Source organism: Melaminivora sp., assembly GCF_032059615.1.
Classification (GTDB): domain Bacteria; phylum Pseudomonadota; class Gammaproteobacteria; order Burkholderiales; family Burkholderiaceae_C; genus Melaminivora.
This window is the reverse complement of sequence record NZ_DAMCAM010000016.1, coordinates 1-51,631: the sequence shown is the minus strand read 5'-3', so window position 1 is coordinate 51,631 and position 51,631 is coordinate 1. Positions and strand designations below refer to the sequence as shown.

40 protein-coding genes and 1 pseudogene are annotated in these 51,631 nt (G+C 71.0%); 8 read left to right on the top strand and 33 right to left on the bottom strand.

The window, feature by feature from the left end:
- The 14 genes and pseudogenes from RT051_RS05395 to dksA form a co-directional block, all read right to left on the bottom strand.
- Positions 1-81 (bottom strand): glycosyltransferase (locus tag RT051_RS05395; RefSeq protein WP_313073218.1); only part of this gene is annotated, 81 nt, incomplete at its 3' end.
- A complete protein-coding gene (ftsW, locus tag RT051_RS05390; protein WP_313073196.1) occupies positions 78-1,367 on the bottom strand; it encodes a putative lipid II flippase FtsW in 1,290 nt (429 codons plus the stop codon). The genes ftsW and RT051_RS05395, both read right to left, overlap by 4 nt.
- On the bottom strand, positions 1,364-3,139 hold the full coding sequence (gene murD / locus RT051_RS05385; RefSeq protein ID WP_313073191.1) for a UDP-N-acetylmuramoyl-L-alanine--D-glutamate ligase: 1,776 nt from the start codon (positions 3,137-3,139) through the stop codon (positions 1,364-1,366). The genes ftsW and murD overlap by 4 nt, the downstream gene beginning before the upstream one ends.
- The gene (gene mraY, locus RT051_RS05380) at positions 3,136-4,314 is read right to left on the bottom strand and encodes a phospho-N-acetylmuramoyl-pentapeptide-transferase (protein WP_313073187.1); all 1,179 of its coding nucleotides are present in this window, start codon (positions 4,312-4,314) and stop codon (positions 3,136-3,138) included. The genes murD and mraY overlap by 4 nt, the downstream gene beginning before the upstream one ends.
- The gene (gene murF, locus RT051_RS05375) at positions 4,305-5,816 is read right to left on the bottom strand and encodes a UDP-N-acetylmuramoyl-tripeptide--D-alanyl-D-alanine ligase (protein ID WP_313073183.1); all 1,512 of its coding nucleotides are present in this window, start codon (positions 5,814-5,816) and stop codon (positions 4,305-4,307) included. Before murF ends, mraY begins: the two co-directional genes overlap by 10 nt.
- Positions 5,817-5,851: 35 nt before the next feature.
- Positions 5,852-7,450: a UDP-N-acetylmuramoyl-L-alanyl-D-glutamate--2,6-diaminopimelate ligase gene (locus RT051_RS05370; protein WP_313073179.1), complete on the bottom strand. Its 1,599-nt coding sequence runs from the start codon at positions 7,448-7,450 to the stop codon at positions 5,852-5,854.
- Positions 7,447-9,192, bottom strand: a complete 1,746-nt coding sequence (locus RT051_RS05365) for a penicillin-binding protein 2 (RefSeq protein ID WP_313073175.1) — start codon at positions 9,190-9,192, stop codon at positions 7,447-7,449. Before RT051_RS05365 ends, RT051_RS05370 begins: the two co-directional genes overlap by 4 nt.
- Positions 9,189-9,497 carry a cell division protein FtsL gene (ftsL, locus tag RT051_RS05360; RefSeq protein ID WP_313073171.1) on the bottom strand — a complete coding sequence of 103 codons (309 nt, stop codon included), beginning with the start codon at positions 9,495-9,497 and terminating at the stop codon, positions 9,189-9,191. Before ftsL ends, RT051_RS05365 begins: the two co-directional genes overlap by 4 nt.
- Positions 9,497-10,420 (bottom strand): 16S rRNA (cytosine(1402)-N(4))-methyltransferase RsmH, encoded by a 924-nt coding sequence (rsmH, locus tag RT051_RS05355; protein ID WP_313073167.1) that lies wholly within the window; start codon positions 10,418-10,420, stop codon positions 9,497-9,499. The genes ftsL and rsmH overlap by 1 nt, the downstream gene beginning before the upstream one ends.
- A gap of 13 nt (positions 10,421-10,433) precedes the next feature.
- Entirely contained in the window at positions 10,434-10,850 is a 417-nt protein-coding gene (mraZ, locus tag RT051_RS05350) for a division/cell wall cluster transcriptional repressor MraZ (RefSeq protein WP_313073163.1), read from the bottom strand.
- 270 nt (positions 10,851-11,120) lie between these two features.
- The gene (gene hslU / locus RT051_RS05345) at positions 11,121-12,440 is read right to left on the bottom strand and encodes an ATP-dependent protease ATPase subunit HslU (protein ID WP_313073159.1); all 1,320 of its coding nucleotides are present in this window, start codon (positions 12,438-12,440) and stop codon (positions 11,121-11,123) included.
- Positions 12,441-12,444: 4 nt separating this feature from the next.
- Positions 12,445-12,993, bottom strand: a complete 549-nt coding sequence (hslV, locus tag RT051_RS05340) for an ATP-dependent protease subunit HslV (RefSeq protein WP_313073155.1) — start codon at positions 12,991-12,993, stop codon at positions 12,445-12,447.
- Positions 12,994-13,063: 70 nt separating this feature from the next.
- Positions 13,064-14,638 carry an STAS domain-containing protein gene (locus RT051_RS05335; RefSeq protein ID WP_313073212.1) on the bottom strand — a complete coding sequence of 525 codons (1,575 nt, stop codon included), beginning with the start codon at positions 14,636-14,638 and terminating at the stop codon, positions 13,064-13,066.
- A 93-nt stretch (positions 14,639-14,731) separates the two neighbouring features.
- Positions 14,732-15,229: pseudogene (gene dksA, locus RT051_RS05330) on the bottom strand (RNA polymerase-binding protein DksA); the annotation flags it as partial.
- 470 nt (positions 15,230-15,699) lie between these two features.
- On the opposite strand from dksA, the gene gspF reads away from it, so the two are divergent.
- Positions 15,700-16,929 (top strand): type II secretion system inner membrane protein GspF, encoded by a 1,230-nt coding sequence (gene gspF / locus RT051_RS05325; RefSeq protein WP_313073152.1) that lies wholly within the window; start codon positions 15,700-15,702, stop codon positions 16,927-16,929.
- Between the two features lie 142 nt (positions 16,930-17,071).
- Here gspF and RT051_RS05320 read toward each other — a convergent pair whose 3' ends face one another.
- The 3 genes from RT051_RS05320 to RT051_RS05310 form a co-directional block, all read right to left on the bottom strand.
- Positions 17,072-17,521 carry a hypothetical protein gene (locus RT051_RS05320; RefSeq protein ID WP_313073149.1) on the bottom strand — a complete coding sequence of 150 codons (450 nt, stop codon included), beginning with the start codon at positions 17,519-17,521 and terminating at the stop codon, positions 17,072-17,074.
- A 202-nt stretch (positions 17,522-17,723) separates the two neighbouring features.
- The gene (locus RT051_RS05315) at positions 17,724-18,200 is read right to left on the bottom strand and encodes a DUF1854 domain-containing protein (protein WP_313073146.1); all 477 of its coding nucleotides are present in this window, start codon (positions 18,198-18,200) and stop codon (positions 17,724-17,726) included.
- 33 nt (positions 18,201-18,233) lie between these two features.
- The gene (locus RT051_RS05310; protein ID WP_313073143.1) at positions 18,234-20,570 is read right to left on the bottom strand and encodes an ABC transporter ATP-binding protein; all 2,337 of its coding nucleotides are present in this window, start codon (positions 20,568-20,570) and stop codon (positions 18,234-18,236) included.
- A gap of 272 nt (positions 20,571-20,842) precedes the next feature.
- Between RT051_RS05310 and cphA (RT051_RS05305) the strand changes: the two genes are divergently transcribed.
- The 4 genes from cphA (RT051_RS05305) (at position 20,843) to RT051_RS05290 (ending at position 26,800) form a co-directional block, all read left to right on the top strand.
- Positions 20,843-23,035 carry a cyanophycin synthetase gene (gene cphA, locus RT051_RS05305; protein ID WP_313073140.1) on the top strand — a complete coding sequence of 731 codons (2,193 nt, stop codon included), beginning with the start codon at positions 20,843-20,845 and terminating at the stop codon, positions 23,033-23,035.
- A gap of 104 nt (positions 23,036-23,139) precedes the next feature.
- The gene (cphA, locus tag RT051_RS05300; protein WP_313073135.1) at positions 23,140-25,737 is read left to right on the top strand and encodes a cyanophycin synthetase; all 2,598 of its coding nucleotides are present in this window, start codon (positions 23,140-23,142) and stop codon (positions 25,735-25,737) included.
- On the top strand, positions 25,734-26,210 hold the full coding sequence (locus RT051_RS05295) for a CreA family protein (protein WP_313073132.1): 477 nt from the start codon (positions 25,734-25,736) through the stop codon (positions 26,208-26,210). Before cphA (RT051_RS05300) ends, RT051_RS05295 begins: the two co-directional genes overlap by 4 nt.
- 215 nt (positions 26,211-26,425) lie before the next feature.
- A complete protein-coding gene (locus RT051_RS05290) occupies positions 26,426-26,800 on the top strand; it encodes a response regulator (protein WP_313073128.1) in 375 nt (124 codons plus the stop codon).
- A 29-nt stretch (positions 26,801-26,829) separates the two neighbouring features.
- Here RT051_RS05290 and RT051_RS05285 read toward each other — a convergent pair whose 3' ends face one another.
- From RT051_RS05285 to glmS, 12 genes are all read right to left on the bottom strand, one after another.
- Positions 26,830-28,023 (bottom strand): ATP-binding protein, encoded by a 1,194-nt coding sequence (locus RT051_RS05285; protein ID WP_409520548.1) that lies wholly within the window; start codon positions 28,021-28,023, stop codon positions 26,830-26,832.
- A complete protein-coding gene (locus tag RT051_RS05280; protein WP_313073125.1) occupies positions 28,020-28,607 on the bottom strand; it encodes a chemotaxis protein CheB in 588 nt (195 codons plus the stop codon). Before RT051_RS05280 ends, RT051_RS05285 begins: the two co-directional genes overlap by 4 nt.
- A complete protein-coding gene (locus tag RT051_RS05275) occupies positions 28,604-29,437 on the bottom strand; it encodes a protein-glutamate O-methyltransferase CheR (RefSeq protein WP_313073121.1) in 834 nt (277 codons plus the stop codon). The genes RT051_RS05280 and RT051_RS05275 overlap by 4 nt, the downstream gene beginning before the upstream one ends.
- A gap of 31 nt (positions 29,438-29,468) precedes the next feature.
- Positions 29,469-32,939, bottom strand: a complete 3,471-nt coding sequence (locus RT051_RS05270) for a response regulator (protein WP_313073117.1) — start codon at positions 32,937-32,939, stop codon at positions 29,469-29,471.
- A 276-nt stretch (positions 32,940-33,215) separates the two neighbouring features.
- Entirely contained in the window at positions 33,216-33,497 is a 282-nt protein-coding gene (locus RT051_RS05265) for a hypothetical protein (protein WP_313073111.1), read from the bottom strand.
- A 110-nt stretch (positions 33,498-33,607) separates the two neighbouring features.
- On the bottom strand, positions 33,608-34,237 hold the full coding sequence (locus tag RT051_RS05260) for an SAM-dependent methyltransferase (RefSeq protein ID WP_313073105.1): 630 nt from the start codon (positions 34,235-34,237) through the stop codon (positions 33,608-33,610).
- Positions 34,227-34,979: a PIG-L family deacetylase gene (locus RT051_RS05255; protein ID WP_313073101.1), complete on the bottom strand. Its 753-nt coding sequence runs from the start codon at positions 34,977-34,979 to the stop codon at positions 34,227-34,229. Before RT051_RS05255 ends, RT051_RS05260 begins: the two co-directional genes overlap by 11 nt.
- Positions 34,979-36,037 carry an acyl-CoA dehydrogenase family protein gene (locus RT051_RS05250; protein ID WP_313073096.1) on the bottom strand — a complete coding sequence of 353 codons (1,059 nt, stop codon included), beginning with the start codon at positions 36,035-36,037 and terminating at the stop codon, positions 34,979-34,981. The genes RT051_RS05255 and RT051_RS05250 overlap by 1 nt, the downstream gene beginning before the upstream one ends.
- On the bottom strand, positions 36,034-36,714 hold the full coding sequence (locus RT051_RS05245; protein ID WP_313073092.1) for a glycosyltransferase: 681 nt from the start codon (positions 36,712-36,714) through the stop codon (positions 36,034-36,036). The genes RT051_RS05250 and RT051_RS05245 overlap by 4 nt, the downstream gene beginning before the upstream one ends.
- Positions 36,715-36,885: 171 nt before the next feature.
- Positions 36,886-38,034 (bottom strand): magnesium/cobalt transporter CorA, encoded by a 1,149-nt coding sequence (corA, locus tag RT051_RS05240; protein ID WP_313073088.1) that lies wholly within the window; start codon positions 38,032-38,034, stop codon positions 36,886-36,888.
- Positions 38,035-38,081: 47 nt separating this feature from the next.
- Positions 38,082-38,336, bottom strand: a complete 255-nt coding sequence (locus RT051_RS05235) for a DUF333 domain-containing protein (RefSeq protein WP_313073084.1) — start codon at positions 38,334-38,336, stop codon at positions 38,082-38,084.
- Between the two features lie 35 nt (positions 38,337-38,371).
- A complete protein-coding gene (glmS, locus tag RT051_RS05230) occupies positions 38,372-40,276 on the bottom strand; it encodes a glutamine--fructose-6-phosphate transaminase (isomerizing) (protein ID WP_313073080.1) in 1,905 nt (634 codons plus the stop codon).
- Between the two features lie 163 nt (positions 40,277-40,439).
- Between glmS and RT051_RS05225 the strand changes: the two genes are divergently transcribed.
- The 3 genes from RT051_RS05225 (at position 40,440) to RT051_RS05215 (ending at position 42,439) form a co-directional block, all read left to right on the top strand.
- Complete coding sequence (locus tag RT051_RS05225) at positions 40,440-40,937, top strand: Lrp/AsnC family transcriptional regulator (protein WP_313073074.1); 498 nt, start codon at positions 40,440-40,442, stop codon at positions 40,935-40,937.
- A gap of 174 nt (positions 40,938-41,111) precedes the next feature.
- Positions 41,112-42,092: a DnaJ C-terminal domain-containing protein gene (locus RT051_RS05220; RefSeq protein ID WP_313073200.1), complete on the top strand. Its 981-nt coding sequence runs from the start codon at positions 41,112-41,114 to the stop codon at positions 42,090-42,092.
- Between the two features lie 5 nt (positions 42,093-42,097).
- Positions 42,098-42,439 carry a chaperone modulator CbpM gene (locus RT051_RS05215; RefSeq protein WP_313073071.1) on the top strand — a complete coding sequence of 114 codons (342 nt, stop codon included), beginning with the start codon at positions 42,098-42,100 and terminating at the stop codon, positions 42,437-42,439.
- A gap of 24 nt (positions 42,440-42,463) precedes the next feature.
- Here the strand turns inward: RT051_RS05215 and RT051_RS05210 are convergent, their stop codons facing one another.
- The 4 genes from RT051_RS05210 to RT051_RS05195 form a co-directional block, all read right to left on the bottom strand.
- Positions 42,464-43,903, bottom strand: coding sequence for an efflux transporter outer membrane subunit (locus RT051_RS05210; protein WP_313073068.1), 1,440 nt, complete (start codon positions 43,901-43,903; stop codon positions 42,464-42,466).
- An 85-nt stretch (positions 43,904-43,988) separates the two neighbouring features.
- Positions 43,989-47,201, bottom strand: a complete 3,213-nt coding sequence (locus RT051_RS05205) for an efflux RND transporter permease subunit (RefSeq protein WP_313073065.1) — start codon at positions 47,199-47,201, stop codon at positions 43,989-43,991.
- Positions 47,198-50,527 carry an efflux RND transporter permease subunit gene (locus RT051_RS05200; RefSeq protein ID WP_313073062.1) on the bottom strand — a complete coding sequence of 1,110 codons (3,330 nt, stop codon included), beginning with the start codon at positions 50,525-50,527 and terminating at the stop codon, positions 47,198-47,200. Before RT051_RS05200 ends, RT051_RS05205 begins: the two co-directional genes overlap by 4 nt.
- Positions 50,524-51,631 (bottom strand): efflux RND transporter periplasmic adaptor subunit (locus tag RT051_RS05195; RefSeq protein ID WP_313073058.1); only part of this gene is annotated, 1,108 nt, incomplete at its 5' end. The genes RT051_RS05200 and RT051_RS05195, both read right to left, overlap by 4 nt.

Sequence of the window (51,631 nt, the reverse complement as noted above, 5' to 3'; positions counted from 1 at the left end):
CAGCTCCTCGGCCACGGCCAGGCCCGGGAAGATGTGGCCGCCGGTGCCGCCGGCCATGATGAGGGCGGTCCTGCCGGTCATGCGCGGCCTCCCCTCATCAATAGTTTATTTTCGTAGTCCACCCGCAGCACCACCGCGATCGCCACCAGATTCATCAGGATGGCCGAGCCGCCAAAGCTCATGAGCGGCAGGGTCAGGCCCTTGGTCGGCAGCGCCCCCAGGTTCACACCCATGTTGATGAAGGCCTGAAAACCCAGCCAGATGGCCACGCCCTGCGCCACCAGGCCGGGGAACACGCGGTCGAGCGCAATCGCCTGGCGGCCGATCTGCATGATGCGGCGCGTCAGCCACAGGAAGGCGCCTATTAGGAGCAGCACGCCGATCAGGCCGAACTCCTCGCCGATCACGGCCAGCAGGAAGTCGGTGTGTGCTTCGGGCAGCCAGTGCAGCTTCTCGACGCTGCCCCCCAGGCCCACGCCGAAGACCTCGCCGCGGCCGATGGCGATCAGCGCATGCGACAGCTGGTAGCCCTTGCCCAGGGCGTGCGCTTCGGAAAACGGGTCGAGGTAGGCGAAGATGCGCTCGCGCCGCCAGGGCGACAGCCAGACCATGGCGGCGAAGGCCAGCACCAGGATCAGCGCGATCAGGAAGAACATGCGCGCGTTCACCCCGCCCAGGAACAGGATGCCCATGGCGATCACGGCGATCACCATGAAGGCGCCCATGTCGGGCTCGGCCAGCAACAGCCCGCCGACCACGGCCACCGCCGCGGCCATGGGCAGCACGGCGCGGAAGAACCGCTCCTTGACATCCATCTTGCGCACCATGTAGTCGGCCGCGTAGATCAGCACGGCGAACTTGGCCAGCTCCGACGGCTGGAAGTTCATCAGCCCCAGGCTGATCCAGCGCCGCGCGCCGTTGACCACCACGCCCACATGCGGCACCAGCACCGCGATCAGCAGCAGCAGCGAGGCCACGAACAGCCAGCGCGCCATGCGCTCCCAGGTGTTCATGGAGACCTGGAAGGCCATCAGCGCCGCGACGAAGCCCACGCCGATGGCCACCACGTGGCGCACAACGAAGTGCGTGGGCGCGATGGCGCCAAAGCGCGGGTTGTCCGGCATGGCGATGGAGGCGGAATAGACCATCACCACGCTGAAGGCCAGCAGCAGCACCACCACCCACAGCAGCGCCTGGTCGAAGCCCAGCACGTAGGCCGGCGTGGCCGTGCCCTGGCGGTACTCGGTGCCGCCCACGCGCACCGGCAGCGCATCGGCGCCGCCGCCCGCGGCTTGGCCGCGCGCGCCCAGCCAGCCGCGCCAGCCGCGCGTCCGGCCCATGGAGGGGGTCGCCGTGGTGGTGTTCATGCCGCGCCTCCCGCCCAGGGCTGGCCGGCGTCCTCGGCCAGCGCCTGCACCGCCGCGCAGAACACCTCGGCGCGCTGCTCGTAGCCGTTGAACATGTCCCAGCTCGCGCAGGCGGGCGACAGCAGCACGGCGTCGCCCGGCTGTGCCCGGGCGGCCGCCAGCGCCACCGCCTCGGGTAGCGTGCCAGCCGCCAGCAGCGGCACGCCGCAGTCCTGCAGCGCGGCGCGAATCTGCGGCGCATCGCGCCCGATCAGCACCACGGCGCGGGCATGGCGCGCCACCGGCGCGGCCAGCGGCGCGAAGTCCTGGCCCTTGCCGTCACCGCCCAGGATGGCCACCAGCCGGCGCTCGGCGCCCAGGCCGGTGAGCGCGGCCACCGTAGCGCCCACGTTGGTGCCCTTGCTGTCATCGAAATATTCCACCTCGCGCACGATGGCCACGGGTTGCACGCGGTGCGGCTCGCCGCGGTAATCGCGCAGGCCGCGCAGCAGGGCGGACAGCGGGCAGCCCGCCGCCTGCGCCAGCGCCAGGGCGGCCAGGGCATTGGCGGCGTTGTGCCGGCCGCGGATGCGCAGCGCCTCGGCCGGCATCAGGCGCTGGATGTGCAGCTCCTGCGCCGCGGCTGCGGCGCGCGCGCGGCCGCGGCGCGCCGTCTCGTCGGCCGGATGGGCACGCACCAGCCAGGCCACCCCGGCTGTGACCTCGATGCCAAAGTCGCCCGGGCGGCGCGGCAGGTCGGTGCCGAAAGTGATGTAGGCGCGCTCCTGGGCCGCGGGCTGCCGCCCGCGCCCGGTCTGCTGCGGGGCCGGCGCGGGCGGCAGCATGGCCATGACGGCCGGGTCCTCGCGGTTGAGCACCATCAGCGCGCCCTGGCCGAAGATGCGTGCCTTGGCCGCGCCATAGGCAGCCATGCCGCCGTGCCAGTCCAGGTGGTCCTGCGTCAGGTTGAGCACCACGGCGGCCGTGGGCTCGAACCGCGCGGCGCCGTCGAGCTGGAAGCTCGACAGCTCCAGCACCCAGGCCCGGGGCAGCTCGCCAGCGTCCAGGCGGGCGGCCAGGGTGTCGAGCAGCGTGGGGCCGATGTTGCCGGCCACCGCCACGTCGAGCCCGGCCTGCGCGAGCAGCTGGCCGGCCAGCGACGTCACGGTGGTCTTGCCGTTGGTGCCGGTGATCGCCAGCACGGCAGGCCGGTAGCCGTGCCGCTCGCGCAGCGCATCGAGCGCCTCGGAATACAGGTCAATTTCGCCTGAAACCCTTGTCTGGCGCTGGGTTTCAGCTATCTTTAAAGAAGCAACATCGGCGGGGCTCAGGCCGGGCGAGCGGTACACCGCGTGCACCTCGCCCGCCGCCTCGAAGAGCGCCGCGTCCAGCGGCCCGCTGAGAAAGCGCACCTGGGGCAGCTCGCGCGCCAGGGTCGCCAGCTGCGGCGGCTGCGCGCGCGTGTCGGTCACGGTCACGGCCTCGGCGCCGCAGCGCACGCACCAGCGCGCCATCGCCAGGCCCGAGGCGCCCAGGCCCAGCACCAGCACGCGCCGGCCGGCCAGCAACGTCGCCAGTGTGGCCTGCAGGGCGGCGGGGTCGGGGTCCGCGCCTTCTGCCTGCGGCGCCGCAGCGGCGATGGAAGCCGCAGGCAGAAGGTCCTGCCGCTCCTGCGGCTCGTCGCCCACCTCGGCAAAGATGCGCGCGACGAACTCGGCCGCGTCGCGGGCGGCGGTGAATTCGGGCGCGCTGCCGGCGTCCGGAGGGGTGGGGGCGTGCACGGGCGGGTTCATCGCAGTTTCAGCGTGGACAGGCCGACCAGGCACAGCAGCATGGTGATGATCCAGAAACGCACGACGACCTGCGTTTCCTTCCAGCCGCTCTTCTCGAAATGGTGGTGCAGCGGCGCCATCTTCAGCAGGCGCCGGCCCTCGCCATAGCGGCGCTTGGTGTATTTGAACCAGGCGACCTGCAGCATGACCGACAGCGCCTCGACCACGAAGATGCCGCCCATGATGGCCAGCACGATCTCCTGGCGCACGATGACGGCGATCGTGCCCAGCGCGCCGCCCAGCGCCAGCGCCCCCACGTCGCCCATGAAGACCTGGGCCGGATGGGCGTTGAACCACAGGAAGGCCAGGCCCGCGCCGGCCAGCGCCGCGCAGAAGATCAGCAGCTCGCCCGAGCCGGCGATGTACGGGAACAGCAGGTATTTGGCATAGACGGCGTTGCCCGTGACATAGGCAAAGATGCCCAGCGCCGAGCCGACCATGATGACCGGCATGATGGCCAGGCCGTCCAGGCCGTCGGTCAGGTTCACGGCGTTGCTGGAGCCCACGATGACCAGGTAGGTCAGGATGACGAAGCCCAGTACGCCCAGGGGGTAGCTCACCTCCTTGAAGAACGGCAGCAGCAGGCCGGCCTTCGGGGGCAGGTCCAGCGAGAAGCCCGACTGCACCCAGGTGACGAACAGCTCGAAGACGCGGGCGTTGGAGTTCTCGGAAATCGAGAACACCAGGTACAAGGCCGCCAGCAGGCCGATCACGGACTGCCAGAAATACTTTTCGCGCGAACGCATGCCCTCGGGGTCCTTGTTGACCACCTTGCGCCAGTCGTCCACCCAGCCGATGGCGCCAAAGCCCAGCGTCACCGCCAGCACGATCCAGACGAAGCGGTTGGACAGGTCGAACCACAGCAGCGTGGAAATGGCGATCGCCAGCAGGATCAGCACCCCGCCCATGGTGGGCGTGCCGTTCTTGGCCAGGTGTGTCTGCATGGCGTAGGCGCGCACGGGCTGGCCGATCTTGAGCGAGGTCAGCCGGCGGATGACGCGCGGGCCGGCGACCAGGCCGATCAGCAGCGCCGTCAGCGCCGCCATCACGGCGCGCAACGTCAGGTACTGGAAGACCCGCAGGAAGCCCAGCTCGGGCGACAGGCCCTGCAGCCACTGGGTGAGCATCAGCAGCATGCCGCGCCCTCCTGCTCGATGGCCTGCACCACCTGCTCCATGCGCATGAAGCGCGAGCCCTTGACCAGCACACTGGCCACCTGCGGCAGCGCCTGGCGCACCGCCGCCTGCAGCGCGGCCATGTCGCCGAAGTGCCGGGCGCGCGCGCCGCAGGCGTGCGCGGCGTGGGCGCTCAGCTCGCCCAGGGCGAAGACCTGCTCGATGCCCGCGCCTTGGGCGCAGACGCCGGCCTCGGCGTGCAGGGCCGCGCCGTCGCTGCCGACCTCGCCCATGTCGCCCAGCACCAGCAGGCGCGGCGCGGGCAGGCCGGCCAGCACCTCGATGGCGGCGCGCACCGAGTCGGGGTTGGCGTTGTAGCTGTCGTCGACCACGGTGATCGCGCGCCCCTCCTGCTGCACGGCAAAGGCGCGCGAGCGGCCGGTTACCGGGCGGAAATCCTGCAGGCCGCGGGCAATGGCGGCCAGCGGCGCGCCGGCAGCCAGCGCGCAGGCGGTGGCCGCCAGGGCGTTGGCGACGTTGTGCCGGCCGGCGATATGCAGGCGGGTGTCGAACGCGCCTTGCGGGGTGGCAATGCGTACCTGCCAGGCGCCGTCCTGCCAGCGGGCGGCGCTGCAGGCGATGTCGGCGTGCGGGGCGCGCTGGCCCTCACCCCAGCCCTCTCCCAGAGGGAGAGGGGGCAAGGCCGCTTCCGACCGCTGCTGCGTCTTTGCTCCCTCGCCCCTCTGGGGAGAGGGCTGGGGTGAGGGGCCTGCCCCCCCGGCAAACGTCAGGCAGCGCCGCCCCCCGGCCAGCTCGCGCCACAGCGGCGCAAAGGCGTCGTCCGCCGGGAACACCGCCGTGCCATCCGCCGGCAGGGCCGCCAGCACGCTGCCGTTCTCGCGCGCCACGGCCTCGACCGTGTGCATGAACTCCAGATGCTCGCGCTGGGCGTTGTTGACCAAGGCCACCGTGGGCCGGGCCACGGCGGCCAGCTGGGCGATCTCGCCCGGGTGGTTCATGCCCAGCTCCACCACCGCCGCGCGGTGCGTGGCACGCAGGCGCAGCAGCGTGAGCGGCACGCCGATCTCGTTGTTCAGGTTGCCCTGCGTGGCCAGGGCCGCGTCGCCCTGCCAGGCGCGCAGCATGGCGGCGACCATCTGCGTCACCGTGGTCTTGCCGTTGCTGCCGGTGACGGCCACCAGCGGCAGTGCCATGCTGGCGCGCCAGCTCGCGGCCAGGGCCGCCAGGGCGGCGCGGCTGTCGGGCACCTCGATGCCGGGCAGGCCGGCTTCGGCCAGGCCCTGCTCGGCCAGGGCGGCTGTGGCGCCGGCGGCACGCGCCTGCGCCAGGAAGTGGTGGGCGTCGAAGCGCTCGCCGCGCAAGGCCACGAACAGGTCGCCCGCGGCCAGGGTGCGGGTGTCGGTGTGCACCCGGGCGATGGTGACGGCGCCGCTGCCCACCAGGCGTGCGCCGGGCACGCGCGCGCGCACCAGGTCGAAGGCCTGCTGCAGGGTCAGGTTCATGCTTGCCGGGGGCATCGCCGGGACGGGGCTGCTCTTCACTCTCGGGGCTCTCTCTTTCTTTCGCTCTGTCGGTCTGTCTGGTCTGCGCCCCCGGCCCGTGCCGCGCGCCGCGCCAGGGCGGCGCGGGCGTGCTCGGCATCGGAGAACGGCAGGCGCACGCCAGCCGTCTCCTGGTAGTCCTCATGGCCCTTGCCGGCAATCAGCACCACGTCGCGCGCGTCCGCCGCGGCCACCACCTGGGCAATGGCGGCAGCCCGGTCGGCCTCGGCGCGCACATCGGCGCCGGCGCGGGTGCCTTGCAGGATCTCGTCGATGATGGCCTCGGGGGCCTCGCCGCGCGGGTTGTCGCTGGTCACGACCACCCGGTCCGCGCCCTGTTGCGCCACCGCCCCCATCAGCGGGCGCTTGGCGCGGTCGCGGTTGCCGCCGCAGCCGAACACGCACCACAGCTGGCCGCCGCGCTGCGCCGCCGCCGGCGCCAGCGCCGCCAGGGCCTGGGCCAGGGCGTCGGGCGTGTGGGCATAGTCCACCGCCACCAGCGGCTGGCCGGGGCCGGCGAGCTGCTGCATGCGCCCGGGCACGTGGCCGAGGCGCACACAGGCGCCCACCGCGTCGTCCAGCGGCACGCCCAGCGCGCGCAGGGCGGCGATGACGCCCAGCAGGTTGGAGACGTTGAACAGGCCGACCAGGCGCGTCTGCAACGGCACGGCGTGCGCGCCCTCGGCCACGGTGAAGGCCAGGCCCGCGCCGGTTGTCGTGATGCCGCGCGCCACCAGGCGGGCGCCCGGCTGCAGCGAAATGCTCCACAGGTCCAGGCCCGCCCGGCCCTGCAGCTCGTCGTGCAGCTCTGCGCCGCGCGCGTCGTCGATGTTGACCACCGCCGCCTGCAGGCCCGGCCAGTCGAACAGCACGCGCTTGGCCTGCCAATACGCGGCCATGTCGGCGTGGTAGTCCAGGTGGTCCTGGGTGAAATTGGTGAACAGGGCCGCGCGGATGTGCGTGCCCGCCAGGCGCTGCTCGGCCAGGCCGATGGACGAGGCCTCGATGGCACAGGCGGACAGGCCCGCGCGCGCGAAGTCGGCAAAGGCGCGCTGCAGCTGCACCGGGTCGGGCGTGGTCAGGCCGGTGGCCACCAGGTCGGGCGGAATACCCACACCCAAAGTACCGATGAGCCCGCATGCAGCCTCGATAGTTTGCTCACTTTTTGGCTGCGGTGCCGCGGCGGGGCCGACGCAGGACGCCAGGGCGTTGAGCGCCTCGGCCAGCCACCAGGCGCTGCTGGTCTTGCCATTGGTGCCGGTGACGGCGAGCACCTGCAGGCGCTCGCTCGGGCGGCCGAACCACTCGGCGGCGATCCGGCCGGTGGCGGCCTTGAGGCCATGCAGCGCGGCGATGCGCGCGTCGCCGCCCAGATCGAACGCCTGCACGCCCCCCGCCTCGACCAGGCAGGCGGCGGCGCCGCGCGCCAGGGCCGCAGCCACGTGGGCGCGCCCGTCGGTGGCCGCGCCCGGCCAGGCGATGAAGGCGTCGCCCGGCGTCACCTGCCGGCTGTCGGTGCGCAGGGTGCCGCGGGTGTGCGCGCGCAGCCAGTCCACCGCCTGCTGCAGCGTGGCGAGGGTCTGCGGGCCGCTCACAGCGACTCCTCCACAGGGTTGGCGACGATCAGCGGCGTGACGGCCACGTCGGGCTGCACGCCCATCAGGCGCAGGGTCTGCTGCGTCACCTCGCTGAACACCGGCGCGGCCACGGCGCCGCCGTAGATCACGCCGTTGCTCGGCTCGTCGATCATCACGGCGACGATGATGCGCGGGTTCTCCACCGGCGCGATGCCGGTGAACCAGGCACGGTACTTGCCGCTGGCGTAGCTCTTGCCCACCTGCTTGCGCGCCGTGCCGGACTTGCCGCCCACCGAATAGCCCACGGTCTGCGCCTTCTGGCCGGTGCCGCCGGGGCCGGCAGCCATCTGCAGCATCTTGCGCACCTGGTCAGCCGTACGCTCGGAGAACACCGGCACGCCCACCGCCGGCTGGCTGCTCTTGAGCATGGTGGCGGGAATGATGCGCCCACCGTTGGTGAATACGGTGTACGAGCGCGCCATCTGGAACAGACTGGCCGACAAGCCATAGCCGTAGCTCATGGTGGCCTGCTCGACCGGACGCCAGCTCTTGTAGGGGCGCAGCCGCCCGCTCACCGCGCCGGGAAAGACGATCTGCGGCTTCTGCCCGAAGCCCAGGGCGGAGAAGGTCTCCCACATCTCCTGGGCCGGCATCTGCATGGCCAGCTTGGTGGTGCCGACGTTGCTGGACTTCTGCACCACGCCCTCCACCGTGAGCACGCCGTAGTTGTGCGTGTCGTTGATGGTCGAGCCGGTGATGGTGATGCGCCCGGGCGTGGTGTCGATCAGCGTCTCGGGGCGCACGCGGCCCGACTCCAGCGCCAGCGCCACGGTGATGGGTTTCATGGTCGAGCCGGGCTCGAAGGTGTCGGTCAGCGCGCGGTTGCGCAGCTGCTCGCCGGTCAGGTTGCGCCGCTGGTCGGGCACGTAGCTTGGGTAGTTGGCCAGCGCCAGCACCTCGCCGGTGTGGGCGTCCAGCACCACCACGCTGCCCGCCTTGGCCTTGTGCTGGACCACCGTGTCGCGCAGCTTCTGGTAGGCGAAGAACTGCACCTTGCTGTCCACCGACAGCTGCATGTCGCGCCCGTCCACGGGCGGCACCTCGGCGCCCACGCCCTCGACCACGCGGCCCAGGCGGTCCTTGATGACGCGCATGGAGCCGGGCTTGCCGGCCAGCTCCTTGTCGAAGGCAAGCTCCATGCCCTCCTGGCCGTGGTCTTCGACGTTGGTGAAGCCGACGATGTGCGCCGCCGCTTCGCCCTCGGGGTACTGGCGCTTGTATTCCTTGCGCAGATAAATGCCCTTGAGGCCCAGCGCCTGGATCTGCTGGCCCACGTCCCAGTCGAGCTGGCGCTTGATCCAGACGAAGGTCTTGTCCTCGTCGGCGAGCTTGGCCATGAGCGCCGGCAGGGGCATGTCCATCAGGCGCGCCAGCTCTTTGAGCTTGGGCGCCGTCTCGGCGCTTTCCGTGTCCACGTCCTCGGGAATGGCCCAGATGCTGGCCGCCGGCACGCTGGAGGCAAGGATCAGGCCGTTCCTGTCGAGCAGGCGGCCGCGGTTGGCCGGCAGCTCCAGCGTGCGCGCAAAGCGCACCTCGCCCTGGCGCTGAAAGAACTCGTTGCCGATCACCTGCACGTACGCCGCGCGCGCCGCCAGGGCGCAAAAGCCCAGCGCCACCAGGGCGACGATGAAGCGGCTGCGCCAGGCCGGCGTGCGGCTGGCCAGCAGCGGGCTGGAGGTGTAGGCCAGGCTGCGGCTCACGGCTGCCCCCCCGCGGTACGGGGGGCCGCGCCCGGCGCGCTGCCGTCGTCCGTCACGTACTGCGTGATGGCCGGCGTGGCGATGTGCATCTTCAGGCGGTCGCGCGCCAGGCGCTCGACGCGCAGGGGCGTCGCCTGGGCGCGTTTTTGCACCTGCAGGCGCTGGTGCTCGGTCTCGAGCTGGCGCGACTCGGCGATGGCGCGGTGCAGCTCGGTGTAGAGCCGGCGCGACTGGTACTGGCTGTGCACCAGCACCATGGCGCTGCCCATCACGGCCAGCAGCAGCAGGAAGTTCAGGCGCAGCATCAGGCCTGCTCCGTGCGCTCGGCCACGCGCATGATGGCGCTGCGCGCGCGCGGGTTGGCCGCCACCTCGGCCGCCGAGGGCTTGACGCGCGCCACGGCCGCCAGGCGCATGGGCTCGGGCGTGGCAAAGGGCGCGCGCCGGTCGTAGCGCTCGCGGGCATGGCGGGCGATGAACTGCTTGACGATGCGGTCCTCCAGCGAGTGGAAGCTGATCACCGCCAGCCGCCCGCCCGGCGCCAGCACGGCCAGGCTGGCCTCTAGCGCGCGCTGCAGCTCGTCGAGCTCGGCATTGATGAAAATCCGAAAAGCCTGAAAGGTCCGCGTGGCCGGGTTCTGGCCAGGCTCGCGGGTCTTGACCGTGCCAGCCACGATGTCGGCCAGCTCGCCGGTTCGCGTGACCGGGCCCTGCTTCGCGCGCCAAGCAACAATCGCCTTTGCAATGGCGCCAGCAAACCGCTCTTCGCCGTATTCACGTATCACCTCCGCAATCTGCGTCTGCTCGGCCGTGGCCAGCCAGTCGGCCACGCTCTGGCCACGCGTGGTGTCCATGCGCATGTCCAGCGGGCCGTCGAAGCGAAAACTGAAACCCCGTTCGGGCGCGTCGATCTGGGGCGAGCTCACGCCCAGGTCCAGCAGCAGGCCGCTGGCGCTGCCCGCAGCCAGCTCGCCCAGCCGGGAAAAGCCCTGGTGCCGGATGGAAAAGCGCGTGTCATGGATGGCCGCCGCCTCGGCGATGGCCTGCGGGTCCTTGTCGAAGGCGACCAGGCGCGCGTCGGGCGCCAGGCGCTCGAGCAGCAGGCGCGCATGCCCGCCGCGGCCGAAGGTGCCGTCCACGAAGGTGCCGCGCGCGCCCAGCGGGCCGCCGAGCAGCGCCTCGACCGCCTCGTCCCGCAGGACCGTGGTATGCCTCAGGGGCTCATTCATGGGCAGCCCCGGATCAGAAGGAAAAATCTTTGAGGACGTCGGGCATGGCGGCCTGCATGGCCTCGGCTTCCTTGGCCTCGTAGGTCGCCCGGTCCCACAGCTCCAGGTGCGTGCCCATGCCCAGCAGCACGACGTCGCGCGCCAGGCCGGCGGCCGCGCGCAGTTCGGGGGAGATGAGCACCCGCCCCGTGCCGTCGGTTTCGACGTCCATGGCGTTGCCCAGGAAGATGCGCTTCCACCACTGCGCCGACATGGGCAGCTGGGCGATGCGCTCGCGGAACTGCTCCCATTGCGGGCGCGGGAAGACCATCAGGCAGCCGTCGGGGTGCTTGGTGACCGTGAGTTCGGCCCCCAGGGCGGCGCGGTGCCGGGTCGGCACGGACAGCCGTCCCTTGGCATCCAGACTCAGCGATGACGCCCCTTGAAACACGGAAATTGGACCCCTCGGTCAGAAATGGCCAGCACGGCATGGGAAAAACGCGCCGAGGGCACTTTTCACCACTTCATTGCACTTTTTTGCACTGTAGCAGGAAACGCAGGCCGGGCAAGCCGGCGAGGAAGCCGGCAATGCCCAATAAAATCAACGACTTAAGCGCGGGGTCGAATGTAAATTCGCACCAAAAAACCCTTGCTCAGCGGGCACTTAGCCGGTGCTGTGCAAGTGTTTTGTGAAGGCCTGCCGGCAGGCCTGCGTAAAGCATCACAGAATGTATCGGGACAGGTCCTCGTCCTGGCTCAGCGAGGCCAGGCGCTGGTCCACGTAGGTAGCGTCAACCACCACGCTTTGCCCCAACAGACCGCTGGCGGCGAAGCTCACTTCGTCGAGCAGCCGCTCCATGACGGTGGCCAAGCGCCGGGCGCCGATGTTCTCGGTGCGCTCGTTGACCTCGAAGGCGATGTGCGCCAGCCGCGTGATGCCCTCGGGCGTGAACTCCAGCTGCACGCCCTCGGTCGCCAGCAGCGCCTGGTACTGGCGCGTGAGCGAGGCGTGCGTCTGGGTGAGGATGGCCTCGAAGTCCTGGACGGACAGCGACGTCAGTTCCACCCGGATGGGAAAGCGCCCCTGCAGCTCGGGGATCAGGTCGCTGGGCTTGGCCAGGTGAAAGGCCCCGGAGGCGATGAACAGCATGTGGTCGGTCTTGACCGGGCCGTACTTGGTGGACACGGACGTGCCCTCAACCAGCGGCAGCAGGTCGCGCTGCACGCCCTGGCGCGAGACGTCGGCGCCGCTCGTCTCCTGGCGCGTGGCCACCTTGTCGATCTCGTCGATGAAGACGATGCCGTTTTGCTCTGCGTTGGCCAGCGCCCGGGCGCGCACCTCTTCCTCGTTGACCAGGCGCGCCGCCTCCTCGTCGGTCAGCAGGCGCAGCGCCTCGGCGATGCGCAGCTTGCGCACGCGACGCCGTTCGGCGCCCATCTGGCTGAACATGCCGCGCAGCTGCTCGGTCATCTCCTCCATGCCCTGGGGCCCCATGATCTCCATCTGCGGGCGCGCATCCGCCACGTCGATCTCGATCTCCTTGTCGGCCAGCAGGCCCTCGCGCAGCTTCTTGCGAAAGACCTGGCGGGCTGTACCCTCGCTGGCCGCCTCGCCCGAGCGCGGCGGCGGCACCAGGGCGTCCAGGATGCGCTCCTCGGCCGCATCCTCGGCGCGCGCACGCACCTTTTTCATGTCGGCCTCGCGCATCTGCTTGACGGCCACCTCGACCAGGTCGCGCACGATGGAGTCCACGTCCTTGCCGACGTAGCCGACCTCGGTGAACTTGGTCGCCTCGACCTTGATGAAGGGCGCGTCCGCCAGCCGCGCCAGGCGCCGGGCGATCTCGGTCTTGCCCACGCCGGTGGGGCCAATCATCAGGATGTTCTTGGGCGTGATCTCGTGACGCAGGCCGGCTTCGACCTGCTGGCGGCGCCAGCGGTTGCGCAGGGCAATCGCCACGGCGCGCTTGGCGGGGGCCTGGCCGACAATGTGACGGTCGAGTTCGGAGACGATCTCCTGGGGGGTCATGGACAGGGACATGGGTTCACAGCGTCTCGATGGTGTGGTGCATGTTGGTGTAGATGCACAGTTCGCCGGCAATGGCGAGCGATTTGGCGACGATCTCGCGCGCGCCCAGCTCGGTGTTGTCCAGCAGCGCCTTGGCCGCCGAGTGGGCATAGGCCCCGCCCGAGCCGATGGAGACGATGCCGGCCTCGGGCTCCAGCACGTCGCCGTTGCCGGTGATGATGAGCGAGGCGCTGGCATCGGCCACGGCCAGCATCGCCTCCAGCCTGCGCAGCACGCGGTCGGTGCGCCAGTCCTTGGTCAGCTCAATGGCAGCGCGCGTCAGGTGGCCCTGGTGCTTTTCCAGCTTGGCCTCAAAACGCTCGAACAGCGTGAAGGCGTCCGCCGTGGCGCCGGCAAAGCCGGCCAGGACGCGGCCGTGGTGCAGCTTGCGGATCTTGCGCGCCGTGCCCTTGACGACGATGTTGCCCAGCGTGACCTGACCGTCGCCGCCCAGGGCGACCTGCACGCTGCCGTCCGGCAGCTGGCGCCGCACGCTCAATATGGTGGTGCCGTGAAATTGTTCCATGGGGCTGCCATGTGGGGGCGCTGGCCGCGTTTGCAAGCGCGCTCGGTGCACGACGCCGGCGCGGGCCCGGTCAGGGCTCGCGCAGCTGCAGCACCGCCCACTCGTCCAGGCCGACCAGGCGCAGGAACACCGCCACCAGCCGGTTCAGCCCGGTAAGGCGCAGCGGCTGGCCCTCCGGCCGGCCCATGGCCCAGCGCAGCAGGGCGCCGGCGGCGGGAAAATCCACGCGGGTGAGCCGGTCGCAGGCGATGAGGGCCGGGCCGTCGGAAGTCAGCTGTGGCACAAGGCGTGCCAGGACCGCGCTGATGTCCCCCTCCAGCGGCCCGTCCAGCGCGGGCACCCGTGGGGCGCCGGCGGCAGGCGATGCCGCGCCCGCCGCGGCCTCCTCCTCTTGCCGGCAGCGGCTGCGCGGCGGCATCCAGGGAGGCGCAGGTATTTCATAGGTGACGCCGTAGTCCAGCGCCACGAATTCATATTCCTCGGCCCGACCCAGCAGGCGCAGCAGCGCCATGTGCAGGCGCCACCACTGCGGATCGACCTGGCGGTCGCCCGACGGGGTCTGTGCCCGCAGCACGGTGCGCAGCGCCGGCAGATCGCGAAAGCGCAGATCGACCGTCTGCCCGGCCCAGCGCTCGAACAGCGCGGCCAGGGCGGGCGCGGCCTCCAGGTCGATGGCCATCAGCGGGGCCCAGTCCAGGGTGGCGCGGGGCCGCTCGCTGCGCTCGACCGCTTCCTGCAGCGCGGCAACCGAGCGGGGGCCCAGCAACGGCGCGGCCTCCCAGGTGGCGGCGTCCACCCGCGGCTCCAGCGGTTGCGAAGGCAGCGGCCACCGGAGCCGCTCCCCGCCCAGGCGCGCCTGGTACTCGCCAGCCAGGGCCTCATAGGAGGCCTGCCGGTCGGTGGCGCGGTAAAAGTCGAAGAGCGCCAGCCACGGCAGCCGCCGCGCATCGGTCTCGCACCCCTCGCGCGCAGCCATCAGCTGCCGCAGGGCGGCCTCGGCGGCGGCATCCTCGCCCCGGGCGAAAAGCAGGGCGGGCTCTTCCAGGTCCGGGTCCTGCAGCACTCCGGCAGACGTGGTGGCGAGTGGATGGAAAGCCTCCACCGAGGCAGCCGGCTTCCCTTCTTGCCGGTTGCGCCCGACAGCACCAGGGGAAATGCCGGGCGCCGCCTGCCCTGGCAACCCATCGAGAAGACTGAGCGGTGCCGTGGGCGCAAAGGCCCGGTCGTAGCCACTGTCGACGTGTGACGGCTCAGGCGGCAGCTCCAGCGGCGCCTGCAACAGGGCCGCCGGCGCAGGCGCTGCCTTCCACCACTGCTGCGCTATCTGTGCCTCGATCTCGTCGATCTTGCGCAGCGTATGTGCCCGCTCCTGGAGCGGAGCGGGCTGGTGGTCCAGGAAGGTGCTTCGCGCCAGAGGCTCGTCGGGAGCGGCTGCGCGAGCACCGCCCTGGCGACGCAGGGCGCGCAGATGGCCGAACTCATGGCGCCGGATGGCGTCGTTGCGCTGTTTGCGCTCGAGCGCTTCGGCAAGGGTGACGCCCTGCGGGGGCGGCTGCGCTCCTGCAGCGGCCGGGGCGTCGTGCCCGCCGGGTGCGGGCGCGTCCAGAGTGGGCTGGCTCCAGGCCTTGCGCACCAGTCCCGCCACCTTGTCCAAGAGACGCGGTGCGAAGGATGGAGGGGCGGCCTGCCTGCCCATGGCTGGTGGTACCGGGCGCTTGCGCGGGCCCGGCGGGCGATCTCAGTCGCCGAACATCTTTTGCTTGAGCTCGCGGCGCTGCTGCGCCTCCAGCGACAGCGTGGCCGTGGGGCGCGCGATCAGGCGGCCGACACCGATGGCCTCGCCCGTTTCATCGCAGTAGCCGTAGTCGCCCGCGTCGATGCGCCCGATCGACTGCTCGATCTTCTTGAGCAGCTTGCGCTCGCGGTCGCGCGTGCGCAGCTCCAGCGCGTGCTCTTCCTCGATGGTGGCGCGGTCGGCCGGGTCGGGCACCACCACCGTGTCCTCGCGCAGGTTCTCCGTGGTCTCGCCGGCGTTGGCGTGGATCTCCTGCTTGAGCAAAACGAGCTTGTGACGAAAGAACGCCATCTGTTTCTCGTTCATGTATTCGCTGTCGGGCATGGCCAGCACTTCGGCGTCGGTCAGCTCTTCAGCCGGCTTGGTCTTCCAGTTGTTGGCCAGCTTGGGATCTTTCTTGGCGGCCGCCACAGGTTTTTGCAGGGTCGTAGTCATGGTCTTGAATGATGAAGCTGGCAGGGCAGGTGCCGGGCACCGCCGAAAGCCGTAGTGGGGTTGCTCGAGTATCCGCTGCCGCGGGCTCGCGCAGCATTTGCGTGCTGCCGCAAAGCATGCGTCAAGTCCGCTGCCGCGCGGTGTAGTGCTTGCTGCGTGCGCGCTGTCGGACAAACCGCCCATCGCTCGCACCCAACCCGTCCATCCCGCGCATACGGCGCGAACGGCCGGCCCCCGGCGGCATTGCTGCGCCGGGGGCATTTCGGCCGGGCCGCGATTGTATAGAGCACGGCAATCCAGGCCCCGCCATGCCGCAGGGAAGCACTGCGGCATGGCGCAGCAGGGGCTTTTCCGGCTGCCCGTGGGGCGGCCTACCGGCCGAGGCGACGGCGCACGCCGCTTCCACGCCACCCTTGGGCCGACTACTGGCGCTACCATGGCAAGCCCCATCCGCAGACCCGCAAGCCGCCCCTCGCATGCCCGCCTTTTCCTTTGAAGCCCTGGACTCCGAAGGCCACGTGCGCCGCGGCACGGTCGATGCCGACAGTCCCAAGGCAGCGCGGGGCCTGCTACGCGCCCAGGCGCTGGTGCCGCTGGATGTGCAGGCTCTGGCGGCAGATGCGCAGGACGGCGCCAGGCCGGGCCTGGCCGCGCGCCTGTTCACCCGCCCGGTCTTCAACGCCACGGGCCTGGCGGTGTGGACGCGGCAGCTGGCTGGGCTAGTGGGTTCGGGCCTGCCGCTGGAGCGGGCCCTCACCGCCCTGGCCGAGGAATCGGACGCCGAAGCGCAGCGCCACCTGGTGGCCTCGCTGCGCGCCGAGGTGAATGCCGGTGCGCCGTTCGCCCGGGCCCTGGCGCTGCATCCGCGCGAGTTCTCCGAGATCTACTGCGCTGTGATCGGCGCGGGCGAGGCCAGCGGCTCGCTGGGTGAGGTGCTGGAAAACCTGGCGGACGACCTGGAGTCACGCCAGCAGCTGCGCGCCAAGCTCATCGGCGCGGCGCTGTATCCGGCCATCGTCACGGTCGTGGCCATCGTGATCGTGCTGTTCCTGGTGGGCTACGTGGTGCCGCAGGTGGCGGGGGTGTTCGCCGGCAGCAAGCGCGCCCTGCCCTTGCTCACCGCGGCCATGCTGGCCCTGAGCGATTTCGTGCGCAACTGGGGCTGGGCGCTGCTCGCCGTCCTGGTGCTGGCCGCCGCCGCCCTGCGCGCGGCGCTGTCGCGGCCCGCGTTCCGCGAGAAATTCGATGCCTGGTGGCTGAAACTGCCCGTCGTGGGCCGCCTGGCACGCGGCTACAACGCCGCGCGTTTCGCCAGCACCCTGGCCATGCTGGCCGGCGCGGGCGTGCCCATCCTGCGGGCCCTGCAGGCGGCGGCCGAGACGCTGAACAACCGCGCCCTGCGTGCCGATGCGCTGGATGCGCTGGCGCTGGTGCGCGAGGGCGCGCCGCTGGCGTCGGCCCTGGCGCAGAAGAAACGCTTTCCCGGCCTGCTGTCCATGTTCGCGCGCCTGGGCGAACAGACCGGGCGCCTGCCGCAGATGCTCGAGCGCGCGGCCGCGCAGCTAGGCACCGAGGTGCAGCGCCGCGCCATGCAGCTGGCCACCATCCTGGAGCCGCTGCTCATCGTCGGCATGGGGCTGGTCGTCATGCTGATCGTGCTGGCGGTGCTCATGCCCATCATCCAGCTCAACCAGTTCGTCAAGTAGCCGCGGCAGACCGCAGGGCCATCCTGCGCCGCAGTCGGGTGGCGGCGGCCTCCTTGTGCGTCACCGCCGATACACCATAAAAAAACGCCCTTGAGCCTTGCGGGTCAAGGGCGTCCAGCTATCGATCACGGAGCGTGACGGTTCAGGCTCCGCCCGTGCGCTTGACCTTGGGATCGGCGTAGGTCAGCGGCTCATCGTCCTGGACCTGCTGGGCCATGCGCTCGGCCAGGGTGGTCTTGTTGACCTCCAGCGCCACCTCCACGGCGCTGCCGCTGGCGCGCCACATGGACTGGATGAACTCCAGCAGTTGTTCGTACAGCGGCGGCTCGCGGGGCTTTTCCTCGACCTGCTCGGGAGCCTCCTTCCTCGCCTCGGCCAGCGTCCAGTCACGGTTCTCCTGGTCCACGTCCGACGGCCGATTCGGCTCGCGCACGATGGCGCCTTCGCCCAGGCGGTCAGTGGACTCCACGGGGTTGGCCGCCTGCACCGGCCGCACAGGCACGGCGCCGCCGGCGCCTGTGGAATACAGGTCGGCGCCCGGGGCGACGGTACGCCAGGATGTCATCGATCGGTCAACAGGGGGCAGTTGCATGGCGGGCCTCCATCCAGCGCAGAAAAGGCAAATGCGCTGGATGCAGCCAGCGCCTCGTCGTACAACCATTACGGCAAAAAGAAGGGTGAATTAAGGCCTTTTTCAGCGATTGCCCCGAAACCAAGGGTTTTCACCTAGATTCCGCAGCCTTCGGCATAACCGTGTTTTCAGCCTTCAGCCCTTGCGCTGCCTGGGCCTGGCGCTATAAAAACCGTTCGAGCAGCTTGCGCGACGCCCGGTCCAGCGCATCCACGTCCGCCACGCGAAACTGCGTGCCCGCGCTGCCGGTGATCAGCAGGCGGGTGCGCCCGTCCAGGCGGCGGATGTCCTCCTCGCCCTTGAGCACCAGTTCGGCCGGGCCGCGGTCGGTCTCGACCTGCCAGACGCTGGGGGTGGAAAAGCTCGACACCGACACGATGCGGGTGATGTGCGGCAGGAACTCGCGCGCAGCCAGTTCCTCCTCGATCAGCGCACGCATCTGCGCGTCCAGAATGTCCAGGCGAGGCACCCATGCAAGTTCGTGGCCGTCGCTGCCCACCAGCGACAGGCCCTCGCCGGGCGCCCCGATGGGGAAGGCGCGCACCGGGGTGACGCCCTCGTGTTCGGCACCGTCGGGCAGGCGCAGCACCAGCCGGCCGTGCGGGTTGCGGGTCAGGATGATGGTGTCTTGCTCGGGCATGGGCTTGTCGGGTCGATTCGGTTCGTCGGGGCGTCAGGCATCGCCTGCGGGGTGGCGCGGGTGCAGCAGCGAGCTGTCCAGGCGCAGGCCGGCGGCCTGGGCGTCTTCCTCGGCGCGGCGCGCCTGCGCTTCGTAGAGCCGCCAGTAGGCGCCCTGCTGCTGCATCAGCTCGTCGTGCGGGCCCACCTCGATGATCTCGCCGCGATCGAGCACGACCAGACGGTCGGCCTTGCGCAGCGTGGACAGCCGGTGGGCGATGGCAATGGTCGTGCGGCCCTTGACCAGGTTGTCCAGCGCACGCTGGATCTCGCGCTCGGTCTCGGTGTCCACCGCCGAGGTGGCCTCGTCCAGGATCAGGATGCGCGGGTCGATCAGCAGCGCCCGGGCGATCGAGATGCGCTGCCTCTCGCCGCCCGACAGGCTCTGGCCGCGCTCGCCCACCAGGCTGTCGTAGCCATGCGGCAGGCGCAGGATGAATTCATGGGCGTGCGCGGCGCGCGCGGCGGCAACGATTTCCTCGCGCGTGGCGTCGGGCTTGCCGTAGGCGATGTTCTCGGCCACGGTGCCGAAGAACAGGAAAGGCTCCTGCAGCACCAGGCCGATGTGGCTGCGGTAGTCGGCCACGGCCAGGCGCCGCACGTCCACGCCATCGACCAGGATGGCTCCGTCGGTCACGTCGTAGAAGCGGCTGATCAGGTTGACCAGCGTGCTCTTGCCCGAGCCGCTGTGGCCCACCAGGCCAATCATCTCGCCGGGGCGGATGTTGAGCGAGACGTCCTTGAGGATCATGCGGCTGCTGGCGCGCAGGCCCACGCCGCGCAGCTCGATGGCGCCCTGCACCTGCCCGAGCTGCACCGGGTGGGCCGGTTCGGGCACGGTGCTGACGTGGTCCAGGATGTCAAAGATGCGCTTGGCACCCGCCGCGGCCTTCTGCGTAACCGAGACGATGCGGCTCATGGAGTCGAGCCGCATGTAGAAGCGCCCGATGTAGGCGATGAAGGCAGCCAGCACGCCCACGGTGATCTGGTTCCTGGCCACCAGCCAGATGCCGAAGGCCCAGACGATGAGCAGGCCAATCTCGGTCATGAGCGAAACCGTGGGTGAGAACAGGCTCCAGGTCCTGTTCAGGCGGTCATTGACCTCCAGGTTGTGCTGGTTGGCCGCGCGAAAGCGCTCGGCTTCGCGCTTTTCCTGGGCGAAGGCCTTGACCACGCGCACCCCCGGGATGGTGTCGGCCAGCACGTTGGTCACTTCGCTCCAGACACGGTCGATGCGCTCGAAGCCGGTGCGCAGCTTGTCGCGCACGGTGTGGATCAGCCAGGCGATGAAGGGCAGCGGCACCAGGGTCACCAGCGCCAGCCAGGGGTTGATGGAAAACAGGATCGTCGCCGTCATCACGATCATCAGCACGTCGGTGACGAAGTCGAGCGCGTTGAGCGACAAAAAGACGTTGATGCGGTCGGTCTCCGAGCCGATGCGCGCCATCAGGTCGCCCGTCCGCTTGCTGCCGAAGTAGTCCAGCGACAGGCGCATCAGGTGCTGGTAGGTCGTGGTGCGCAGGTCGGCGCCGATGCGCTCGGAGACCAGCGCCAGGATGTAGGTACGCGCCCAGCCCAGGCCCCAGGCGAGCAGCGCCGCCAGCAGCAGGCCGCCCAGGTACAGCGCCACGCGCTCCACCGGGATCTGCTGGCCGCTCTGGTAGGGAATCAATACCTCGTCCATGAGCGGGATGGTCATGTACGGCGGTACCAGCGACGCGGCGGTGGAGGCCAGCGTCAGCGCAAAGCCCGCGCCCAGCTGTTTTTTGTAAGGCCGCGCGAAGCGCCACAGCCGCAGCAGCACCCAGGTGGAGGTAGGCGGCGCCGGCTGGCGCGCGCAGGTCGGGCAGTCGCGGGCACCCGGCGGCAACGGGGCCTCGCACACGGCGCAATGCGCGGCCTCGGGCGCGTCGCCTGCGGCGGGCAGCGCCGGATCACCCAGCCGCGCCAGCTGCTGCTCGAAGCGCTGCAGCAGGCGCATGGCTTGCGGGCTGCGCCCCTGGGTAAAGCGCCACAGCGCCAGCCGCTGGTCGGGGTCGTGCAGTGCCAGCGTGCCCACGCCGCCGTGCTCCTGCGCCTGCAGGGCAAGCCCGGCGGCCAGCGGCCACTGCCGGAGCTGGGCCTGGGGGCCGCCGCTCGCCTCTTCAAGGTCCAGCGAGAGCAGGCGCCGGTCGGTGAGCAGCAGCAGGCCGGGGGCGAAGCGCAGCGCGGGCGTGAGGTCAACCTCGAGGGCCGCCAGCACGTTTTCGCCAGGCGCGAGCAGTTCCCGCGCCCGGGCCGCCAAGGATCCGGACAGGCCCGCGAGGGCATCCGAAGAAGGATGATGTTGCATGTCGATGTTCAAGGGCCGCAAGGCCGGGGCGCAGCAGGGCGTTGCGCCGATTCTCCCCGCAGGGGCTCAGCCGTGGTGGCGGTGCGTCCGTATCGCGGTGTAACGCGCACGGCCCGACATGGGCTGACAGCCACCCACCCCGGCGCGGGTGATACTCCCCCGCGCACCACTCGCCCCTGAAGCGCGCCGCACGCTGGCGGCCCGTGCAGGGCGGCCCTTCTCTCCTTCTGCTGCACCTTCCGACGCCCGAGAACGGGCGAGCACCACAAACCATGGCCACCTTCCAAGATATCCAACTGCTGCGCATCAACTATCTGCGTGGCCCCAGCGTCTGGACCTACCGCCCCATCCTGGAGGTCTGGCTGGACCTGCAGGAACTGGAGGACTACCCCTCCAACCTGATCCCCGGCTTCAACGAGCGCCTGACCGCCTGGCTGCCCGACCTGGTCGAGCACACCTGCGGCATCGGCGAGCGCGGCGGCTTCCTGCAGCGCCTGCATGGGGGCACCTGGTGCGGCCACGTACTCGAGCACATCATCATCGAGCTGCTCAACCTCTCGGGCATGCCGGCCGAGTTCGGCCAGACGCGCGAGACGTCCCGGCACGGCGTCTACCGCATGGTGTTCCGCTGCCCCGAGGAGGCGGTGGCGCGCGTAGCGCTGGCGCAGGGCCACCAGCTCATCATGGCGGCCATCAACGACCGGCCCTTCGACCTGAAGGCCGCCGTCCAGGCCATCAAGACCGCCATTGACGACCGCTACCTCGGCCCCAGCACCGGCTGCATCGTGGATGCCGCGGCCGAGCGGCGCATCCCGCACATTCGCCTGAACGACGGCAACCTGGTGCAGCTGGGCTACGGCGCGGCGCAGCGGCGCATCTGGACGGCCGAGAGCGACCAGACCAGCGCCATCGCCGAGGGCATCGCCCAGGACAAGGACTTCACCAAGCGCCTGCTGGCCTCCTGCGGCGTGCCCGTGCCCGAGGGGCAGGTGGTGGCCAGCGCCGAGGAGGCCTGGGCCGTGGCGCAGGACATTGGCCTGCCCGTCACCGTCAAGCCCTCCGACGGCAACCACGCGCGCGGCGTGACGCTGGAGCTGTCGCGCGAGGCCGACATCAAGGCAGCGTTTGCCCTGGCCGAGCCCGAGGGCTCGGAGGTCATCGTCGAGCGTTTCATCGAGGGCATCGAGCACCGCCTGCTGGTGGTCGGCGGCAAGGTGGTCGCGGCCTGCCGCGGCGAGACGGTGAGCGTCACCGGCAACGGCAGGAGCACCCTGCGCGAGCTGGTGGAAGTGGAGAACCAGGACCCGCGCCGGGGCGTGGAGCAGGAATACCCCTTGAGCCCCATCGACGTGCACGCGCCGGCCGTGCAGCTGGAACTCAAGCGCCAGGACGTGACGCCCGACAGCGTGATCGACCAGGGCCGCAGCATCCTGCTGCAAAGGAACGGCAACATGGCGATCGACTGCACCGATGAAGTGCACCCGGACGTGGCCTACCACGCGCAGCTGGCGGCCCGGATCGTCGGCCTGGACATTGCCGGCATGGACATGATCCTCAAGGACATCTCCCAACCCATGAAGGCCCAGGGCGGCGCCATCCTGGAGGTCAACGCCGGTCCGGGCCTGCTGATGCACCTCATGCCCACCAGCGGCGCGCCTCGGCCGGTCGGCATGGCGATCGCCGACCACCTGTTCCCGCGCACGGAGGGCGCGGGGCGCCCCGGCCGCATCCCCATCGTCGGCATTGCCGGCACGCAGGGCAACGCCTTCATCGCCCGGCTGGTGGGCTGGCTGCTGCAGCTGTCGGGGCGCCTCACGGGCGTGGCCAGCAGCGAGGGCATGGTGCTGGCCAACCGCCGCACGCAGACCAGCAGCGCCGCGCATTGGGCCGGCGCGCACCGCCTGCTGACCAACCGGCTGGCCGAGGCCGCCGTCATCCAGACCACGGCGCGCTCCATCCTGGACGAGGGCCTGGCCTACGACCGCTGCCTGGTCGGCGTGGTCACCGACATGGAAGGCTTCGAGCAGCTAGCCGACCACGACATCACCGAGATCGGCCAGATGCGCCGCGTACTGCGCACGCAGATCGACGTGGTGTTGGCCGATGGCGCCGGCGTCCTGAACGCCGACATCGAGCCGGTGGCCGACCTGGCCGAACTGTGCGACGGCGAGGTGCTGCTGTACTCGACGGCGGCCGACCATCCGCGCATCGCCGCGCACCGCGCCGCCAGCCGCACCGAAGGGGCCGGCGGCGAGGGCCGGGCGGTGTTCGTGCGCGGCGGGCAGGTCATCCTGGCCACGGGCGCGAGCGAGCGCACGCTGGGCACGCTGGGCGCCCTGAGCCTGGCCGGCGGCCAGCGCCCCGACACGTCGGCGCTGCTGGCCGCGGTGGCCACGGCCTGGGCACTGGACATCACGCCGGACCTGATCGCCGCGGGCATCAAGACCTTCGAATACTCCGTGTGACGGCGGACCGGGCGCATCCGCGCCACGCCGCAGCACTACCGAAAAAATAGCTAAACCTCCAGGCCCCGCAAGGACAAACCCCTGTTTTTGCTGAAAGTCTCCTCATGCAAATCACCCGCATCCGCGCCCTGCGCGGCCCCAACCTCTGGACCCGCAGCACCGCCATCGAAGCCGTGGTGCAGTGCGAGCCGGGCGAATGCGACCACACCGCCCTGCCCGACTTCGAGGACCGGCTGCGCGCGCGCTTTCCGGCCATCGGCGCGCTGCAGCCGCACGGCGCCGACCAGACGCTGAGCCTGGCCCACGTGCTGGAGGCGGCAGCCCTGCAGCTGCAGGCGCAGGCCGGCTGCCCCGTCACCTTCAGCCGCACCCAGGCCACGTCGGCGCCGGGCACCTGGCAGGTCATCGTCGAGTACACCGAGGAGGCCGTGGGACGGCTGGCCCTGGAGCAGGCACAGGCGCTGGTCCAGGCGGCGCTGCAGGACGCGCCCTTCAACGCCGTCGATGTCATCGCCCGGCTGCGCGAGCTCGACGAGGACGAGCGCATCGGTCCGTCCACCGGCTCCATCGTCGATGCCGCGGTGGCGCGCGGCATTCCCATCCGGCGCCTGACCAGCGGCTCGCTGGTGCAGCTGGGCTGGGGCGCGCGCGCGCGGCGCATCCAGGCCGCCGAGCTGGACGTGACCAGCGCCGTGGCCGAGTCCATCGCCCAGGACAAGGACCTGACCAAGCGCCTGCTGCACGCCGCCGGCGTGCCCGTCCCCATGGGCCGGCCGGTGGCCAACGCGCAGGACGCCTGGCGCGTCGCCGAAGAGGTTGGCCTGCCGGTGGTCGTCAAGCCCCAGGACGGCAACCAGGGCAAGGGCGTCACCGTCAACATCAGCACGCGAGAACAGCTGGAGGCGGCCTACCGGACGGCGCAGGAATTCGGCGACGAGGTCATGGTCGAGCGCTTCCTGCCCGGGCACGACTTCCGCCTGCTGGTCGTGGGCCACCAGATGGTGGCCGCCGCGCGGCGCGACCCGCCCCAGGTGCTGGGCGACGGCGAGCACACCGTGCGCGAGCTGGTGGACATCGTCAACCAGGACCCGCGCCGGGGCACGGGCCACGGCACGGCGCTCACGCGCATCCGGCTCGACGACATCGCCCTGGCGCGCCTGGCCAGCGAAGGGCTCACGCCCGAGTCCGTGCCCGTGCAGGGCCAGCGCGTGGTGCTGCGCAACAACGCCAACCTGTCCACCGGCGGCAGCGCCACCGACGTGACCGACGACGTGCACCCGGACATCGCCGCACGCGCCGTCGAGGCCGCGCAGACCATCGGCCTGCACATCTGCGGCGTGGATGTGGTGTGCGAGACCATGCTGCGCCCGCTGGAGGAGCAGAACGGCGGCATCGTCGAGGTCAACGCCGCCCCCGGTCTGCGCATGCACCTGGCGCCCTCTTTCGGGCGGCCGCGCAACGTGGGCGTGCCCATGGTGGACGCCCTGTTCGCCCCGGGCGAGGACGGGCGCATCCCGCTGGTGGCCGTCACGGGCACCAACGGCAAGACCACGACCACGCGACTGATTGCCCACCTGCTGGCCTCGCACGGGCTGCGCGTGGGCATGACCAACACCGACGGCGTCTATGTGGCCGGCCGCCAGATCGACAGCGGCGACTGCTCGGGCCCCAAGAGCGCGCGCAACGTGCTGTTCCACCCCGAGGTGGACGCGGCGGTGCTCGAATGCGCACGCGGCGGCATCCTGCGCGAAGGCCTGGGCTTCGACCGCTGCCAAGTCGCGGTGGTGACCAACGTCGGCGCGGGCGACCACCTGGGCATGAACTTCATCGACACCGTGGAGGACGTGGCCGTGCTGAAACGCGTCATCGTGCAGAACGTGGCGCCGGGCGGCTGGGCGGTGCTCAACGCCGCCGACCCGCTCGTGGCGGGCATGGCCGGGGTCTGCCAGGGCCGGGTCATCTACTTTGCCGCCGAGCGCCACCACCCCCTCATGGCCACGCACCGCGCCCAGGGCGCGCGCGTGGTCTATGTGGACGGTGACCAGATCGTGGCCGCCGAGGGCTCGTGGCGCCAGAGCGTGCCCCTGGGCGACATTCCGCTCACGCATGGCGGCAGCATCGCCTTCCAGGTCGAGAACGCCATGGCGGCCGTGGCCGCGGCGTGGGCCCTCGACCTGCCGTGGGACACCATCCGCCGGGGCCTGGCCGGTTTTCGCAACGACAGCGACAACGCCCCCGGGCGCTTCAACGTCATGGACTGCCGCGGCGCCACCGTGATCGCCGACTACGGCCACAACCCGGACGCCATGCACGCGCTGGTGCAGGCCGTGCAGGCCCTGCCGGGGGCGCGGCGCAGCGTGGTGATCTCCGGTGCGGGCGATCGGCGCGACGAGGACATCATCGAGCAGACGCGCATCCTGGGCGCGGCCTTCGACGAGGTGGTGCTCTACCAGGACGCCTGCCAGCGCGGGCGTGCCGACGGCGAGGTCCTGACCCTGCTGCGCCGCGGCCTGGAGGGCGCAGGGCGCACCCGCCACGTGACCGAGATCCAGGGCGAGTTCGCCGCCATCGACCATGCGCTGGCGCGCCTGGCGCCGGGCGACCTGTGCCTGGTACTGGTGGATCAGGTGGAAGAAGCCCTGGCCCACCTGGCCCGCCGCTGCGCCGAAGCCGGCCAGGCCCCGGCCGGGGTGGCGTCATGAGGCCGGCCCGGCTGGCCGTGCTGGCGGGGGTGCTGGCGGCCGGCGCCGCGGCGGCCCAGTCCGAGCGCATCGGCAGCGTGGACACGGCCTTCCAGTGGCTGGGCCGCGACCACGACATCGTCGTCGAGGCCTACGACGACCCCATGGTCGCGGGCGTGACCTGCTACGTCTCGCGCGCGCGCACCGGTGGCCTGAAGGGCACGTTCGGTCTGGCCGAGGACCGGGCCGAGGCCTCGCTGGCCTGCCGTCAGGTCGGCCCCATCGCCTTCGACAAACCGCTGCCGCGCCAGCAGCAGGTCTTCAGCGAGCGCATGTCGGTCCTGTTCAAGCGCCTGCGCGTGGTGCGCATGGTGGACGCGCAGCGCAACACCCTGGTCTATCTGACCTATTCGGACAAGCTGATCGAAGGCTCGCCGCAAAACAGCCTGTCGGCCGTGCCCGTGCCGCGCGAGACGCCCATCCCGGTGCGTTAGGCGGCTCCGCCGCGCAGTGCGGGCCGGGCGGGTGAAGGGCGGATGCAAGCTATGGAAACAATAGCTACATCTCATTACAGGCACAGGGAATGCGGCTTTCCGGCTTGGGTATTCTTGCAGCTCATGGGTTTCAGTCCTACAAGGATTTTCTGCCTTGCCTGTCCACAATGGACGCCACCCATCCACAACTCCTCACCTGGGAAGGACCGAGCACCTTGCGCATTCTCTACGTCGAAGACAGCAGCGAGCTGCGTGACACCATCACCCTGCTGATGGAAGGCCCCGGCCGCAGCATCGTGGCCTGCGCCAGCGCCGAAGAGGCCCTCGGCCACGCTGCTGTTCCGGGAGCGTTCGAGCTGCTGGTGAGCGACGTGAGCCTGCCCGGAATGTCCGGCATCGAGCTGTGCCGCATCCTGTTGGCGCGCGACTCGCGCTTGCGCGTCGTGCTGTGCTCGGGCTATCACGTGAGCGACGGGCTGCCCGATCTGGGCACGCGGGTGCATCTGCTGCACAAGCCGTTCGACATCGACGTGCTGGAGTCCCTGCTGGAGGGCATCCAGGCCGAGGTCGAAGGCGAGAAAGTCGCCTGAACCGGGCCAGGACGGCCCGGCGGACCGGCTCAGGGCTGCCCGGTGTCGCCCGCCACTTCCTGCAGCGCGGGTGTGCGCGGCAGCCAGGCCGTAAAGCAGGTCCGGCCCTGGCTTGACACCACTTCGATGCGTCCGCCATGGGCCTGCACGATCTGGTGCACGATGAACAGGCCCAGGCCCAGGCCCTTGTGCTCCCCGGCCGTGCTGTGCCGCCCCCGGAAGGGCTCGAACAGGCGTGGCAGCAGGGCGGCCGGGATCTCCCCGCCATTGGCCACGCGCACGACCACGACGTCGTCCCCGCTGCCATCGAGCTCCAGCTCCACCGGCCGATCCTCTGCACCATGCTGCATGGCGTTGGACAGCAGGTTGGCCAGCACCTGTCCGAGCCGCGCCGCATCCCACGAGCCGCGCAGGTCGCCGTTGCTGCGCAGCTGCAGCTCGCGCTGCGGATGGGCGGCGCGCACCTCCTGCACCACGCGCTCGGCCTGCAGGGCCAGGTCGCCGGGCGCGGCAAGCATCACCAGGCCACCGTTCTGCCGCGCGCGCGTGACGTCCAGCAGGTCTTCGATCATGGCCAGCATGCGCTGGCCGGCCTGTTGCGCCTTGGCTGCGAGCAGCCCCACCTTGCCGGGCTCCAGCGGGCGCTGCAGCATGGCGGTGGCCGCAAGGATGGCCGACAGCGGCGTGCGCAGGTCATGACCCAGCACGGCCATGAACATCTCGTTGATGTAGAGCGCCTCGGTCCGCTGCTGCAGCTCGCACGCCAGGGCGCGTTTCTGCCGCTGCAGGTCGAAGAACACCCGCGCCTTGTTGATCAGCATGTGCGGGTCGATGGGCTTGTAGAGGAAGTCCACCGCCCCGCTCTCATAGCCCTTGAACTGGCGGTTCTGGTCGTGCGCGCCCGCCGTCATGAAGATGAGCGGGATGTGGCGCGTGCGCTCGGCGCCGCGAATCAGCTCGGCCAGCTCGAAGCCGTTCATCTCGGGCATCTGCACGTCCAGCAGGGCCAGCGCCACGTCGTTGTGGGTCAGCAAGAGCTCCAGCGCCGCAGCGCCCGAGTCGGCTTTCAGGATGTCCACGTCCTCGCCCTGCAGCAGCGCCTCCAGGGCAACCAGGTTTTCCGGCACGTCGTCCACCAGCAGGCATTTGACGCGCGTGCCGGGCTCCTTCGGAAAGGGCCCGGTGCCAGGCAGGTTCTGTGGGGCCGGGGCAGCAAAGATCACGACGGTCTCCCGGGGTAGATGTGGTTGAGCAAGGGTGCCATGCGCGCAGGGGGCAGCACATGGTCGGGAGTGATCAGCGCCAGCGCCGCCTCGGGCATGGCGCTGGCCTGGGCGCTGGCGGGCGCCTGCACGACCGCCCTGCCGCCAGCGCGCTGCACGGTGGCCAGGCCCTGGGCCCCGTCGGCGTTGGCTCCGGACAGCAACAGCGCCGTCAGGCGAGCGCCATAGACGTCGGCGGCCGACTCGAACAGCACGTCGATGGAGGGGCGCGAGAACAGCACCGGCGGGTCGATGGACAGGGCCAGCACCGGCCCCGCGTCCACCAGCAAATGGTAGTCGGGCGGGGCGAAATAGATGGTGCCCGGCATGAGTGGCTCCTTGTCCTGCGCCTCGCGCACGGCCAGGCGGCAGCGCGGCGCGAAGATCTCGCACAGCAGGCTGGGCTGCTCGCGCGGCAGGTGCAGCACCACGATCACGGGCGCGGCCAGGCCCGGCGCCAGCGCGGGCAACAATTCGCCCAGCGCCTCGATGCTGCCGGCCGAGCCACCGATGGCGATGGCGCAGGGCAGGGGCGTCGCCGTCATGGCTCCACCCCCTTCTGGTAAATGCGCTCGCGCGGCGCGAACTCGTCGAACTGCGCGGCGTGCGCCGAAAAGCGCAGCGACTCCTTGGTGCCCAGGCCCAGGAAGCCGCGGCGGCACAGCGATTCGTGGAACAGCCCGACGGCCCGGTCCTGCAGCGCGCGCTCGAAGTAGATCAGCACGTTGCGGCAGGAGATGAGCTGCATCTCGGCAAACACGCTGTCGGTGGCCAGGCTGTGGTCGGAAAAGACGATGTTGCGCCGCAGACTCTTGTCGAACACCACGCGGCCGTAGGCGGCGCTGTAGTACTCCGACAGTGAGGAGCGCCCGCCCGAGCGCGCATGGTTCTCGGTGAACCCCGGCACGCGCTCGATCTCGTAGACACCGGCCTCGGCCTTCTGCAGGGCGGCAGGGTTGATGTCGGTGGCGTAGATCAGCGAGCGCTCGAGCAGGCCCTCTTCGCGCAGCAGGATGGCCATGGACCAGACCTCCTCGCCGGCGCTGCAGCCGGCGATCCAGATCTTGAGCGACGGATAGGTGCGCAGGATGGGCACGACCTTCTCGCGCAGGGCCCGGAAGTACTCCGGGTCGCGGAACATGTCGCTGACCTGCACGGTGAGGTATTGCAGCAGCTCGGGGAACACCGCCGCGTCGTGCAGCACCAGGTGCTGCAGCTGCGACAGGGTGCTGCAGTTGAAGCGCACCAGCGCCGTCTGCAGCCGGCGCCGCAGCGAGGCCTGGGCGTAGCTGCGGAAGTCGTAGTGGTAGCGCCGGTAGATGGCCTCGATCAGCAGGTGCTGCTCGATCTCGAAGGTCTTGCGGGTGTGCGGCAAACGAAAGCTTCCTCAGGTCCGGGCCGGGGCCTCACTTGGGCATCCACACGCGCACCAGCGACAGGAGCTTCTCCACGTCCAGGGGCTTGGCGATGTAGTCGCTGGCACCGGCGGCCAGGCATTTGTCCTGGTCGTCTTTCATGGCTTTGGCAGTCAGCGCGATGATGGGCAGGCGGCGCCACTCGGGGCGCTTCCTGATCTCGCGCATGGCCGTGAGGCCGTCCATCTCCGGCATCATGATGTCCATCAGCACCAGATCCACGGGCGGGCGGCCGGCTGCGCCGGCTGCGCTCAGTTGCTCCAGTGCCTCGCGACCATTGCGCGCGATCTGCACGCGCGCGCCAGTGGGCTCGAGCACGCTGGACAGGGCGAAGATGTTGCGCACGTCGTCCTCGACCACCAGGATGGTGCGGTCCTCGAAGGCCTCCTCGCGGTCGCGCGCGCGCTGCAGCAGGCGGCGATGGTCGGCCGGCAGCGACGACTCCACCCGGTGCAGGAACAGGGTGACCTCGTCGAGCAGCCGCTCGGGCGAGCGCACGTCCTTGATGATGATGGACTTGGAGTAGCGGCGCAGCTCGTGCTCTTCCTCGCGCGACAGCGAACGGCCCGTATAGACGATGACCGGCGGGAACGCCATGTCGCCCTCCTCGGCCATCTGCTTGAGCAGCTCGTAGCCGGACAGGTCGGGCAGGTTCAGGTCCATCACCATGCAGTCGAAGCTGCCGGCGCGCAGCAGGGCGAGCGCCTGCTGCGCGGTGGCCGCGCTGCGGATCTCCACGTCATCGGCGGCCAGCAGGGCGCACATGCTCTTGCGCTGGCGCTCGTCGTCCTCCACCACCAGCAGGCGGCGCATGCCCTGGGTGAACTTGGCCTCCATGCGCTGCAGTGCTTCCACCAGCTCGTCGCGCTCCACCGGCTTCAGGGCATAGCCCACGGCGCCCTGCTCCAGCGCCTTCTGCGAGTAGTCGGCCACCGAGATCACGTGCACCGGGATATGGCGCGTGGCCGGATCGTGCTTGAGCTGGTCGAGCACGCCCAGACCCGAGTAGTCGGGCAGGTTCATGTCCAGCAGCACGCCGCTGGGCAGGTGCTGCTGCGCCATGGCCAGGCCCTCGCGGCCGGTGCCGCAGACGATGCACTGGAAGTCCATCTCGTGCACCAGCTCGTAGAGGATGCCGGCGAAGTGCGGGTCGTCCTCGATGACCAGGATCAGGCGGCGGCCCGGCTCGATGCGCGCGCGGTCATCCTCGGGCATGCTGCTGGCCGGCGCGGGTGCACTGGTGGTGGCCGCAGCCGCGGGCGGCTGCGCGCTGCGCCAGGGGGCGGGCAGCTGCGCGGGCTCGGCTGCTGCCTGCGGCAGGGGCGCCAGGGCCGGCAGCGGCGCGGCCACGGGCGCAGCGATGGGCAGCGTCAGCGTGAACACGCTGCCCTCGCCCAGCGTGCTCTGCACGCTGATGCTGCCGCCCAGCAGCTGCGCCAGGTTGCGCGAGATCGACAGGCCCAGCCCCGTGCCCCCGTACTTGCGGTGCATGCTGCCATCGGCCTGGCGGAAAGCCTCGAACATCTGCTCCTGCTGGTGCGCGGCGATGCCGATGCCGGTGTCGCGCACGGCCAGGTGGATGCTGTCCGCGCCGCCGCTGTAGATGCGCAGCTGCACCTCGCCGTGCTCGGTGAACTTGAGGGCGTTGAACAGCAGGTTCTTGAGGATCTGGGCGATGCGCTGGGCATCGGACTGGACGCATTCGGGCACGCCAGGCTCGATCTCCACGCCCAGCTGCAGGCCCTTTTCCTGGGCCATGGGCCGCAGAGGCTCCAGCACCTGCTGCACCAGGCGCCCGAGGTGGACGTCGTCGATCTCCATGCGCGTCTGGCCGGCCTCGATCTTGGCCAGGTCCAGGATGTCGTTGATCAGCGCCAGCAGGTCGTTGCCGGCGCTGTGGATGGTCTGGGCGTAGCGGACCTGGTCGGGCGAAAGGTTGCCGCCCTTGTTGTCGGCCAGCAGCTTGGACAAGATCAGGCTGGAGTTGAGCGGGGTGCGCAGCTCGTGGCTCATGTTGGCCAGAAACTCGCTCTTGTACTGGCTGGCCTGCGACAGCTCGTCGGCCTTGGTCTCCAGCGCGTCCTGGGTGCGCAGCAGCTGCTCCTTCTGGTACTCCAGCTCCTGGGCCTGCTCCTCCAGCTGGGCGTTGGACTCTTCCAGTGCCGTCTGCTGCGACTGCATCAGCGACTGCGACTCCTGCAGGGCGCGGCTTTGCTGCTCCAGCTCCTCGTTGTTAACGCGCAGCTCTTCCTGCTGGGCCTGCAATTCCTCGGACTGGCGCTGCGTCTCGTCGAGCAGGGCCTGCAACCGCATGCGGTCCATGGAGCCACGCACGGCCTGCGCCAGCTGCTCCTCGGCGCGCTGCAGGAAGTCCTTGCCCTCTTCGCCCAAGGGCGTGAACAGGCCCAGCTCGACCACCGCCAGTACTGCGCCGCCCAGCGTGATGGGCTGGATGATCAACTCGACCGGCGTGGCCTGCCCCGTGCCGGAGCTCACCGGCAGGTAGCCTGCCGGCACATCGCGCACGTGCTGGAACTGGCGCGACAGAATCGCCTGCCCGGCCAGCCCCTCCCCCGGATGCAGGATGGTGGACGGGGTGTCGGGCATGAGGGCGTAGCCGCCCATGCGCTCGTAGGTGTCATGCCCCTGCGCAACGTACAGGGCCCCCACCTTGGCGTCGAGCCAGTACGCCAGGTACTCGAGCACCTTGGGAGCCAGCTCGTGCATGCGGTGGTCGCCCTGAACGCGGGCCCCCAGGCCCACCAGGCCGGTCTTGACCCAGCTCTCGCGCTCGCGGGCGCGGTGCTCGACGATCGCCAGCCAGCCCCACACGCAGATCAGCACCAGCAGCACCCCGGTGCTGCCCCAGACCAGATAGGTGGCGGTGCCGAAGGCGTTCTCCCAGGCACTCCGGCGCCCCTGCAGCTCCTCGCGCTCGCTGGCCAGCAGCTCCCGCACCACGCTGCGCGCGCTCTCCATGGTGGTGCGCCCCTCGCTGGTCATGACGGCCAGCGCATCGTCGCGCCGGCCCTCGCGCTGCAATTCGATCATGTGCGCGAGCTCGCCCATCTTCTTGGCGGCCAGGCCCTGCAGCTGGTCGAAGCGCTGCTTGCGCAGCAGCGAGCCGCGCCCGTAGAGCTGCAGCTTCTCCAGCTCTACCGGCAGCGCGGCCTGAGCCACGGTGTAAGGGCCGAGAAAATCGTCGTTGCCCGTGAGGAGGTAGCCGCGCTGGCCCGACTCGGCATTGCGCAGGTGGCCCCAGACCAGCTGCACCTGGGCGATGGCGTCCACCGTGTCATTCATCTCGCTGACGACGACCGCCCGGTCCTCGCTGGAGCGCCAGGTCAGCACGGCGATCAGCATGGCTGCCACGGCAGCCAGGATGAAGCCGGTCAACATGCGCACGGGCAGACCCGAGCCGGGCCGGATGGCGGACTTGGGAGGGAGCTTGGTGGCAGGCATCTATCTCTGTGACTTGCGGTAAGTAAAGCCGCACGATGATAGAGGCATGGCCACCCGGTAGCCTGTAGGGCAAGGCGCCGAGGCGCGGGAGTGGACGGGCCGTACCCGTCAGTGGTGCGTGGGCGGATCGGTCACCGGGGGCTGAGCCGGCTGCGCAGGCGGGTCCTCCACGGGGATGGGATCGGGCCAGGGCGACGGCGGCATGCCCGGATGCGGCTGCGGCGCCGGAGGGTGTGGCACGGGGAGAGACGAGGCCTGGTGCATGGCGCGCCTTCCTCAGGGAATGGACTTGTGCGCCGGCGCGTCCGAGCCCCGGTCGGGCAGCAGCTCGCGCTCCCCCTCATGGCTGCGGTTGGCATAGGTGGACAGGTCGCCCCCGGCGCCGAAGCGGCGCGCGTGATCGCCGTTGCCGGGGTTGGCACGGTCGGGCTCCTGGGTGCGCGGGTCGATGCGCATGCCGTACATGTTGAAACGCCCCTGGTCACGGGCGCGGTCGCGCTGGGCGGTGGCCAGTTCCTGCTGGACGCTGGCAGGCTGGGACGGAGCCGGATCGGACATGGCGTGTACTCCTGATTGTGAACGCGGTGTCTGCCAGATGATCCTGCCTGCCGACCCTGGTGCCCGCCGGGCGGCAGGTGCAATCACTGTCGGACAAGAGGCCGCATCGTTCAAAGCCGTTTTTCCCTCTGGGCCAGCGTGCCATCGCTGCCGCGGGCCCAGACGTCCAGCACGAAATCCGCATCCCGCACCGAGACGGCCCGGGGCCAGCCCAGGGCTTCATGCAGGCGCGCGTGCACGGCAGCGCCAGAGAGCGCGCAGCCCGCGATGGCATGCCGAAAATGGCATGCCACCAGCGTCGTGCGCGCAGGCAGGGACTGCTGCATGCCGGCGAGGATCTCCTCCAGCGCCTCGGGTGCGAGGTAATACAGCAACTCGCTCAGGACGACCAGGTCAAAGGCCTCCCGGGGCCAGGGGCCGGGCAGAGCCAGCTGGGCGAACGCCACATGCGGCTGGTCGGCCAGGCGCTGGCGCGCCGCCACCAGCGCCTGCGCCGCACAGTCGGAGGCGAGCAGCCGGTCGCAGCGCGGCGCCAGCGCGGCCGTCAGCAGGCCCGCGCCGCAGCCGGGCTCGAAGGCATGGCGGTAGCGGGCTTCCGGCAGGCTGGCGAGCAGCAATGCGCGCTTGCGCTCTTCGTACCAGCTGCCCTCCATCGCCCACGGGTCGGGGCTGTGCGCGTACAGCGCGGCAAAGCGTGTGGGCGCCCAGCCCTGCGGGGCGCAAAATTCATCAGCAGACAAAGAAATACTCCTGTGGCCACAGCGCGCGCTCCAGGATGGCCGCATCCAGCACCGGGCCAAGCCGGTGCGAGCGCGGAAGAAGCTGCGAGCGGTGCGCCTGCAGGGCGGCGATCTTCGCCGCCTGCGCCTCGGGCGGGCCGCCGACGGCGCGCAGCGCCTCCCAGGGTATGTCCGGCGCACCGGGCTCGGCCCAATGCCACATCCAGACCGGCGCCTGCAGCAGAACGCTGCCGGTGCGCTGCGCCACATCCAGCGCCACACGCCCGCAACACTCATGGTCCGGGTGGCCGTCGAGCCGCCAGGTAGTCACCAGTACGTCCCCTGGCGCCACCAGGGCCTGCAGCGCGGCGTGCAGGCGTGAACCGGCCTGGGCCACGCCGCCGTCAGGCAGATGCAGCGGAACGATGGGCACATGCGCCAGGCCGAGCCGCGCCAGCCCTTCGTGCCGCTCCGCGCAGCGGATGGCCTGCAACCGCTGCACGGGCCAGCCCACCTCGGCATGGCTGGCCTCACCATCGGTGACCGCCACGATCTGCACGGCGCCGCCGCTCGCCGCGTGCTGCTGCATCAGCAGCGCGCAGGCCAGCACCTCGTCGTCGGGGTGGGGCGCCAGCACCACCAGCCGCTGGCGCGGCGCGACCAGTGTCCGCACCGCGCAGCCAGGCACCTGGCCGGACAGCCACTGCTGCCAGGCGCCAGGCGCCAGGCGGGGCGCCTCGATGCGGCGTGCGGCGCTCTCCATCACAGCTCCCAGGGCGGCTGGGTACAGCCGGCCACCTGCTCGCCCAGGGCCGCATCGTCGCGGTCGCCGTGGCTTTGCCGGATGAAGACCGGCAAATCGGCGGCGTGCCGCGCGAAGGCCGCGTCGCGGCACAGCGGCGTGGCGCCCAGCGCGCGCGTGACCTCGTCGAGCACCCTGCGCGCTGCGCCCTCCACGCCCTGGCGGGCACGCAGGGCGACCAGGCGGGCATCGTCCCGTGGGTGGGCGTCGATCCAGCCGGCCGCCTCGCGCAGTACGGCCCCGGCCGCGGACAGGGCCAGGTCGACCCGGCCCAGCGCCGCCCGGCGCAGGAGCGCATCGGGTCGCCCGCCGCCTTCTTCCTCGCGCCGCACGGCAGCGTACAGGGCCCGCCCCAGCGCCACGGCAGCGCCATGCCAGCAGGCGGCCACACCCGCACCGCCCTGCCAGAAGCCCGGCCGCGCGAGATAGTCCCCCGGGGCGCCCACCAGAGCGGCGGGCGTCCGGATGAAAGACACATCGGCGCTGGCGCTGGCGGCCATGCCCACCGCCTGCCAGGGAGCCTCCGAAATCGAGACGCCCGGCTGCTCCAGTGCCACGGCCACCAGCTGCGGCTGCGCGCCCTGCTCCGGCCAGGCCGTGAGCAGGGCATGGCTGACTGCCTGGGCGCCCGAACACCAGGCCTTGGTGCCGCTGATGCGTGCCTGGCCCTGCCCATCCACATCCACCCGCACGCGCGCCCCGGGCGCCTCGGCGGCCCACACGGCCCAGGTGGCCGCTGGGCCCGGATTGCCGTCCACCAGCGCGCCGGCATCCAGTTCGTGCAGGATGGCCAGCGCATCGGTGTGGCCTTCATAGAGCTTGGCCAGCGACAGGTCGTGCCCGCCCACTGCGGCCAGTGCCTGCCAGCGCGCCAGCGTCTGACCAGAGGCCGGCCATGCCAGCCCGTCCAGCCCGGCGGCCACCAGCCGGCGCAGCGCCGGGCCGGGCGGGCCGCCCTCATGCAGGGCCAGTGCCTGGCGCAGCTGCGGCAGCAGCATGGGCAGGGGCGGCCCACTCATGCCGGCACCCCCGTGGGCACGCCGTGACGGGCAGCCAGGTGCGCCAGATAGGCACCAAACCCCTCGGGGGCGCGGTAGTCCTGCCGGGCGCTGGTGCGCACCCGAGGGCGGCTGGACCAGACGATGCGCGCGCCACCGGCCTGCAGCGCCCGCACCAGGGCCACGTCTTCGTGCGCCGGCAGCGGGGCAAAGCCGCCCACCTGGCGATAGGCCTGCGCGCACACACCCAAGTTGGCGCCATGGATGTGGCGGTGTCCGCAGGTGTCGCGATAGGCGGCGTCATAGCTGCTGCGCACCCGGGGGTCGAAGCCGGCCCAGTCAGCCACCTCGACCGTGCCGCAGACGCATTGCGCGCCCTCGGCCAGCTGGGCGGCAATCCAGTCCGGCGCCACCAGGCTGTCGGCGTCGGTGAAGCTGAGCCAGCGCGCGCCCTGGGCCAGCGCCCTGGCCGCCCCCAGGGCGCGCGCCCGGCCCACGTTGCGAGCCCGCAGGCGCACGCGCTGCGCCCCATGCTCGGCGGCGATGCGCGCCGAGGCGTCGCGGCAGTCGTCGAGTGCGACGATGACGCGCACCGGCTCGCCGCCCAGGGCCGGACAGGCCGCCGCCCGGGCGACGGCCTGCAGGCAGGCGCCCAGGTGCTGCTCCTCGTCGTGCGCGGGGATTACGACGGCCAGCATGGCAGAGCAAGGAAAAAGGGTTGCAGCGGGCGCGGATGGGGCATGGGAGTCGTTCGTGGATGGCAGACTGGCCCATCGTAGGAATCCTCCCTGCCTGCCCCGCGTAGGACAGGAAGGGGTCAGCTCATCCGTGCCGGGCGACTGTGCGCGTGCGCACCCCACCCGGGGCCGTCAAAGCCAGCGCTTGCGCCGGAAGTACGCCAGCATGCCGGCGACGATGCCCAGCATCAGTGCCAGCACGTACAGGTAGCCGTAGCGCCAGTGCAGCTCGGGCATGTTCCAGCGGCTGTCGGTGTCGAAGTTCATGCCGTACAGGCCGGTGATGAAGGTGAGCGGCAGGAAGATGGTGGCCACCACCGTGAGCGCCTTCATGACGTTGTTCATGCGTTGGCTCACCGCCGACAGATACACGTCCAGCAGGCTGGATGCCATCTCCCGGTAGGTTTCTACGAAGTCGATGATGACCACGCTGTGGTCGTGGCAGTCGCGCAGATAGACGCGTGTGGCGTCCCGGATGAAGGGCGCGTCGTCGCGCATCAGCGCGGCGATGACCTCGCGCTGCGGCCACCAGGCGCGGCGCATGACCACCAGCTCGCGCTTGGCGTAGTGCAGCTTGTTGCGTGCCTCCTGGTTGGCATCCGACAGGATTTCGTCCTCCAGCGCCTCCAGCTCGTCGCCCAGGGCATCGAGCAGCGGAAAGCCCGAGTCCACCAGGGTGTCCAGCAGCGCATACAGCAGGTAATCGGCCTCCAGGCGGCGGATCTTGCCGTTGGCCCGGATGCGCTGGCGCACCGGCTCGAACACGTCGCTGGCGCCGTCATTGATGCTGACCACGAAGTTGCGCCCCAGGAACAGGCTGACCTGGTCCACCCGGCAGGCGCCGCATTCAGGGTCGCCCTCGGCCTCGTCACCGCGCTGCACCAGGTTCACGATGACGAACTGGTGCGCGTCGTAGCTCTCGGCCTTGGCACGCTGGCCACGGTGCAGCACGTCTTCGAGCGCCAGCGGGTGCAGGCCCAGCGTCTCCTTGAGGCTTTGCAGCTGCTGCGGAGTGGGCATGCCCTGCAGGTGCAGCCAGACGACGCGCTGCGCATCGGCTGCCGCAGTGGCCGCGGCTTCGGTGGCCGGATCGAGCTGCTCGACCACCTCGCCCTCGCTGGTGTAGTGCATGAGCAGCAGCCGCGCGGGCGGCAGCGCAGCCATGTCCTGAGCGCCGGCGGCGGGTTCGAGCAAACCCGGCGGCGTGCCGGGCCGGTTGTTGCGGCGGCGAAAGCCCTGACGGCGCAGGGCGCGCAGGCGAGCAGAGAGGGGATGCTTCATGCGGTCGGCAGGCTAAGGGGGCCAGCCCGCTGGTCAGGCAGTGGCGCTCACTTGCGAGGGTGTTCGCGGCGGAACAGCTCCCACTCCTCGATCACCGTGCCATCGACCAGGTGGCACATGCCGCGCTCGCCGGCGGGACCCTTGACGATCTCAAGCGTACCGCCGCGCTGCAGGCAGTGCAGCGAAGCAGGATTGGCCATCCCGACCACAGGGGCAGGCGGCGCGGCGGTGGTGCAGGCGGCAAGCGCCAGGAGCGTGCTCGCGCTGGTGATGAGGATCCTGATGACGCTGGATATGGACATGGACTGGGGCTCCTCGTTGGGTCCGGGGATGGCGGTCATTCGACCGTCACACTCTTGGCGAGATTGCGGGGCTTGTCCACATCCGTCCCCCGCGCGCAGGCCGTGTGGTAGGCCAGCAGCTGCAGCGGCACGACGTGCAAGAGCGGCGACAGCAGGCCGTAGTGCTCGGGCATGCGGATGACATGGATGCCCTCGCTGCTGTCGATGCGCGTGTCGGCATCGGCCAGCACGTAGAGCACGCCGCCGCGCGCGCGCACCTCCTGGATGTTGCTCTTGAGCTTCTCCAGCAGCTGGTCGTTGGGCGCGACGGTGACCACCGGCATCTCGCTGGTCACCAGGGCCAGCGGCCCGTGCTTGAGCTCGCCGGCCGGGTAGGCCTCGGCGTGGATGTAGCTGATCTCCTTGAGCTTCAAGGCGCCCTCCAGGGCGATGGGGTAGTGCAGGCCGCGGCCCAGGAACAGCGCGTTCTCCTTGCGCGCGAAGTCCTCGGCCCAGCTGATGACCTGGGGCTCGAGCGCCAGCACCGCCTGCAGCGCCACGGGCAGGTGGCGCAGCGCCTGCATGTGATGCGCCTCGTCCTGCTCAGAGAGGCGGCCCTTGGCCTGGGCCAGCGCCAGGGTCAGCAGGAACAGACCCGCCAGCTGGGTGGTGAAGGCCTTGGTCGAGGCCACGCCCACCTCGACGCCCGCGCGGGTGACGTAGGCCAGCTCGCACTCGCGCACCATGGCGCTGGTGGCCACGTTGCAGATGGTCAGGGTGTGTGTCATCCCCAGGCTCTTGGCGTGGCGCAGCGCGGCCAGGGTGTCGGCGGTCTCGCCCGACTGGCTGATGGTGACCACCAGCGTGCGTGGGTCCGGCACGCTCGTGCGGTAGCGGTATTCGCTGGCCACCTCGACCTGTGTCGGCAGGCCGGCGATGGCCTCCAGCCAGTAGCGCGCCGTCAGGCCGCTGTAGTAGCTGGTGCCACAGGCCAGGATCAGCACGCGGTCGATGTCCTGGAACACCCGCCAGGCGGCGGCATGCGCGCCGTCGAACAGCTCGGGCACGATGCCCTGCACGCCGTCCAGCGTCTCGGCCAGCGCCGCGGGCTGCTCGAAGATCTCCTTTTGCATGTAGTGCCGGTAGGGCCCGAGTTCGGCCGCGCCGCTGTGGGCCAGCACGGTGCGCACAGGCCGCTCGGCGGGCGAGAGCGGCTGACCGTCGATGGTCGTGATCCAGTAGCGGCCCAGCTGCAGGTCCACCAAGTCGCCCTCCTCCAGATAGACGATCTGGTCCGTCACGCCCGCCAGCGCCATGGCGTCGCTGGCGAGAAAGAGCCCGTCCTGGCCGGCCTGCGCGCCCACGCCCAACACCAGCGGCGAGCCGGCGCGCGCACCCACCACGCGGTGCGGCTCGTCCCTGTGGAGCACGGCAATGGCAAAGGCGCCGTGCAGCCGCGCCACGGCCGCACGCACGGCGGCAAACAGGTCGCCGTCATAGAGGCTGTCGACCAGGTGGGCGATGACCTCGGTGTCGGTCTGGCTGGAGAAGACGTAGCCGCGCCCCTCCAGTTCGGTGCGCAGGGCTTCGTGGTTTTCGATGATGCCGTTGTGCACCAGCGCCACGCGCCCGGGGCGTTCGGCCTCGTCCGGCGCCACGCCCGGGCCGTGGCTGAAGTGCGGGTGCGCGTTGTGCATCTCGGGCGCGCCGTGCGTGGCCCAGCGGGTATGGGCGATACCGGTGGCCGCCTGCAACCCGCCCTGCTCGACCTGCGCCAGCAGCTCGGCCACGCGCGCCGTGCTGCGCGCGCGCACCAGACCGTCGCCCGCGCGGCCGGGCAGGCTCTGGGCGTGCACCGCCACGCCGCAGGAGTCGTAGCCGCGGTACTCCAGGCGCTGCAGGCCCTGCACCAGGATGGGGACGATGTTGCGCTGGGAGACCGCGCCGACGATGCCGCACATGATGGATTCCTTGAAAGAAAAGGAGAAAGAACGAGCAAAAGACAGGAATGGCGCGGATGCTAGAGGGAGTGACAAGAAATTTGCCCTCCATGTTTTTCTATAAATTGAATGGAAATTTCATCGGACAGACTGGAGGAAATTTTCTTTCTCGATAATGAAAATCATGGAATCTCATTTCTCACTCGACGACCTGGACCTGCGCCTGCTGGGGCAGCTGCAGACCGACGCCTCGCTCAGCAACCAGGCGCTGGCCGAGCGCATGGGGGTCTCGCCCGCGACCTGCCTGCGCCGGGTGCGCCGGCTGCTGGGCAGCGGCCTGATCGAGCGCCAGGTGGCGCTGGTGCGGCCCGAGCGGCTGGCGCAGCTGCAGGGCCATGGCCTGACGGCCATCGCCGAGGTGTCGCTGGACCGCCAGGGCGCCGAGCACCTGCAGGCCTTCGAGGCACGTGCCGTGGCCGAAGGAGCGGTACAGCAGTGCTGGCTCGTCTCGCCCGGGCCGGACTTCGTGCTGGTCGTGCACGTGCCGGACATGCCGGCCTATCTGCAGCTGACGCAGCGCCTGTTCACCCAGGACGCCAATGTGCGCAACGTGCGGGCGTTCTTTGCCACGCGGCGGGCAAAATTCGAGCCAAAACTGGACTTAGGCGTTGTCCAGCAATGAGTTGTAGCTATAAATTTTGATAATGACGTCTGTCGCCTCAGGTGCTGCCGCCACACCTTGACCTACACACGGCGCGCCGGCACCCGCCTACCATGGAGCGGATTCATGCGCCTGCGCGCCGGGGCCTGCCTGCTGCCCCCACCCCGCGCGCCGGCGTGCCTGCATGGAGGACGCATGGAGTTCAAGGACTACTACCAGATCCTGGGCGTGCCGCGCGATGCCACGGCCGACGACATCAAGAAGGCCTACCGCAAGCTGGCGCGCAAGTACCACCCCGACGTCAGCAAGGAGCCGGATGCCGCCGCGCGCATGGCCGAGGTCAACGAGGCCAACACCGTGCTGTCTGATCCGGAAAAGCGCGCCGCCTACGACCAGCTGGGCCGCGCCGCGCCGCACGGCGCCGGCCAGGGCTTTCGGCCGCCGCCCAACTGGGACGCCGGGTTCGAGTTCACCGGTGGCCCCGAGGGCGCGGCCGGCATGGACGGCGCGCAGTTCAGCGACTTCTTCGAGGAGCTGTTCGGCCGCGCCGCCCGCGCGCGCCACGGCGGTGCCGGCGCCGCCCAGGCCGGGCGCGCGCGCGAGCAGCGCGGCAGCGACCACCACGCGCGCATCGAACTCGACCTGCAGGACGCCTACCACGGCGCCGAGCGCATGCTCAGCCTGCGCGGTGCGCGCCTGGACGAGGCGGGCCACCTCGTCAGCGAGGAGCGCCAGCTGCAGGTCAGCATCCCCCGGGGCGTGCGCGAGGGCCAGCTCATCCGCCTGGCCGGCCAGGGCGCGCCGGGCCTGGGTGGCGCGCCCGCGGGCGACCTGTTCCTGGAAGTGCAGTTCAAGCCCGACCCGCGCTGGCGCGCCGAGGACCGCGACGTCTACCAGACCGTACCCGTTGCCCCCTGGGAGGCCGAGCTGGGCGGCCCCATCCAGGTGAGCACGCCCGGCGGCAGCACCGTCGAAGTCACCGTGCCGGCGCGCTGGAAGAGCGGGCGCAAGCTGCGCCTGAAGGAGCGCGGCATCCCGGCGGCCACGCCGGGCGACCTGTATCTGGAGCTGCAGCTGGTGCTGCCGCCCACCACCACCGACGCGCAGCGGCAGGCCTGGCGCGACCTGGCCCGGGCCTTTGCCTCGTTCGACCCGCGCAGCACGCAAGGAGCCTGAGAGCCATGCACCACACCCCTTCGACAAACGCAAGCGCCCATGCAGCCCTGGCCGAGCTGCTGCACGAGCAGGACCTGCTGGGCCTAGAGGAACTGGCACGCGCCTGCTGCATGGCCCCGGGCTGGGTGGTCGAGCGCGCCTCGGCCGGCCTGCTGCAGGGCGAGCACAGCAGCGGACAGTGGCAGTTTCGCAGCACCACCGTGGTGCGCGCCCGGCGCCTGGCGCGCCTGGAATCGACCTTCGACGCCGACCCGCAGCTGGCAGGCCTGACGGCCGACCTGATCGAGGAAGTGACGCAGCTGCGCCAGCGCCTGCGCCTGCTGGAAGCGCAACGGGGCGCGGGCTGAGGCCGGCCCGCGCCGACGACCGGCTCAGGGGTTGCCCACGCCGGGCGGCTGCCCCCATGGCGCCACCCAGCCGCCGCCCAGCGCCTGCACCAGCGCCACCACCGCCTGCTGGCGCTGCAGCTGCAACTGCAGCACGCTGCGGCGCGCGTTCAGCGCCGCGGCCTGGGCTGTGATGACGGCGCTGTAGGCCGATACGCCCGCCTGGTAGCTGTTCATGGTGCGCTGCTCGGCGCCGGCGGCGGCCTCGGCGGCGGCGCGAGTATGCGCCTGCTGCTCGGCCAGCGCGGCAGTCGCCGTGAGCTGGTCCTCGACCTGGCCGAAGGCCGTGAGGGCGGTCTGGCGCCAGCCGGCCGTGGCCGCCTGGTGCGTGGCCAGCGCCTGGTCGAGCGCGGCGCTGCGCGCGCCGCCATCGAACAGCGTCTGCGCCAGCGCCGCGCCCAGCGACCAGGTCAGTGCCGGGGCCGAGGCCAGGGCCGACAGGCTGGCCGCGGCCCCGCCCAGGCCCGCGTTCAGGTTCAGGCTGGGAAACCACGCCGCGCGCGCCACGCCGATGCGCGCATTGGCCGCGGCCACCGCGCGCTCGGCCGCGGCCACGTCGGGCCGGCGCAGCAGCAGCTCGGACGGCAGCACGGCCGGCACCTCGGGCACGGCCATCGTCCACGGCGCGGGCGCCAGCGAAAACTGCGCCGGCGGGCGGCCCAGCAGCAGGGCAATGGCGTGCTCGTAGCGCGCGCGGCTGGCGCGCAGCGCCACCCGGCTGGCGCGCGCCGACTCCAGCGTCGCCTGGGCCTGCAGCAGGTCGGTGTGCGCGGCGATGCCCGCGCGGTAGCGGTTGCCGGTGATGGTCGCCGCGCGCTCGTAGGCGGCGATGATGTCCGTGAGCAGGTCGGCCTCGGCGTCGGCCTCGCGCAGCGCGAAATAGGCCTGGGCCAGGCTGCCTTGCGCGGCCAGGCGCGCCGCCGCCAGCTGCGCCCGGCTGGCCTGGACGTTGGCACCCTGCGCGCGCACGGCCGCCTCCAGGCTGCCCCACAGGTCGGGCGCCCAGCTGGCCGACAGCCCCAGCGTGGCCGTGCCGCGCGCCGGCTCGCCACTGCGCTGGGTGCCCAGCTGCGCGCCGAGCGTGGGCAGGCGTTGCGCCTGGGCCTGGCGCAGCAGCGCCTCGGCCTGGGCCACGTTGGCCAGCGCCTGCGCCAGGTTCTGATTGCCGATGTCCACGCCGGGCATCAGGCCGTCGAGCGTGGCGTCGCCGAACAGCTGCCACCAGCGGCCTTCCTGCCAGGCCTGGTGGTCGGCGGTGCTGGTCCAGCCGGGGAGCGCGGCGCTTTTCCAGGAGGTGGAGACGGGGGCTGCGGGTGCGGGCTCCTCGGCAGGCAGGGGCGTGCAGGCGGCGAGCAGGATGGCGAGCGCCAGGGCGTACGACGCAGCTGCCTTGTCCAGCCGGCCCCCATCCCCGCCTTCCCCCAAAGGGGGAAGGAGCGAGGCATGCGTCCCCCCCCTTGACGGAAAACACACTCTCATATCTGTCTTTCCTTCCTATCGCCCCGCCCCGTCACACCGCCGCCAGACGCGCCGCGCGGGCCCGGCGGCGCTGGCTCAGGCGGTCGAGCAGTACATAGACCACCGGCGTGGTCAGCAGCGTCAGCAGCTGGCTGGCGACCAGGCCGCCGACGATGGTCACGCCCAGCGGCTGGCGTAGCTCGGCGCCCTGGCCGAAACCGATGGCCAGGGGCAAAGCGCCCAGGATGGCTGCCAGCGTGGTCATGACGATGGGCCGAAAGCGCAGCAGCGAGGCCTCGCGCACGGCCGCCACCGCCGACAGCCCCTGCGTGCGCTGGGCCTGCAGGGCAAAATCGATGATCAGGATGGCGTTCTTCTTGACGATGCCGATCAGCAGGAACACGCCGATCAGCGCCATGAGCGAGAACTCCATCTTCAGCGCCAGCAGTGCCAGCACGGCGCCGAAGCCGGCACTCGGCAGCGTGGTCAGCACCGTGACCGGGTGCACCAGGCTCTCGTAGAGGATGCCCAGCACGATGTAGATGACCACGATGGCCGCCACGATCAGCAGGCCCTGCTGCGACTGCGTGGCCTGGGCCTGGGCGGCGGCACCGGCAAAGCTGCCGCGCACGTTGTTGGGCATGCCGATGGCGTCCACCGCGTCCAGCACCGCTTGGCGGCCCTGCTCCAGCGCCACGCCCTCGGCCAGGTTGAACGACAGCGTGCTCGACAGCTCCCCGCCCTCGTGGAAGACCGAGCTGGGCACGGCGCGCTCGCTGAAGGTGGCCAGCGCCGCCAGCGGCACCATGGTTGCGCCGACCAGCGAGATCTGCTGGCCCGTCGAGGCGTTGCGCTGCCCCGGGTTGGCCGAGCCGCCCTCGGCCGGCCGCGTGGCGGCCACGTACACGTCCTTGAGCGCCTCGGGCGACAGGGCGTGGCGTGACGCCCATTCCATGACCACGCTGTACTGGTTCAGGTCGCTGTACATGTTGGCCACCTGGCGCTGACCGAAGGCGTTATAGAGCGCGGCGTCGATGGCCGACAGCGGCACGCCCAGGCGCGCGGCCTTGTCGCGGTCCACCTCGACGAAGGTCTCCACGCCGTTGTCGCTCTGGTCGTCGTCGATGTCCAGCAGCCGCGCGTCCTGGCGCAGCTGCGCGGCCAGCCTGAGCGTCCAGGTCTTGAGGTCGGCCTGGTTGTCGGCCTTCAAGGTGTACTGGTAGGTGGCGTTGCTGCTGCGCCCGCCCGCCATCAGCTCCTGCGCCGGGTTCAGGAACACACGCAGGCCGGTGATGCGCGCCAGCTGCGGGCGCAGGCGGCCGATGACGGCGCGCGCGCTTTCGCCCGGCGGGCGCTCGCGCGCCGGCTTGAGCACCGCCGATAGAAAGCCCCCGCCCGCCCGCCCGCCGGCAAACGCCACCACCGTGGCGACCGAGGGGTCGGCGCGGATGATGTCCACTGCCTGCTGCAGCTTGTCGGCCATGGCGGTGGAGGAAATGCTCTGGTCGGCGCGCAGGCCGCCCATCAGCTGGCCGCTGTCCTGCTCGGGAAAGAAGCCCTTGTCGATGCTGGCGAACAGGTAGCCGTTCAGCCCCACCACCACCAACAGCACCAGCACCACGCGCCAGGGCGCGGCCAGCGACGCGTCGAGCGCGCGCGCGTAGGCGCCCACCAGGCGCCGTTCGCCGCCGCTGGCCAAGCCGGCCAGGCGCGCGCGCAGCCGCCCGGCCAGGCTGCGCCGGGCTGGCGGTGCCACCTGCCCGGCCGCCTGAGGCGCGCGGCGCAGCAGCAGCGCGCACAGCATGGGCGTGGTGGTCAGCGAGATGACCAGCGAGATCAGCACCGCCGCCGACAGCGTCACCGCGAACTCGCGAAACAGCCGCCCGGGCTGCCCGCCCATGAACAGCAGCGGGATGAACACCGCCACCAGCGACACGCTGATGGTGAGCACGGTGAAGCCGACCTCGCGCGCGCCGTCCAGCGCCGCCTGGCGGCGCGGCCGGCCGGCTTCGAGATGGCGGGCGATGTTCTCCAGCACCACGATGGCGTCGTCCACCACGAAGCCCGTGGCCACGGTGAGCGCCATCAGCGTCAGGTTGTTGATGGAAAACCCGAGCGCGTACATGACCGCGAAGGTGCCCAGCAGCGACACCACGGTGGCCACCGCCGGGATCAGCGCCGCGCGCAGCGTGCGCAGGAACAATCCGACCACCAGCACCACCAGCACCACGGCCAGCACCAGGGTCAGCTCCACCTCGCTCACCGAGGCGCGCACCGAGCCGGTGCGGTCCACCGCCACGTCCAGCGCGATGTCGCCGGGCAGCTGGGCGCGCAGCTGGGGCAGCAGCTCGTGGATGGCGTCGGCAGTGGCGATCAGGTTGACGCCGGGCTGCTGGGTGATGGTCACGATGATGGCCGGCTGGCCGTTGAACATGCCGCGCGTGCGCGTGTCCTGCACGCTGTCGGTGACGCGCGCGACCTGCGACAGGCGCACCTCCTGCCCGCCGCGCATGGCCACGACCAGGCCCTGCCAGTCGGCCGCGCGTAGCCCGGGCGCGGGGGTCAGCACCTGCAGCGCGCGCCCGTCCTGCGCGTCGCCCACCTCGATCACGCCCTTGGGCCGGTTGGCACTGCCGGCCTGCAGCGCGGCGCGCACGTCGTCGGCACTGATGCCCAGCGCGTGCAGGGCAAAGGGGTTGAGCTCGACGCGCACCGCCGGCTGCGAGCTGCCGCCCAGCATCACGTCGCCCACTCCGCGCACCTGCAGCAGGCGCTGGCTGACGATGTTGTTGACAGCGTCGTAGATCTGCCCGGGCGTGCGCGTGTCCGAGGTGAGCGCCAGGATCAGGAAGGGCTGGGCCGCCGGGTTGGCCTTGCGGTAGCTGGGGCTGGTGCGCAGGTTGGCCGGCAGGTCGATACGCGCGGCGTTGATGGCCGCCTGCACGTCGCGCGCCGCGCTGTCGATGTTGCGGTTCAGATCGAACTGCAGCACCACGCGCGTCGAGCCGGTGCTGGAGCTGCTGGTCATCTCGTTGACGCCGGCGATGGTGCCCAGCGTGCGCTCCAGCGGCGTGGCCACGGTGCGCGCCATGTCGGCGGGGCTGGCGCCGGCCATGTTGGCGGTGACGAAGATGACGGGAAAGTCCACCGCCGGCAGCCGCGCCACCGGCAGCACGAAATAGGCCGCGATGCCGGCCAGCGCCAGGCCGATGGTCAGCAGCACGGTGGCGATCGGCCGCTCGATGAAGGGGCGTGCAAGGTTCATCCCTGGGCTCCACTGCCCTCGCTCCCTCTCCCGCGAGCGGGAAAGGGCTGGGGTGAGGGTGCAGGCACGTCGCCGCGCTGCGCCCGATCCACCCCCTCGCCCCCGCTCTCTCCCCCAGGGGGGAAGGGGAGTGCGGCCGGCGAGCGGGCCAGGCGCTGGCCCAGCCGATCGAACCACAGATAGATGACCGGCGTGGTGAACAGGGTCAGCAGCTGCGACAGCACCAGCCCGCCGAAGATGGCGATGCCCAGCGGCCGGCGCAGCTCGGCGCCATCGCCCCAGCTGAGCATCAGCGGCACGGCGGCGGCCAGGGCGGCAAGCGTCGTCATCAGGATGGGTCGAAAACGCAGCAGCGCCGCCTGGTGGATGGCCTCGCGCGCGCTCTTGCCCTGGCTGCGCTCGGCGTCGATGGCGAAGTCGATCATCATGATCGCGTTCTTCTTGACGATGCCGATCAGGAGCACCAGGCCGATGATGCCCACCACGTCCAGCGCGTGGCCGGTGAGCTCCAGCGCCAGCAGCGCGCCCACGCCGGCGGACGGCAGCGTCGACAGGATGGTCAGCGGGTGCACATAGCTCTCGTAGAGCACGCCCAGCACGATGTAGACGCAGACCACCGCCGCCAGGATCAGCCACAGCTGGTTGGACAGCGAGCTCTCGTACGCCCCGGCCGCGCCGGTGAAGCGCAGCGTGAGCGCCGTCGGCAGGCTGGCCTGGCGCGCCGCCTCGCGCACCGCCTGCACGGCCGCGCCCAGGCTCACGCCCGGCGCGGTGTCAAAGCCCACGGTGGCCGCCGGGTACTGGCCCACGCGCTGCACCGTCAGGGGCGCGGGCTCCTCGACGATGCGTGCGATCGACGACAGCGGCGTGGTGCCGCCGCTGGCCGTTCGCACCGGCAGGTCGCGCAGGGTGGCCAGGCTGGCGCCGCCGGCGGGCTGGCCGGCCTCCAGGATCACCCGGTACTGGTTGGTCTCGGTGAAGATGGTCGAGACGATGCGCTGGCCGAAGGCACTGTAGAGGGTGCTGTCCAGGCTGCTGGTGGTCACGCCCAGGCGCGCGGCGCTGTCGCGGTCCACGCGCACCATGGCCGAGGGGCCGGTGGCCCCGGCGCTGGTGGTCACGTGCCGCAGCTCGGGCAGCTGCGCCAGCCGCTGCGCCAGCTCGCCGGCCCAGCGGTTGACCAGCTGCGTGTCCACGCCCTCCAGGTCCAGCCGGTACTGCGTGGGGCCGGTGTCGGCGTCGATGGTCAGGTCCTGCGTGGGCTGCAGGAACAGCTGCACGCCCGCCACCTCGCGCGCCACCTGCTCGCGCAGCCGCCGCATGATGGTCGCCTCGGAGTCGCTGAAGACGCCGCGCCCGCGCAGGTTGACCACCAGCCGGCCGGTGGACAGGGCGCTGTTGTTGGCCGCGTCCACCCCCACCACCGAGCTGACCGAGCGCACGGCCGCATCCCTCAGCACCACCTCGGCCACGCGCCCCTGCAGCGCCGACATGCGCTCGAACGACACGTCGGCCGCCGCCTGCACCTGGCCCTGCAGCTGCCCCGTGCTCTGCACCGGGAACAGCGACTTGGGGATGAGCACGTACAGCAGCGCCGTGAGCGCCAGCGTCGCCAGCGCCACGGCCAGCGTCAGCGGCTGGCGCGCCAGCACCCACTGCAGGCCCCGGTCGTAGCGCGCCACCGTCCAGTCCATGCCCGACTGCACCCAGCGCCCGAAGCGCCCCTGCGCGCGGTCCAGCGGCTCCAGCCAGCGCGCCGACATCATGGGCACCAGGGTGAGCGAGACCAGGGCGGAGAACAGAATGGTCAGCGCCAGCGTGACGGCAAACTCGCGAAACAGCCGGCCGATGACCTCCTGCATGAACAGCAGCGGGATGAGCACCGCGATCAGCGACACGGTCAGCGAGATGATGGTGAAGCCGATCTCGCCCGCGCCGTCCAGGGCGGCCTGCAAGGGGCTCTTGCCTGCGCCGCCGGCATTCCCACCCGCCTGCATCTCGCGATGCCGGGCGATGTTCTCGATCATCACGATGGCGTCGTCCACCACGAAGCCGGTGGCGATGGTCAGCGCCATCAGCGTCAGGTTGTTGAGCGAATAGCCCAGCAGGTACATGGCCACCAGCGTGCCGATGAGCGAGACCGGCACGGCGATGCTGGCGATCACCGTGGCGCGCAGGCTGTGCAGGAAGGCGAAGATCACCAGCACCACCATGACCACGGCCAGCACCAGCTCCATCTCCACATGGCGCACCGAGGCGCGGATGCCCAACGTGCGGTCGGTGAGCACGGCCAGCTGCACGCTCTGCGGCAGCGCCTCGCGCAGGTGGGGCAGCTGGCGCTGGATGGCATCCACTGTGGCGATGACGTTGGCGCCGGGCTGGCGCTGCACGTTGACGATGATGGCCGGGGTCAGGGGCGGAGCGGTTTGGGAAGAAATCCGGCTTTCATCGTTGTCTGGCAACGATTGTTTGCTCTCATTTTTATCATCCTGCTTGATGCCGGTCCAGGCGCCCAGGCGGCGGTTCTCCGAGCCGTCCACCACCTCGGCCACGTCCTTGAGCCGCACCGGCGCGCCGGCCACATAGGCCACGATCAGCTCGCGGTAGTCCTGCACGCTGGTCAGCTGGTCGTTGGCGTTGATGGTGTATTGGCGTGCCGGGCCGTCGAAGCTGCCCTTGGCCGAGCTGGCGTTGCCCGCACTGATGGCACCGCTGACGGCGTCCAGCGACAGGCCCATGGCCGCCAGCGCCTGCAGGTTGGCCTGCACGCGCACGGCGGGGCGCTGGCCGCCGGCCAGCGTCACCAGGCCCACGCCGTCGATCTGGCTGATCCGGAGCGCCAGCCGCGTGTTGACCATGTTCTGCACCTCGGTCAGCGGCAGGCTGTCCGAGGTCACGGCCAGCTGCAGGATGGGCGCGTCCGCCGGGTTGACCTTGGCGTACACCGGCGGCGCCGGCAGGTCGGCCGGCAAGAGCGAGCTGGCCGCGTTCATGGCCGCCTGCACCTGCTGCTCGGCCGCGTCCATGGGCAGGTCCAGGGCGAACTGCAGCGTCACGAGGGACACCCCGGCGCTGCTGGTGCTGGCCATGCGCGCCAGGCCCGGCATCTGGCCGAGCTGGCGCTCCAGCGGCGCCGTCACCGTGCGGCTCATGACGTCAGGGCTGGCGCCGGGGTAGAGCGTCTGCACCTGGATGGTCGGGTAGTCCACCTGCGGCAGCGCCGCCAGCGGCAGAAAGCGCAGCCCCACCAGGCCCGCCAGCACGATGGCCAGCATGCACAGCGCCGTGGCCACGGGGCGCTGGATGAACAGGCGCGAGACGTTCATGGAGCGCGTGCCGCGGCGCCGGCCCGGCCTTCGGCGCCCGCTCCCGCGGCGCCGCCGGCCACCTGCACCCGCCCGCCGTCCTTGACCCGGTCGCCGCCCTCGGTCACCACGCGCTCGCCCGGCTGCAGGCCCTCGCGTAGCAGCATCTGGTCGGTGGTGGCGATGCCGCGCACGACGGGGCGCATGCGCGCCACGCGCTCGTCATCGACCACATAGACATAGTCGCCCTGGGGGCCGGTGCGCACAGCCGTCACCGGCACCAGCACGCCGCGCTCGCGGCCCAGCTGCAGGCGGGCGTTGACGAACTGGTTGGGAAACAGCGCCCCGTCCGCGTTGGCAAAGCGCGCCTTGGCGCGCACCGTGCCGGTGGCGGTGTTGATCTGGTTGTCCAGCGTCAGAAAGCGCCCCTCGGCCAGCGTGCGGCTGCGCTCGCGGTCCAGCGCCCGCACCGTCAGCGGACCGCTGCGCTGCGCCGCCAGCACGGCCTGCACCCGCTCCTGCGGCACCGAGAACAGCACGTCGATGGGCGCCATCTGGGTGATGGTGGCAATCCCGGTGGCGCTGCCGCTGCTGACCAGATTGCCCGGGTCCACCGTGCGCAGGCCGATGCGTCCGCTGATGGGCGCGCGGATGCTGGCAAAACCCACGTTGAGCTCGGCCGCGCGCTCGCTGGCGCGGCCGGCCTCGACCACGCCTTCGAGCTGCTTGACCAGCGCGGCCTGCGTGTCCACGTCCTGGCGGGCGATCGAGTCCTGCGCCAGGAGCGTCTGGTAGCGCGTGAGCGTCACGCGCGCCGCCGCCAGCTGGGCCTCGTCCTTGGCGCGCTGGCCGCGCGCCTGGGCCAGGCTCTGCTCGTAGGGCCGCACGTCGATGCGGGCCAGCACCTGGCCCTTTTTCACCGACTGTCCTTCTTCGAACAGCACCTCGGTCAGCACGCCCGAGACCTGGGGCACGAGCGTGGCCGTCACCGGCGGGGTGACCGTGCCCAGCGCTTCGATGAGCACCGGGATGTCGCCCTCCTGCGCGCGCGCCGTGCCCACGGTGGCGCCCGCACCCGCGCCGGGCGGCCCGAAGCCCGGCCCGCCGGGGCCGTGCCCGCCCGGG

What these genes read in the sequence shown, in the direction of transcription:
- RT051_RS05235 (WP_313073084.1), bottom strand. Translation starts at nt 38,336, where the DNA reads ATGTCCATATCCAGCGTCATCAGGATCCTCATCACCAGCGCGAGCACG.
- ftsL (WP_313073171.1), bottom strand. Translation starts at nt 9,497, where the DNA reads ATGCTGCGCCTGAACTTCCTGCTGCTGCTGGCCGTGATGGGCAGCGCC.
- RT051_RS05310 (WP_313073143.1), bottom strand. Translation starts at nt 20,570, where the DNA reads ATGCAACATCATCCTTCTTCGGATGCCCTCGCGGGCCTGTCCGGATCC.
- cphA (WP_313073140.1), top strand. Translation starts at nt 20,843, where the DNA reads ATGGCCACCTTCCAAGATATCCAACTGCTGCGCATCAACTATCTGCGT.
- RT051_RS05245 (WP_313073092.1), bottom strand. Translation starts at nt 36,714, where the DNA reads ATGCTGGCCGTCGTAATCCCCGCGCACGACGAGGAGCAGCACCTGGGC.
- RT051_RS05295 (WP_313073132.1), top strand. Translation starts at nt 25,734, where the DNA reads ATGAGGCCGGCCCGGCTGGCCGTGCTGGCGGGGGTGCTGGCGGCCGGC.
- RT051_RS05200 (WP_313073062.1), bottom strand. Translation starts at nt 50,527, where the DNA reads ATGAACGTCTCGCGCCTGTTCATCCAGCGCCCCGTGGCCACGGCGCTG.
- RT051_RS05215 (WP_313073071.1), top strand. Translation starts at nt 42,098, where the DNA reads ATGCACCACACCCCTTCGACAAACGCAAGCGCCCATGCAGCCCTGGCC.
- RT051_RS05270 (WP_313073117.1), bottom strand. Translation starts at nt 32,939, where the DNA reads ATGCCTGCCACCAAGCTCCCTCCCAAGTCCGCCATCCGGCCCGGCTCG.
- RT051_RS05250 (WP_313073096.1), bottom strand. Translation starts at nt 36,037, where the DNA reads ATGAGTGGGCCGCCCCTGCCCATGCTGCTGCCGCAGCTGCGCCAGGCA.
- mraY (WP_313073187.1), bottom strand. Translation starts at nt 4,314, where the DNA reads ATGCTGCTGATGCTCACCCAGTGGCTGCAGGGCCTGTCGCCCGAGCTG.
- RT051_RS05205 (WP_313073065.1), bottom strand. Translation starts at nt 47,201, where the DNA reads ATGAACCTTGCACGCCCCTTCATCGAGCGGCCGATCGCCACCGTGCTG.
- rsmH (WP_313073167.1), bottom strand. Translation starts at nt 10,420, where the DNA reads ATGAATGAGCCCCTGAGGCATACCACGGTCCTGCGGGACGAGGCGGTC.
- RT051_RS05255 (WP_313073101.1), bottom strand. Translation starts at nt 34,979, where the DNA reads ATGGAGAGCGCCGCACGCCGCATCGAGGCGCCCCGCCTGGCGCCTGGC.
- RT051_RS05320 (WP_313073149.1), bottom strand. Translation starts at nt 17,521, where the DNA reads ATGCAACTGCCCCCTGTTGACCGATCGATGACATCCTGGCGTACCGTC.
- RT051_RS05220 (WP_313073200.1), top strand. Translation starts at nt 41,112, where the DNA reads ATGGAGTTCAAGGACTACTACCAGATCCTGGGCGTGCCGCGCGATGCC.
- ftsW (WP_313073196.1), bottom strand. Translation starts at nt 1,367, where the DNA reads ATGAACACCACCACGGCGACCCCCTCCATGGGCCGGACGCGCGGCTGG.
- glmS (WP_313073080.1), bottom strand. Translation starts at nt 40,276, where the DNA reads ATGTGCGGCATCGTCGGCGCGGTCTCCCAGCGCAACATCGTCCCCATC.
- murD (WP_313073191.1), bottom strand. Translation starts at nt 3,139, where the DNA reads ATGAACCCGCCCGTGCACGCCCCCACCCCTCCGGACGCCGGCAGCGCG.
- hslU (WP_313073159.1), bottom strand. Translation starts at nt 12,440, where the DNA reads ATGTCCCTGTCCATGACCCCCCAGGAGATCGTCTCCGAACTCGACCGT.
- RT051_RS05265 (WP_313073111.1), bottom strand. Translation starts at nt 33,497, where the DNA reads ATGTCCGATCCGGCTCCGTCCCAGCCTGCCAGCGTCCAGCAGGAACTG.
- gspF (WP_313073152.1), top strand. Translation starts at nt 15,700, where the DNA reads ATGCCCGCCTTTTCCTTTGAAGCCCTGGACTCCGAAGGCCACGTGCGC.
- RT051_RS05315 (WP_313073146.1), bottom strand. Translation starts at nt 18,200, where the DNA reads ATGCCCGAGCAAGACACCATCATCCTGACCCGCAACCCGCACGGCCGG.
- cphA (WP_313073135.1), top strand. Translation starts at nt 23,140, where the DNA reads ATGCAAATCACCCGCATCCGCGCCCTGCGCGGCCCCAACCTCTGGACC.
- corA (WP_313073088.1), bottom strand. Translation starts at nt 38,034, where the DNA reads ATGAAGCATCCCCTCTCTGCTCGCCTGCGCGCCCTGCGCCGTCAGGGC.
- murF (WP_313073183.1), bottom strand. Translation starts at nt 5,816, where the DNA reads ATGAACCTGACCCTGCAGCAGGCCTTCGACCTGGTGCGCGCGCGCGTG.
- RT051_RS05225 (WP_313073074.1), top strand. Translation starts at nt 40,440, where the DNA reads ATGGAATCTCATTTCTCACTCGACGACCTGGACCTGCGCCTGCTGGGG.
- RT051_RS05280 (WP_313073125.1), bottom strand. Translation starts at nt 28,607, where the DNA reads ATGACGGCGACGCCCCTGCCCTGCGCCATCGCCATCGGTGGCTCGGCC.
- hslV (WP_313073155.1), bottom strand. Translation starts at nt 12,993, where the DNA reads ATGGAACAATTTCACGGCACCACCATATTGAGCGTGCGGCGCCAGCTG.